Annotated in this window: 47 protein-coding genes, 1 tRNA gene and 2 pseudogenes (1 of these 50 cut by a window edge); 21 read left to right on the top strand and 29 right to left on the bottom strand. The window is 72.6% G+C overall.

Going from position 1 to position 57,100, the window contains the following annotated elements; genetic code table 11:
* Window positions 1-96 precede the first annotated feature (96 nt).
* Window positions 97-170: transfer RNA gene (locus ACSLIC_RS04855), tRNA-Leu, on the bottom strand.
* 116 nt (window positions 171-286) lie between these two features.
* Here ACSLIC_RS04855 and ACSLIC_RS04850 point away from each other — a divergent pair.
* Window positions 287-940 (top strand): ANTAR domain-containing response regulator, encoded by a 654-nt coding sequence (locus ACSLIC_RS04850; protein WP_436736430.1) that lies wholly within the window; start codon window positions 287-289, stop codon window positions 938-940.
* A 74-nt stretch (window positions 941-1,014) separates the two neighbouring features.
* Here the strand turns inward: ACSLIC_RS04850 and ACSLIC_RS04845 are convergent, their stop codons facing one another.
* The 7 genes from ACSLIC_RS04845 to ACSLIC_RS04815 form a co-directional block, all read right to left on the bottom strand.
* Complete coding sequence (locus ACSLIC_RS04845) at window positions 1,015-1,731, bottom strand: ABC transporter ATP-binding protein (RefSeq protein ID WP_436736429.1); 717 nt, start codon at window positions 1,729-1,731, stop codon at window positions 1,015-1,017.
* Window positions 1,728-2,651: an ABC transporter ATP-binding protein gene (locus ACSLIC_RS04840; RefSeq protein ID WP_436736428.1), complete on the bottom strand. Its 924-nt coding sequence runs from the start codon at window positions 2,649-2,651 to the stop codon at window positions 1,728-1,730. The genes ACSLIC_RS04845 and ACSLIC_RS04840 overlap by 4 nt, the downstream gene beginning before the upstream one ends.
* Window positions 2,652-2,656: 5 nt before the next feature.
* Entirely contained in the window at window positions 2,657-4,423 is a 1,767-nt protein-coding gene (locus ACSLIC_RS04835) for a branched-chain amino acid ABC transporter permease (protein ID WP_436736427.1), read from the bottom strand.
* Between the two features lie 5 nt (window positions 4,424-4,428).
* Window positions 4,429-5,361: a branched-chain amino acid ABC transporter permease gene (locus ACSLIC_RS04830; protein WP_436736426.1), complete on the bottom strand. Its 933-nt coding sequence runs from the start codon at window positions 5,359-5,361 to the stop codon at window positions 4,429-4,431.
* 102 nt (window positions 5,362-5,463) lie between these two features.
* Window positions 5,464-6,708, bottom strand: coding sequence for a branched-chain amino acid ABC transporter substrate-binding protein (locus ACSLIC_RS04825; protein ID WP_436736425.1), 1,245 nt, complete (start codon window positions 6,706-6,708; stop codon window positions 5,464-5,466).
* 853 nt (window positions 6,709-7,561) lie between these two features.
* Complete coding sequence (locus ACSLIC_RS04820; RefSeq protein WP_436736424.1) at window positions 7,562-8,035, bottom strand: PaaI family thioesterase; 474 nt, start codon at window positions 8,033-8,035, stop codon at window positions 7,562-7,564.
* Between the two features lie 94 nt (window positions 8,036-8,129).
* A complete protein-coding gene (locus tag ACSLIC_RS04815; RefSeq protein ID WP_436736423.1) occupies window positions 8,130-10,406 on the bottom strand; it encodes an FdhF/YdeP family oxidoreductase in 2,277 nt (758 codons plus the stop codon).
* Window positions 10,407-10,594: 188 nt separating this feature from the next.
* On the opposite strand from ACSLIC_RS04815, the gene polA reads away from it, so the two are divergent.
* Complete coding sequence (gene polA / locus ACSLIC_RS04810) at window positions 10,595-13,321, top strand: DNA polymerase I (RefSeq protein ID WP_436736422.1); 2,727 nt, start codon at window positions 10,595-10,597, stop codon at window positions 13,319-13,321.
* 377 nt (window positions 13,322-13,698) lie between these two features.
* Window positions 13,699-15,411 (top strand): lytic transglycosylase domain-containing protein, encoded by a 1,713-nt coding sequence (locus ACSLIC_RS04805; protein ID WP_436736421.1) that lies wholly within the window; start codon window positions 13,699-13,701, stop codon window positions 15,409-15,411.
* Window positions 15,412-15,947: 536 nt separating this feature from the next.
* Here ACSLIC_RS04805 and hrpB read toward each other — a convergent pair.
* Window positions 15,948-18,461, bottom strand: a pseudogene (gene hrpB / locus ACSLIC_RS04800) (ATP-dependent helicase HrpB); the annotation flags it as partial.
* A gap of 44 nt (window positions 18,462-18,505) precedes the next feature.
* Window positions 18,506-19,342: a class I SAM-dependent methyltransferase gene (locus tag ACSLIC_RS04795; RefSeq protein WP_436740271.1), complete on the bottom strand. Its 837-nt coding sequence runs from the start codon at window positions 19,340-19,342 to the stop codon at window positions 18,506-18,508.
* A 374-nt stretch (window positions 19,343-19,716) separates the two neighbouring features.
* Here ACSLIC_RS04795 and rpsA point away from each other — a divergent pair, with 374 nt between their 5' ends.
* Window positions 19,717-21,228, top strand: a complete 1,512-nt coding sequence (gene rpsA, locus ACSLIC_RS04790; protein WP_416124479.1) for a 30S ribosomal protein S1 — start codon at window positions 19,717-19,719, stop codon at window positions 21,226-21,228.
* Between the two features lie 95 nt (window positions 21,229-21,323).
* Here rpsA and ACSLIC_RS04785 read toward each other — a convergent pair.
* Window positions 21,324-21,454 (bottom strand): annotated as a pseudogene (locus ACSLIC_RS04785) (right-handed parallel beta-helix repeat-containing protein); the annotation flags it as partial.
* 194 nt (window positions 21,455-21,648) lie between these two features.
* On the opposite strand from ACSLIC_RS04785, the gene ACSLIC_RS04780 reads away from it, so the two are divergent.
* The 5 genes from ACSLIC_RS04780 (at window position 21,649) to ACSLIC_RS04760 (ending at window position 25,329) form a co-directional block, all read left to right on the top strand.
* Window positions 21,649-22,590 (top strand): PAC2 family protein, encoded by a 942-nt coding sequence (locus ACSLIC_RS04780; protein WP_436736420.1) that lies wholly within the window; start codon window positions 21,649-21,651, stop codon window positions 22,588-22,590.
* Window positions 22,591-22,673: 83 nt separating this feature from the next.
* Window positions 22,674-23,279, top strand: a complete 606-nt coding sequence (gene coaE / locus ACSLIC_RS04775; protein ID WP_436736419.1) for a dephospho-CoA kinase — start codon at window positions 22,674-22,676, stop codon at window positions 23,277-23,279.
* A gap of 87 nt (window positions 23,280-23,366) precedes the next feature.
* Window positions 23,367-23,729, top strand: coding sequence for a tetratricopeptide repeat protein (locus tag ACSLIC_RS04770; RefSeq protein WP_436736418.1), 363 nt, complete (start codon window positions 23,367-23,369; stop codon window positions 23,727-23,729).
* Window positions 23,730-24,033: 304 nt separating this feature from the next.
* On the top strand, window positions 24,034-24,591 hold the full coding sequence (locus tag ACSLIC_RS04765; protein ID WP_436736417.1) for a GNAT family N-acetyltransferase: 558 nt from the start codon (window positions 24,034-24,036) through the stop codon (window positions 24,589-24,591).
* 111 nt (window positions 24,592-24,702) lie between these two features.
* Window positions 24,703-25,329, top strand: a complete 627-nt coding sequence (locus ACSLIC_RS04760) for a class I SAM-dependent methyltransferase (RefSeq protein WP_436736416.1) — start codon at window positions 24,703-24,705, stop codon at window positions 25,327-25,329.
* 170 nt (window positions 25,330-25,499) lie between these two features.
* Here the strand turns inward: ACSLIC_RS04760 and ACSLIC_RS04755 are convergent, their stop codons facing one another.
* From ACSLIC_RS04755 to ACSLIC_RS04715, 9 genes are all read right to left on the bottom strand, one after another.
* Window positions 25,500-27,407 (bottom strand): carbamoyltransferase family protein, encoded by a 1,908-nt coding sequence (locus ACSLIC_RS04755; RefSeq protein ID WP_436736415.1) that lies wholly within the window; start codon window positions 27,405-27,407, stop codon window positions 25,500-25,502.
* 246 nt (window positions 27,408-27,653) lie between these two features.
* Complete coding sequence (locus ACSLIC_RS04750) at window positions 27,654-28,571, bottom strand: Inducer of phenazine A (RefSeq protein WP_436736414.1); 918 nt, start codon at window positions 28,569-28,571, stop codon at window positions 27,654-27,656.
* Between the two features lie 59 nt (window positions 28,572-28,630).
* Window positions 28,631-29,560 (bottom strand): NAD(P)/FAD-dependent oxidoreductase, encoded by a 930-nt coding sequence (locus ACSLIC_RS04745; protein ID WP_436736413.1) that lies wholly within the window; start codon window positions 29,558-29,560, stop codon window positions 28,631-28,633.
* Window positions 29,561-29,563: 3 nt separating this feature from the next.
* Entirely contained in the window at window positions 29,564-30,952 is a 1,389-nt protein-coding gene (locus ACSLIC_RS04740; RefSeq protein WP_436736412.1) for an MFS transporter, read from the bottom strand.
* Window positions 30,945-31,850: a phytanoyl-CoA dioxygenase family protein gene (locus tag ACSLIC_RS04735; RefSeq protein ID WP_436736411.1), complete on the bottom strand. Its 906-nt coding sequence runs from the start codon at window positions 31,848-31,850 to the stop codon at window positions 30,945-30,947. Before ACSLIC_RS04735 ends, ACSLIC_RS04740 begins: the two co-directional genes overlap by 8 nt.
* 121 nt (window positions 31,851-31,971) lie before the next feature.
* Window positions 31,972-33,825, bottom strand: coding sequence for a carbamoyltransferase C-terminal domain-containing protein (locus ACSLIC_RS04730; RefSeq protein ID WP_436736410.1), 1,854 nt, complete (start codon window positions 33,823-33,825; stop codon window positions 31,972-31,974).
* Between the two features lie 84 nt (window positions 33,826-33,909).
* Complete coding sequence (locus tag ACSLIC_RS04725; RefSeq protein ID WP_436736409.1) at window positions 33,910-35,496, bottom strand: radical SAM protein; 1,587 nt, start codon at window positions 35,494-35,496, stop codon at window positions 33,910-33,912.
* Between the two features lie 186 nt (window positions 35,497-35,682).
* Window positions 35,683-35,850, bottom strand: a complete 168-nt coding sequence (locus ACSLIC_RS04720) for a hypothetical protein (RefSeq protein WP_436736408.1) — start codon at window positions 35,848-35,850, stop codon at window positions 35,683-35,685.
* Between the two features lie 477 nt (window positions 35,851-36,327).
* Complete coding sequence (locus tag ACSLIC_RS04715) at window positions 36,328-36,720, bottom strand: RNA-binding S4 domain-containing protein (protein WP_436736407.1); 393 nt, start codon at window positions 36,718-36,720, stop codon at window positions 36,328-36,330.
* Between the two features lie 349 nt (window positions 36,721-37,069).
* Between ACSLIC_RS04715 and ACSLIC_RS04710 the strand changes: the two genes are divergently transcribed.
* Window positions 37,070-37,198 carry a hypothetical protein gene (locus ACSLIC_RS04710; RefSeq protein WP_436736406.1) on the top strand — a complete coding sequence of 43 codons (129 nt, stop codon included), beginning with the start codon at window positions 37,070-37,072 and terminating at the stop codon, window positions 37,196-37,198.
* On the opposite strand, the gene ACSLIC_RS04705 is transcribed toward ACSLIC_RS04710, so the two are convergent.
* The 3 genes from ACSLIC_RS04705 to ACSLIC_RS04695 are packed head-to-tail and all read right to left on the bottom strand — an operon-like array spanning window position 37,191 to window position 38,764.
* On the bottom strand, window positions 37,191-37,778 hold the full coding sequence (locus tag ACSLIC_RS04705) for a 2'-5' RNA ligase family protein (protein ID WP_436736405.1): 588 nt from the start codon (window positions 37,776-37,778) through the stop codon (window positions 37,191-37,193). The two genes, ACSLIC_RS04710 and ACSLIC_RS04705, sit on opposite strands and share 8 nt — an antisense overlap.
* 36 nt (window positions 37,779-37,814) lie before the next feature.
* Window positions 37,815-38,252, bottom strand: coding sequence for a hypothetical protein (locus ACSLIC_RS04700; protein WP_436736404.1), 438 nt, complete (start codon window positions 38,250-38,252; stop codon window positions 37,815-37,817).
* Window positions 38,253-38,284: 32 nt separating this feature from the next.
* Complete coding sequence (locus tag ACSLIC_RS04695; protein WP_436736403.1) at window positions 38,285-38,764, bottom strand: ATP-binding protein; 480 nt, start codon at window positions 38,762-38,764, stop codon at window positions 38,285-38,287.
* 125 nt (window positions 38,765-38,889) lie between these two features.
* Between ACSLIC_RS04695 and ACSLIC_RS04690 the strand changes: the two genes are divergently transcribed.
* The 3 genes from ACSLIC_RS04690 to ACSLIC_RS04680 all read left to right on the top strand — a co-directional run bounded on the left by ACSLIC_RS04690 (window position 38,890) and on the right by ACSLIC_RS04680 (window position 40,978).
* Window positions 38,890-39,750, top strand: a complete 861-nt coding sequence (locus ACSLIC_RS04690) for a helix-turn-helix domain-containing protein (protein ID WP_436736402.1) — start codon at window positions 38,890-38,892, stop codon at window positions 39,748-39,750.
* Window positions 39,750-39,992: a DUF397 domain-containing protein gene (locus ACSLIC_RS04685; RefSeq protein ID WP_436736401.1), complete on the top strand. Its 243-nt coding sequence runs from the start codon at window positions 39,750-39,752 to the stop codon at window positions 39,990-39,992. The genes ACSLIC_RS04690 and ACSLIC_RS04685 overlap by 1 nt, the downstream gene beginning before the upstream one ends.
* A 173-nt stretch (window positions 39,993-40,165) precedes the next feature.
* Window positions 40,166-40,978: an SAM-dependent methyltransferase gene (locus tag ACSLIC_RS04680; RefSeq protein ID WP_436736400.1), complete on the top strand. Its 813-nt coding sequence runs from the start codon at window positions 40,166-40,168 to the stop codon at window positions 40,976-40,978.
* Between the two features lie 40 nt (window positions 40,979-41,018).
* On the opposite strand, the gene ACSLIC_RS04675 is transcribed toward ACSLIC_RS04680, so the two are convergent.
* Window positions 41,019-41,501: a DUF1772 domain-containing protein gene (locus ACSLIC_RS04675; RefSeq protein ID WP_436736399.1), complete on the bottom strand. Its 483-nt coding sequence runs from the start codon at window positions 41,499-41,501 to the stop codon at window positions 41,019-41,021.
* Window positions 41,502-41,622: 121 nt separating this feature from the next.
* Between ACSLIC_RS04675 and ACSLIC_RS04670 the strand changes: the two genes are divergently transcribed.
* Window positions 41,623-42,255 (top strand): uridine kinase, encoded by a 633-nt coding sequence (locus tag ACSLIC_RS04670; protein ID WP_436736398.1) that lies wholly within the window; start codon window positions 41,623-41,625, stop codon window positions 42,253-42,255.
* A gap of 94 nt (window positions 42,256-42,349) precedes the next feature.
* Window positions 42,350-42,847: a VOC family protein gene (locus ACSLIC_RS04665; protein WP_436736397.1), complete on the top strand. Its 498-nt coding sequence runs from the start codon at window positions 42,350-42,352 to the stop codon at window positions 42,845-42,847.
* Here the strand turns inward: ACSLIC_RS04665 and ACSLIC_RS04660 are convergent.
* The 3 genes from ACSLIC_RS04660 to ACSLIC_RS04650 are packed head-to-tail and all read right to left on the bottom strand — an operon-like array spanning window position 42,793 to window position 45,760.
* Window positions 42,793-44,184: an MFS transporter gene (locus ACSLIC_RS04660; protein WP_436736396.1), complete on the bottom strand. Its 1,392-nt coding sequence runs from the start codon at window positions 44,182-44,184 to the stop codon at window positions 42,793-42,795. The genes ACSLIC_RS04665 and ACSLIC_RS04660 overlap by 55 nt on opposite strands.
* 51 nt (window positions 44,185-44,235) lie before the next feature.
* Window positions 44,236-44,796 carry a methylated-DNA--[protein]-cysteine S-methyltransferase gene (locus ACSLIC_RS04655; protein WP_436736395.1) on the bottom strand — a complete coding sequence of 187 codons (561 nt, stop codon included), beginning with the start codon at window positions 44,794-44,796 and terminating at the stop codon, window positions 44,236-44,238.
* Window positions 44,797-44,830: 34 nt separating this feature from the next.
* The gene (locus tag ACSLIC_RS04650; protein ID WP_436736394.1) at window positions 44,831-45,760 is read right to left on the bottom strand and encodes a glycerophosphodiester phosphodiesterase; all 930 of its coding nucleotides are present in this window, start codon (window positions 45,758-45,760) and stop codon (window positions 44,831-44,833) included.
* A gap of 371 nt (window positions 45,761-46,131) precedes the next feature.
* Here ACSLIC_RS04650 and ACSLIC_RS04645 point away from each other — a divergent pair, with 371 nt between their 5' ends.
* The 5 genes from ACSLIC_RS04645 to aroQ all read left to right on the top strand — a co-directional run bounded on the left by ACSLIC_RS04645 (window position 46,132) and on the right by aroQ (window position 52,303).
* Window positions 46,132-47,067, top strand: coding sequence for an MHYT domain-containing protein (locus tag ACSLIC_RS04645; RefSeq protein WP_436736393.1), 936 nt, complete (start codon window positions 46,132-46,134; stop codon window positions 47,065-47,067).
* A gap of 39 nt (window positions 47,068-47,106) precedes the next feature.
* Window positions 47,107-49,254, top strand: coding sequence for an excinuclease ABC subunit UvrB (gene uvrB, locus ACSLIC_RS04640; protein ID WP_436736392.1), 2,148 nt, complete (start codon window positions 47,107-47,109; stop codon window positions 49,252-49,254).
* A 137-nt stretch (window positions 49,255-49,391) separates the two neighbouring features.
* On the top strand, window positions 49,392-49,970 hold the full coding sequence (locus ACSLIC_RS04635; RefSeq protein WP_436736391.1) for a TerD family protein: 579 nt from the start codon (window positions 49,392-49,394) through the stop codon (window positions 49,968-49,970).
* Window positions 49,971-50,707: 737 nt separating this feature from the next.
* Window positions 50,708-51,721 (top strand): TerC/Alx family metal homeostasis membrane protein, encoded by a 1,014-nt coding sequence (locus ACSLIC_RS04630; protein ID WP_436736390.1) that lies wholly within the window; start codon window positions 50,708-50,710, stop codon window positions 51,719-51,721.
* A 108-nt stretch (window positions 51,722-51,829) separates the two neighbouring features.
* Window positions 51,830-52,303 (top strand): type II 3-dehydroquinate dehydratase, encoded by a 474-nt coding sequence (gene aroQ, locus ACSLIC_RS04625; protein ID WP_436736389.1) that lies wholly within the window; start codon window positions 51,830-51,832, stop codon window positions 52,301-52,303.
* Window positions 52,304-52,459: 156 nt separating this feature from the next.
* On the opposite strand, the gene ACSLIC_RS04620 is transcribed toward aroQ, so the two are convergent.
* Complete coding sequence (locus tag ACSLIC_RS04620; protein ID WP_436736388.1) at window positions 52,460-53,116, bottom strand: MBL fold metallo-hydrolase; 657 nt, start codon at window positions 53,114-53,116, stop codon at window positions 52,460-52,462.
* A gap of 49 nt (window positions 53,117-53,165) precedes the next feature.
* A complete protein-coding gene (locus tag ACSLIC_RS04615; RefSeq protein WP_436736387.1) occupies window positions 53,166-53,861 on the bottom strand; it encodes a maleylpyruvate isomerase family mycothiol-dependent enzyme in 696 nt (231 codons plus the stop codon).
* 275 nt (window positions 53,862-54,136) lie between these two features.
* On the opposite strand from ACSLIC_RS04615, the gene uvrA reads away from it, so the two are divergent.
* A protein-coding gene (gene uvrA, locus ACSLIC_RS04610; protein WP_436736386.1) for an excinuclease ABC subunit UvrA crosses the window boundary here: on the top strand, window positions 54,137-57,100 show its 5' portion. The gene runs 57 nt beyond the window's last position; only the first 2,964 of its 3,021 coding nucleotides appear in the window; the start codon lies at window positions 54,137-54,139; the stop codon falls past the right edge of the window.

The raw sequence follows: 57,100 nt of genomic DNA, 5'->3' as shown, positions 1-57,100 counted from the left end.
GCGCAATGCCGCTCGAAAGCATTCGGATATGCGAAAAGGTAACCCTTTCGAGTGAAAGGGTTACCTTTATGGTGTGACCTTTAAAAGTGAGGTGAGTGCCCCGGGTCGGACTCGAACCGACACCGAATGGAGTTTGAGGCCATCGTCTCTGCCAATTGGACTACCGGGGCCTACGAATCGAAGGTTCCCCTCGACCCGCTCGAGTCGAGCTTACCGTAGCTAGGTAGGCTCTCCATAGTAGGACCAGCAGAACTGCGCGCCCCGCCCTGAGCCAAGGAGCACCCCCGTGAGCGTCCCCGAGCCCGAGTCCCAGCCCGTCTCAGACGGTGACGTGTCGCACGTCCCTCCGCTGACGACCCGCGTGGTGATCGCCGAGGACGAGGCGCTGATCCGGCTGGACCTCAAGGAGATGCTGGAGGAGGAGGGGTACTCCGTCGTCGGTGAGGCCGGTGACGGTGCCAAGGCGGTCGAGCTGGCCCGCGAGCACCGCCCCGACCTGGTCATCCTCGATGTGAAGATGCCGGTGCTGGACGGCATCTCGGCGGCCGAGAAGATCGCCGAGGAGTCCATCGCCCCGGTGCTGATGCTCACCGCCTTCTCCCAGCGCGACCTGGTCGAGCGGGCCCGGGACGCCGGAGCCATGGCGTACCTGGTGAAGCCGTTCAGCAAGAGCGACGTGGTGCCGGCGATCGAGATGGCCGTCTCGCGCTTCACCGAGCTGCGGACGCTGGAGAAGGAGGTCGCCGACCTCTCCCAGCGCCTGGAGACGCGCAAGCTGGTCGACCGGGCCAAGTCCATCCTCCAGACCCAGTACGGGCTGACCGAGCCGGCCGCCTTCCGGTGGGTCCAGAAGACCTCGATGGACCGCCGCATGTCGATGCGGCAGGTCGCCGAGGCGGTCATCGAGGACGACGAGGAGAAGCGCGCCGCCAAGGGCTGAGCCCGGCGCCGTACGCGGACGAGCGGGCCCGCACCCCCCGAGGGTGCGGGCCCGCTCGCGTACGGCCGTGGGGGTCAGTCCTCGCCGAGGTACGCCTTGCGGACGGACTCGTCGTGGAGGAGGTCGGCGCCCGTCCCGGAGAGGACGATCTTGCCGATCTCCATGACGTGGCCCTGGTCCGCCAGCGAGAGCGCCGCCTGGGCGTTCTGCTCGACCAGCAGGATGGTGGTTCCCTGGGCCTTCAGCTCCGCGATGGTCTCCATGATCTTCTGCATCATGATCGGGGAGAGGCCCATCGAGGGTTCGTCCAGCATCAGCAGCTTGGGCTGCGACATCAGGGCGCGGCCCATGGCGAGCATCTGCTGCTCACCGCCGGAGAGGGTGCCTGCGGCCTGCCTGCGGCGCTCGCCGAGGATGGGGAAGCGCTCGTAGGAGCTCTCGATGTCGCGCTCGATGCCGTCGGCGTCCTTGCGGAGGAAGGCGCCGAGCTTGAGGTTCTCCTCGATGGTGAGGTTCGGGAAGATCCTGCGGCCCTCGGGGGAGTGGGCGAGGCCCTTGGCGACCACCTTGTGGGCGCCGACTCCGGTGATCTCCTCGCCGTCGAAGACGACGGAGCCGGAGACCGGCCTGAGGAGCCCGGAGAGGGTGCGCAGGGTGGTGGTCTTGCCGGCGCCGTTGGTGCCGATCAGGGTGACGATCTCGCCGGCGCGGACGGAGAAGGAGATGCCCTTGACGGCCTCGATCTTGCCGTAGGCGACCTTGAGGTCCTTGACCTCCAGCAGGGCGGTCATTCGGTGTCCCCTTCTTCTTCCGTGCGGGGCTTGCTGGTGGTGCTGGTGGCCTCGTCGGCCGGGGCGGTGTCGGCTGCCTTGGCCTCGGCCGCGCGGACCTCGGCCACCTCCTCGTCGCCGGGGGCGCCCTCGAAGGGGGTGCCGAGGTAGGCGGCGACGACGCGTTCGTCGGCCTGGACGACGTCGGGGGTGCCCTCGACGAGCTTCTCGCCGCGGACGAGGACGGCGACGCGGTCGCAGAGGTTGAAGATGAACCGCATGTCGTGCTCGATGACGAGGACGGCGATGCCCTGGTCGCGGATGGCGAAGACCAGTTCCTGGGCGGCCTGGGTCTCCTGGGGGTTCATGCCCGCGGTGGGCTCGTCCAGCAGGAGCAGGCCCGGCTTGCTGGCCAGGGCGCGGGCGATCTCCAGCTTGCGCTGCTCGCCGTAGGGGAGGTTGCGGGCGAGGTGGTCGCGCTTGTGGGCGAGGCCGGTGAACTCCAGGAGTTCCATCGCCGCTTCGTGGGACTCGCGTTCGGCCTTCTTGAAGCCGGGGCCGCGCAGGAGGGCCGACCAGAGGCCCTCCTTGGTGCGGGTGTGGCGGCCGACGAGGACGTTCTCCAGGACGGTCATGTTGGCGAAGAGCCGGATGTTCTGGAAGGTCCGCGCGATGCCGGCCTGGGTGACCAGGTGGGAGCGGGGCGGGAGGACCTTCTCCTTGTAGGAGACGGTGCCCTCGGTGGGGACGTAGAGCCCGGTGAGGCAGTTGAAGAAGGTGGTCTTGCCGGCGCCGTTGGGGCCGATGAGGCCGACGATCTCGCCCGCGTTGACCTGGAGGGAGACGTTGTTGACGGCGGTGAGGCCGCCGAACCGCATGATGACGCCGCTGGCGTCGAGGACCGGGGTGGTGGCCGGTGCCGGGTTGGTACTGGTGGTCATGATGGTTACACCCCCGCCTTGCTGAGGCCGATATCGCCCTTGGGTGTGTCCAGTTGGCCGCTCTCCTTGAACTCCAGCTGCTTGCGCCGGTCGGCGACGAGGCCCTCGGGGCGGAAGCGCATGAGGAGCACGAGCGCGATGCCGAACAGGAGCAGCTGGTAGTCGGCCATGAACTGGAGCTTCGCCGGGATGAGGTAGAGCAGGGCGGCGCCGATGAGGGGGCCGCTGACCGTTCCCATGCCGCCGAGGATGACGGCGGCGAGGAGGAAGGCGGAGTTGGGCGGCATGGACTCGACGAACTTGTACTGGGCGGGGGTCACGGTGTAGGTGACGTGCGCCTGGACGGTGCCGGCGAGGCCGGCCAGGGTGGCGCCGAGGGCGAAGGCGAGGAGCTTGAGCCGGAAGGCGTTGATGCCCATGGCGCGGGCGGCGGTCTCGTCCTCGCGGATGGCGACCCAGGCGCGGCCGATGCGGGACTGGTCGCTGCGGCGGAAGACGAGGACGACGACGATGGTGACGAGCAGCATCAGCAGGTAGTAGTTGGAGAACCTGCCGAGTTCCACGCCGAGGACGGTGTGGCTCTCGCCGAAGTTGAAGCCGAACATCTCCAGGTCGGGGATGTTGGGGATGCCGTTGGGCCCGTTGGTGATGTCGGGTCCGCTGGTGCCGTCGAGGTTCTGCATGCCGATGCGGAAGATCTCGCCGAAGCCGAGGGTGACGATGGCGAGGTAGTCGCCGTGCAGCCGCAGGGTCGGGGCGCCGATGACGACGCCGAAGATCAGGGAGGCGAGGCCGCCGAGGAGGACGGCCGCCCAGAACGGCACGTGGATGTCGAAGGGGGAGTTGGGGGAGCCGGAGACCAGGGCCGCGGTGTAGGCGCCGACGCCGAGGAAGGCGACGTAGCCGAGGTCGAGGAGGCCGGCGAGGCCGACGACGATGTTGAGGCCGAGGGCGACGGTGGCGAAGATGAGGATGTTGGTGCCGACGCTGGTGTAGGCGTCGCTGGTCTGGGTGAACGGGAAGGCGAAGGCCGACACGAAGGCGGCGGTGACCGTCACGTTCTTGTGCTTGACGGTGAGGCCGGTGAGGCGGCGGCTGAGGCCGGACTTGCCGAGGGCGGCGACGCCGAAGCCGATGAGGAGGAGGAAGCCGAGGAAGTCCTCGGCGCCTTCGGTGCCGATGCCGTAGGTGAAAGCCAGCAGGCCGATGCCGAAGGCGAGGGCGATGAGGAGGATCTCGGCCCAGCCGGGGAGTTCCTTGGCGGGGCCGGGGGCCGGGGCCTTGAAGAGGGCGGCGAACTTCGCCCAGCCGCCGGCTCCGGTGGGCTCGGCCTCGCGGGGGAGGGTGAAGGCGCAGGCCACGGTGAGGGCGGTGGCGACGACGGCGAGCCAGGCGCCGGGTTCGAGGTTGACCAGGCCGCCGAGTGCGACGGCGATGGCGATGGCGGTGAACCAGGTGGTGGCGAAGGTGCCGAGCGCCATGAGGCGGACGGAGGCGTACTTGCCGCCGGGGGTGGCCCAGCGCAGGCCGGGGGTGCCGAGTCCGCCGAGGACGAGAACGGCGGTGAGCAGGGCTCCGGTGAGGGTGAGGAGCTGGAGGCCGCCGGGGTAGCCGTCGACGGTGAGGTTGCCGGGGAACTCGGCGGTCCAGGTCCAGGCCAGGAAGGTGCTGGCGAAGGAGAGGGCGGCGCCGCCGAGGGTGGCGTAGCCCAGGGCCCTTCGGGCCTTGGGGGTGGCGGGTGCCTGGGTTTCGGTGGTGGTGTGGGTGGTCATCTCTATCACGCCCGATCCGCGCCGCGGCTGCCGAGGATGCCCTGGGGCCTCAGGAGGAGGACCAGGATCAGCAGGACGAAGGCCCAGACGTCCTTCCAGGCTCCGCCGCCGAACATGCTCATGCCGGGCACGTTCTCCATGTAGGCGGTGGCGAGGGTTTCGGTGACGCCGAGGACGAGGCCGCCGATCATGGCGCCGTAGATGTTGCCGATGCCGCCGAGGACCGCGGCGGTGAACGCCTTGAGGCCGGCGATGAAGCCCATGCGGAACTGGACTTCGCCGTACTTGAGGCCGTGCGCGACCGCGGCGATGGCGGCGAAGGCGGCGCCGATGCCGAACGCGGTGACGATGATGCGGTCGGTGTTGATGCCCATGAGCTTGGCGGTGTCGGGGTCCTGCGAGGTGGCCTGCATGGCGCGGCCGGTGCGGGTCTTGGAGACGAAGATCCCGAGGGCGATCATGCAGACCGGTGCGGCGATGAGGATGAAGAGGTCGCCGCGGCTGATGGAGAAGGCTCCGAGGTCGATGCGTCCGCCCTCGAAGTGGGGGAAGCTGAGGGCGCCGTCCCTGGCCTTGGGGTAGAAGGACCAGACGAGTTGCTGGAGGACGAGCGAGAGGCCGATCGCGGTGATGAGCGGGGCGAGGCGGGGGCCGCCGCGCAGGGGCCGGTAGGCGAACCGTTCGGCGCCGACGGCGACGGTGACGGAGAAGACCATGCCGAGCAGGATCATGACGGGGAGGGCGACGAGGACGCCGGTGCCGTCGGGGAGCCAGAGCCAGGCGGTGAGGGCTCCGAAGCCTCCGATCATGAATATCTCGCCGTGGGCGAAGTTGATGAGCTGAACGATGCCATAGACCATCGTGTAACCGATTGCGATGAGTCCGTACAGCGCGCCGAGTAGCAGGCCGTTGGCAAGTTGCTGCGGCAGATCGTGCACCGCGGGGCCTCCGAGTGAGTGTGGTCAGATACGGCCGCGCGGGGGCGCTGGTGGCGCCCCCGCGCGGTCAGGGATGTTCGTTCCGGGGCGGTGTGAGGCGGGTCAGCCCTCGTACTCGCCGCTCTGGACCGGCTTGTGGGCCCCGTCGGTCACCTGGTAGAGCGAAAGCTGCCTGTTGGTGGTGTCGCCGTACTCGTCGAAGCCGACCTCGCCGGTGACGCCGCTGAACTTGACGGACTGCATGGCTTCGGTGACCTGCTTGCGGGCGTCCTTGGCGTCGGCGGGGAGCTTGCCGTCGTTCTTCTCGGCGACGGCCTTGACGGCCTGGATGATGGCCCAGGCGGAGTCGTAGGCGTACCCGCCGTATGCCTCCCAGGTGTTCTCGTACCCCTCGGCCTTGTAGTTCTTCATGAACTCCTTGGCGGTGTCGAGGGTGTCGAGGGGGGCGCCGACGGAGCTGGCGAAGTCGCCCTCGGCGTTCTTCTTGGCGAGCTTGATGTACTCGCCGCTGAAGAGCGCGTCACCGCCGACGGTGGGGATCTTGGCGCCGGCGTTCTTGATCTGGCTGGCCAGGGGGGCGCCGGCGGGGTACTCGCCGCCGTAGTAGACGAAGTCGGCCTTGGACTTGGCGACCTTGCTGGCGACGGAGGAGAAGTCGCGGTCCTCGGGGTTGATGTGGTCGGAGCCGACCACCTTGCCGCCGAGTTCCTTGAACTCCGCGGCGAAGGTGCCGGCGAGGCCCGCGCCGTAGGTCTTCTTGTCGTCGATGACGAAGACCCGCTTGAGCCCTTCCTCCTCGTACATGTACTTGGCCGCGTACGGGCCCTGGATGGCGTCGGTGGTGGAGGTGCGGAAGTACGTGTCGTACAGCCGGGCCTTCTTGCCGTCCTGCCAGTCCTTGCCCTGGGTGAGCTCGGGGTTGGTGTTGGCCGGGGAGACCTGCACCATGCCGGCGTCGGCGAAGACCTTCTGCATGGACTGGCCGACGTCGGAGTTGAGGGGGCCGACGGCGCCGAGGACCTTGTCGTCGGCGATGAACTTGGTGGCGTTCTGCTGGCCGGTGGCGGCCTGGGCGGCGTCGTCGAGGGCCTGGAGCTTGAAGGTGACGCCGTCGACTTCGTTGTTCTTGTTGGCCGTCTTGACGGCGAGCTCGGCGGAGTTCTTGATGCCCTGGCCGAGCGCGGACAGGTCGCCGGTCAGCGGAGCGTCGAGGCCGATGACGACGGTCTGCTTGCCACCTCCACCGCCTCCTCCTCCGGCGCTGTCGTCGCGGGACCCGCAGGCGGACAGGGTCAGAGCCCCGGCGGTGACGGCGGTGGTGATGACGAGCAAGGAACGGTGGCGCACGATCAGTCCTCTCCCCTAACACGGCGTTTCCGTCGTGGAACGCCGGTCCTGCGCAGACCGAAGTGAATGGAAATCCGGTGGCGCGGTGACTGGCCGTGACTCTAAGCGTGCAGGTGGGCGTGGTGGAGAGGTCAGGCCAATGATGTGACTCTCTTGTTATGACGGGGGCGTAATACGGACAGGTCCGGGGAGGGCGTTAAAGGGAGGAATCCCCCGTTCTGAATGTCCGGATGGTGAGAACGGGCTGAGTGTGCGGGGTGACGCCCTTGCGGGCGTGGGGAGTTGGGGTGCGTGGCCCGGGGGTGGTCCATGAATGGGGTGTTTTCGGTCCCGTCGGGGAGGGGGGATTCCGGGGGGCTGGATTACCTCAATGTTACCTAGTGTTACACCGAGGAAATGGATGCCTGCATTCCGGGCCGCTGTGCCGTAATTGCTCTCATGCGCACCTATGGGGAGTGCGCGGGGCATATCCACTGCCGGAGAAAAGGGGCAGGGGGGATGGAGGGGGGGCGTACGGGGTTTGCAGGGCGGGCGTCCGATATGCGGATGGCTGTATTCGGATATCGGATCTCCGGCCGGAGGGCGGCCGGTCCGGGGCCTCGCCCGGTCGGGAGGCGCGCGGGGGTGGAGGGCGGCGCGGCGGGGCCGCCCGGGAAGGGACGGCCGCGCCGTCCGGAGCGCCGAGGGTCGCGGGAGCGTTGCTCAGGCTCGACCGCGTGGGGGGAAGGAGGGTGCGGGCATGGCGCGTGCGGGTGTCGCCGGGGACGGCGAGGGGGACGGGCGACGCGGCTGCCGGGTCGCGTCCGGGGCGGCGGCGCCCCGTGGCCGGGGTCCGCCGCCGTCCGAGGGCGGGTCAGCGCTGCGGCGCCGCCCCGCCCGCGTCGCGGAGCATGCAGGTCAGGCGGGCGGAGCAGAGGCGCTTGTCCTGGTCGTCGGTGATGACGATCTCGTAGGTGGCGGAGGAGCGGCCGCGGTGTACGGGGGTGGCGACGCCGGTGACCAGTCCGGAGCGGGCGCCGCGGTGGTGGGTGCAGTTCAGGTCGACGCCGACGGCGAGCTTGTGCGGGCCGCCGTGGAGCATGGCGCCGACGGAGCCGAGGGTCTCCGCGAGGACGGCGGAGGCTCCACCGTGCAGCAGGCCGTAGGGCTGGGTGTTGCCCTCGACGGGCATGGTGCCGACGACGCGGTCGGCGGACGCCTCCCGGATCTGGACGCCCATGCGGGTGCCGAGGTGCCCGGCGGAGAAGAGGGCTGCGAGGTCGACGCCGAGCGAGGCGTACTCGTCGAGAACCTCCTGCGGGAACTCGACGGTCTGCTGTTCACCCATGGTCCGACTCCGTTCGTCAAAGCTCTGAGCAAGCGCTCGTTCACGGCTACCGTAACCGGCGGCGGGCCGACGCGGCAGGGGTCCCGCCGGGCGGTCAGCTTCCGGACGGCTCCAGGCGGACCACCACCGACTTGCTGGCCGGGGTGTTCGAGGTGTCGGCGGTGGAGTCGAGGGGCACCAGGACGTTGGTCTCCGGGTAGTAGGCGGCGGCGCAGCCGCGCGCCGTCGGGTAGTGCACGACGCGGAAGCCGGGCGCGCGCCGCTCCACACCGTCCTTCCACTCGCCGACCAGATCGGCGTACGCGCCGTCGGCGAAGCCCAGTTCGCGGGCGTCGTCGGGGTTGACTAGGACGACGCGGCGGCCGCCCCGGATGCCTCGGTAGCGGTCGTCGAGGCCGTAGACCGTGGTGTTGTACTGGTCGTGCGAGCGCAGGGTCTGGAGCAGCAGGCGGCCCTCGGGGACGCGCGGGTACTCGACGGGGGCCGCAGTGAAGTGCGCCTTGCCGCTGGGGGTGGGGAAGCGCCGCTCGTCGCGCGGGGCGTGCGGCAGGGTGAAGCCGGCCGGGTCGGCGACCTTGGCGTTGAACTCCTCGAAGCCGGGGACGACGCGGGCGATCCGGTCGCGGATCAGGGCGTAGTCCCCCTCGAACTCCTCCCACGGGGTGGCCGACCGCGCGCCGAGGGTGGCGCGGGCCAGGCGGCAGACGATGGCGGTCTCCGAGAGCAGGGCGGGCCCGGCCGGCTCCAGGCGGCCGCGGGAGGCGTGGACCATGCCCATCGAGTCCTCGACGGTGACGAACTGCTCGCCGCCCGCCTGGACGTCCCGCTCGGTGCGGCCGAGCGTCGGCAGGATCAGGGCGTGGGCGCCGGTGACCGCGTGCGACCTGTTCAGCTTGGTGGAGACGTGGACGGTCAGGCGCGCCTTGCGCATCGCCGCCTCGGTGACCTCCGTGTCGGGCGAGGCGGCGACGAAGTTGCCGCCCATGGCGAGGAAGACCTTGGCCTCGCCGTCGCGCAGCGCGCGGATGGCGCGGACCACGTCGAGGCCGTGGTGGCGGGGCGGGGCGAAGCCGAACTCGCGCTCCAGCGCGTCCAGGAAGGCCGGGGCGGGGCGCTCGAAGATGCCCATGGTGCGGTCGCCCTGGACGTTGGAGTGGCCGCGCACGGGGCACACCCCGGCGCCCGGGCGTCCGATGTTGCCCCGCAGCAGGAGGAAGTTGACCACTTCGCGGATGGTGGGCACGGAGTGCTTGTGCTGAGTGAGGCCCATCGCCCAGCAGACGACGGTGCGCTCGGAGGCCAGCACCATCCGCAGCGCCGCCTCGACCTCGGTGCGCTCCAGCCCGGTCGCGGTCAGCGCCTCATCCCAGTCGGCCTGCGCGGCGGTGGCGGCGAACTCCTCGTACCCCCGGGTGTGAGCGGCGACGAACTCCTCGTCGACGGCGCCCGGCGTCTTCAGGACGAGGGAGTTGAGGAGGCGGAACAGGGCCTGGTCGCCGCCGAGGCGGATCTGGAGGAAGAGGTCGGTCAGCGCGGTGCCGCGGGCCATGCCCTTGACGGTCTGCGGGTTCTTGAACCGCTCCAGGCCGGCCTCGGGCAGCGGATTGACCGTGATGATCTTCGCGCCGCCCTGCTTCGCCTTCTCCAGCGCCGAGAGCATCCGGGGGTGGTTGGTGCCCGGGTTCTGCCCGGCGACGATGATCAGGTCGGCCTGGTACAGGTCCTCCAGGAGCACGCTGCCCTTGCCGACGCCGATGGTCTCGGTCAGGGCGGAGCCGGACGACTCGTGGCACATGTTCGAGCAGTCGGGGAGGTTGTTGGTGCCGAACTCGCGGGCGAAGAGCTGGTAGAGGAAGGCGGCTTCGTTGCTGGTGCGGCCCGAGGTGTAGAAGACGGCCTCGTCGGGGGAGGAGAGGGCGCTCAGTTCGCCGGCGATCAGCTCGAAGGCCCGCTCCCAGCTGACCGGCGTGTAGTGGTCGGCGCCCTCGGCCAGGTGCATCGGCTCGGTGAGGCGGCCCTGCTGGCCCAGCCAGTAGCCGCTGCGCCCGGCGAGGTCGGCGACGGAGTGCTCGGCGAAGAAGGCGGGGGTGACCCGGCGCAGTGTGGCCTCCTCCGCGACGGCCTTCGCGCCGTTCTCGCAGAACTCCGCCGCGTGCCGCTTCTCCGGCTCGGGCCAGGCGCAGCCCGGGCAGTCGAAGCCGTCCTTCTGGTTGACCCGGAGCAGGGTCAGGGCGGTGCGGCGCACGCCCATCTGCCGGGCGGACATTCGCAGGGAACGGGCGACCGCGGGCAGGCCGGCCGCGGCGTGCTGGGCCGCCCCGACCTCGGGGGCGTCCTGTACGGGGTCACCGGTGGGCGGCTTGGCTGCCATGCTGCGCTCCCCTTCGAGCCGGGTGCCGGGCCGGCGCGGGCCGGGCCGGACGCCTTACTGTCTGGACCGCCTTCGATCCTGTCATGCCGGGCCGGCAGCCGTCAGTGACCTGCGGCGAGCTTCCGGTGAGGACGCCGGGCGCGACGGCGCGGAGCCGACTGTCGCAGCGGCGTGGCAGGATCAAAGGCGTGGCAGAGACAGCATCGAAGAAGAAGTCCGCGGCGGTCGGCGATCCGGCAGCCGACCGCCCCCGCCTCATGCTCATGGACGGGCACTCCCTGGCGTACCGGGCGTTCTTCGCGCTGCCGGCGGAGAACTTCACGACCGTGACCGGCCAGCCGACCAACGCGATCTACGGCTTCGCGTCCATGCTGGCGAACACCCTGCGTGACGAGCGGCCCACGCATTTCGCCGTCGCCTTCGACGTCTCCCGCAAGACGTGGCGGTCCGAGGAGTTCACGGAGTACAAGGCGAACCGCTCCAAGACCCCCGACGAGTTCAAGGGCCAGGTCGAGCTGATCGGCGAGCTGCTCGACGCGATGCGCGCCCCGCGTTTCGCGGTCGACGGCTTCGAGGCCGACGACGTCATCGCCACGCTGGCCACGCAGGCGCAGGCGGCGGGCTTCGAGGTCCTGATCGTCACCGGCGACCGCGACTCCTTCCAGCTGATCAGTGACCACACCACGGTGCTGTACCCGACCAAGGGCGTCTCCGAGCTGACCCGCTTCACCCCCGAGAAGGTCCAGGAGAAGTACGGGCTGACCCCCGCCCAGTACCCGGACTTCGCCGCCCTGCGCGGCGACCCCTCGGACAACCTCCCGGGCATCCCCGGCGTCGGCGAGAAGACCGCCGCGAAGTGGATCAACCAGTTCGGTTCCTTCGCCGAGCTGGTGGAGCGCGCCGACGAGGTCAAGGGCAAGGCCGGGCAGAACTTCCGCGACCACCTGGAGGCGGTGAAGCTCAACCGCCGCCTCACCGAGATGATCCGCGACGTCGAGCTGGACCGCACCGTCACCGACCTGGAGCGCGTCCCCTACGACCGCAAGGCCCTCACCCTGCTCCTGGACACCCTGGAGATCCGCAACCCGTCGCTGCGTGAGCGGCTGCTCGCGGTCGACCCGGGAGCGGCCGAGGAGGAGCCCGCCACCGAGCCCGCCGTCGAGATCGACGGTACGGTCCTCGGCGCGGGCGAGCTGGAGCCCTGGCTCGCCGAGCACGGCGCGGCGCTGCTCGGCATGGCCACCGTCGACACCTGGAAGCTCGGCGAGGGCTCGGTCACCGAGGTCGCGCTGGCCGCGCCCGGCGGGGCCGCCGCCTGGTTCGACCCGGCGCGGCTGGACGAGGCCGACGAGAAGGCGTTCGCGCAGTGGCTGGCCGCCGCCGACCGCCCGAAGATCCTGCACAACGCCAAGGGCGTCATGCGGGTCTTCGCCGAGCACGGCTGGCGCGTCGAGGGCGTCACGATGGACACCGCCCTCGCCGCCTACCTGGTCAAGCCCGGCCGCCGCTCCTTCGCGCTGGACACCCTCTCCCTGGAGTACCTGGGCCGCGAGCTGGCCCCGGCCGCCGCGGACGGGCAGCTCACCCTCGGCGCCGACGACGAGGCGGAGGCGCACGACCTGATGGTGCAGGCCCGCACCGTCCTCGACCTCGGCGCCGCCTTCGGCGAGCGGCTGGAGCAGGTCGGCGCGACGGGGCTGCTGGCCGACGTCGAGCTGCCCACCTCGATCCTGCTGGCCTCGCTGGAGCGCTCCGGCATCGCCGCCGACCGCGCCCATCTGGAGGCGATGGAGCGGCAGTTCGCCGCCGCCGTCCAGCAGGCGGTGAAGGAGGCGCACGACGCGGTCGGCCGGGAGTTCAACCTCGGCTCGCCCAAGCAGCTCCAGGAAGTCCTCTTCGGCGAGCTGAACCTCCCGAAGACCAAGAAGACCAAGACCGGGTACACCACCGACGCCGACGCCCTCGCCTGGCTCGCCGCGAAGACCGACCACGAGCTGCCGGTGATCATGCTGCGCCACCGCGAGCAGGCCAAGCTCCGCGTCACCGTCGAGGGCCTGATCAAGTCGATCGCCGCCGACGGCCGTATCCACACCACGTTCAACCAGACCGTCGCGGCCACCGGCCGGCTCTCCTCCACCGACCCGAACCTCCAGAACATCCCCGTCCGCACCGACGAGGGCCGCGCGATCCGCCGCGGCTTCGTGGTCGGCGAGGGGTACGAGTCGCTGATGACGGCCGACTACAGCCAGATCGAGCTGCGCGTCATGGCCCACCTCTCCCAGGACGAGGGCCTCATCGAGGCGTTCACCTCCGGCGAGGACCTGCACACCACGGTCGCCTCCCAGGTCTTCGGTGTCGAGCGGGACGCCGTCGACGCCGAGATGCGCCGCAAGATCAAGGCCATGTCGTACGGCCTGGCGTACGGGCTCTCCGCCTTCGGCCTCTCCCAGCAGCTGAACATCGACGCGGGCGAGGCGCGCGCGCTGATGGACACCTACTTCGAGCGGTTCGGCGGCGTCCGCGACTACCTGCGGCACGTCGTGGACGAGGCCCGCGCCACCGGGTACACGGAGACGATGCTCGGCCGCCGCCGCTACCTCCCGGACCTCAACAGCGACAACCGCCAGCGCCGTGAGACCGCCGAGCGGATGGCGCTCAACGCCCCCATCCAGGGCACCGCCGCCGACATCGTCAAGATCGCCATGCTGCGGGTCCACCGCGCCCTCGCCGAAGCCGGGCTCAGCAGCCGGATGCTCCTCCAGGTGCACGACGAAATCGTCCTGGAGATCGCCCCCGGCGAACGCGAGCGCGTCGAGGAGCTCGTCCGCCGCGAGATGGCGGATGCGGTGCGGCTCCGCGCGCCGCTGGACGTCTCGGTCGGCGTCGGCCAGAACTGGGAGGCCGCCGCGCACTGACGCCGACGCGTCGTACGGGAGCGGCCGGCGGGCCGCCCGGACGGGAGGGGCCCCGGGCGGGCGGCCCGTGGGTCGTCCCCGGGCGGGCCGCCCGGACGCCGAGCGGGGCGCAGCCGGAGCCGGTGGGAGTTCGCCCCGCCCGCGTGGAGGAAACGCGCCGGTCCGCCGGCCACGTACAACCCTCCGGTGTGCTGCCGTGTCGAAAGGGTCGGCCGGTGCGTAGCTGACGTGCCGACCGCGCGCATGTGGCCAAGTGGTGAATACCGGTCAGCGACGGGTGCCCGTGCGCGGCAAGGTCCCGTAGGGTCGCCTGAGCCGTCCGAGTGGGCGCAGGCGCCTCGGGGGACGGCTCGTCGACGCGGGAGGGGTTCCACACAATGGCGGCACTGTTCGGACGGCGGATGCGGCGGGGAGCAGCCAGTACGGCCGTCGCGGCGGCGGCGATGGCGGCACTCTCCGCCTCCGGAGCCCCCACGGTGGTGAGCGGGCAGCCGGCGGCCGCAGCCGCCGACCGGCCCTCGGCGAGCGCGCCCGACCAGGAGGCCCCGTCGGTCACCGGCGACTCCCCCTACCACACCGAGCTGCCGCCGCTGAAGGGCCCGGGGCGGAACGATCCGCCGGACGAGACCCCGACCACCGGTTCCGCCGAGTCCGGGATACCCGCGACCGTCCTCGACGCCTACCGCAAGGCCGAGGCGTCCCTCGCCGCCAGCAACCCCCGCTGCCGCGTGCCCTGGGAACTCCTCGCCGCCATCGGCAAGGTGGAGTCCGGCCACGCCCGTGGCGGCCGCCTCGACGGCAACGGCACCACGCCGTCCCCGATCCTCGGCCCCGTCCTCAACGGAGTCGGCTTCGCCGACATCTCCGACACCGACGGCGGCGCCTACGACGGCGACACGCTCCACGACCGCGCCGTCGGCCCCATGCAGTTCATCCCGCAGACCTGGGAGAGCTGGGGCCGCGACGGCGACGGCGACGGCAGGCGCGACCCCAACAACATCTACGACGCCGCCCTCGCCGCCGGCAGCTACCTCTGCGCCCACGACCGCGACCTGAGCGTCGAGGGCGACCTGCACCAGGCGATCCTCGGCTACAACCGCTCGCAGGAGTACCTGCGGACCGTCCTGCACTGGTACGACTACTACCGCAAGGGCGCCGTCCAGATCCCCGACGGCAGCCTGCCCGCCCCGTCCGCCCCGACCGGCAACGGCACCACCACCCCGCCGCCCGGCTCCGTCCGCCCCGGCACGCCGAGCCCGTCGCCCGGCAAGCCCGGCAAGCCGGCCGAGCCCGGCGACGGCGGCTCGCCCAAGCCGACTCCGCCGCCCACCACTCCGCCGACGACCCCGCCCCCGGCCACGCCGCCGCCCACGAAGCCCGCGCCCGCCACCCGCCTGGCCGACCTCGGCGAGGGCACGCTCAGCGCCCCCGCCGGCGAGCGGTTCGCCGACCGCCTGGCCGTGCGGGCCGAACGCGCCGACAAGAAGCCCGCCGCCGAGGCCAAGGTCCGCTTCACCGTGGCCGGGGAGACCGGCACCGCCTTCGAGGACGGCACGACCACCGCCACCGTCACCACGGGGGCCGACGGCGTCGCGAAGGCGCCCGCCCTGCTCGCCGGCGGCAAGCCGGGGGCCCTCACCGTCAAGGCCACCCTCCTGGGCACCACCGAGCCCGTCTCCCTCGGACTGCGCGGCGAGGTCACCGCGCCCCGCGCCGACAAGCTGGTCCGCACCGACGAGGCGGAACTGACCTGCGAGGCGGGCGTCACCTTCGAGGGCCGCGTCGCCCTGGCCGCCACCCGTGAGGGCAGGGCGGCCCCGGGCGTCGCCGCCACCGCCACCGTCCTCGCCGGCGCCGACGGCGCCGACGGTGACAAGGCCGCCGACAAGGGCCCGTACTTCCTGACCCCCGGCGACGAGCCCGCCGAGGAACGCCGCACCCGCGAACTCCCCCTCACCACCGACGCGAAGGGCCGCCTCGTCCTGCCCGAACTCCACGCCGACGACACCACCGGCACCTTCCGTCTGCGCGTGGAGACGACGGGCGGGGCGGTCGTGGTCCTGGAACTGAAGGTGACGGAGGCGGCCTGACGGCCACGGCCGCCCCGAGGTACGGGCGGCCGGCCCCGGGGACACGTCGTTCGTCCGCAGCCCGTGGCGGCCGAGCCACGGGCTGCGCCCCTGCCCCGCTCGCCACACGTGCGATGGGCGGACCGCTGGAATCCCGCGACGCGCGAGTGCCGGCGAGCCGTCGGCTGTCCGCACCGGCCGCCATCGCCTCGGGGCCGGGACCGCCGACGCGCCCGCCGACCGGGCCAAGCGGCTGCCCCCGGTCCGGGCCCGGTGCAGCTGCACGGGTCCCCGGAGGCGGGCACGACGGATACGCCTGGGTGTCGAGGACCCGCGCCCGGCGTCGCCGCCCGGTCGGCGGGCGAGGAGGCCGAGGCGCAGTGCCCGGAGGGTGCACTCGGCCTTCGGGCCGTCGCGGGCGGGCTGAGGGCGCCGCCTTTCGTGCTGCCACCGCCAGGCACGTACCGCAGGCGGTGGCAGGGAACGTTCAACCCGGCCAGAGGAGCATCCCCGTCCTCCGAGAGGTCGTTCAGCGGCCGGGGCGCGGTCGCCCGCCCCTCCCGCTCCGTCCGCGCCTTCGTGTGCCGGGTGGCCCGGGCCGTCGCCGGGTCCTCCGGCCAGGGGTGCTTCGGGTAGCGGCCGCGGAGTTCGGCGCGGACCGCGCGGTAGCCGTCCGCCCAGAAGGAGGCCAGGTCGGCGGTGACCGCCGCCGGGCGGCCCGCCGGGGAGAGGAGGTGGACGAGGACGGGGACGCCCGCGACCTGCGGAGTACCGGTGAGGCCGAACAGTTCCTGGAGCTTGACGGCGAGCACCGGCCGTTGCGGGTCGGCGTAGTCGAGCCGGACACGGGAGCCGCTCGGGACCTCCAGGCGCTCCGGGGCCAGTTCGTCCAGCCGCGCCGCCTCACCGCCCGCCCACGGCAGCAGCCGCCGCAGGCAGCTGCCCGCGTCGATCCGGGCCAGGTCGGCGCGGCGCCGGGCCCGCCCCAGCTCCGGCTCCAGCCACTCCTCGGCGCGGGCCAGCAGCGCGGCGTCCGAGACGTCCGGCCAGGCGCCGCCCACCGCCCGGTGCAGGAAGGCGAGGCGCCGGCGCAGCTCGGCGGCCTCCCGCGTCCAGCGCAGCAGGCCCAGGCCCTCCCGCTCCAGGCCCGAGAGCAGCGCCGCCCGGACCTGCTCGGCGCCGCTCGCGCCGGACAGCGGGCGTACCGCCAGTTCGACCGCGCCCAGCCGCTCCACCCGGCGGGCCACCACGTCACCGCCGCTCCAGCCGATCTCCTCGCCCTCCCGGTGCAGCGGCGCCGCCGCCCGCCGGGCCGTCGCCTCGTCCACCGGCGCCGCCAGCCGCACCCGGGCCCGCGGCCGGTCCACCGGCCGGTCCGCGACCGCCACCGCCAGCCAGCGGCTCTCCCGCAGCGCCGAACCGGGGCCCAGCTCGGCGCCGGTGCCGGAGACCATCAGGTAGCCCTCGCCGCCCCGGGCCCGTGCCAGCCGCTCGGGGAAGGCCAGCGCCGCGACCAGCCCGGCCGCCGCGTCGTCGCCGGCCGCGCCGTCGCCCCCGCCCGGCGCAGTGCCGCGTACCGCCGGCGCCAGCCGCTTCGCCTCCCGCCGCCAGCGGGCCGCGTACGCGTCCTGGCCCCGGCGCGCGGTGCGCCAGGCGGCGGCCAGGTCGTCGCCGTAGCCGCGCGGCGGCTCCTCGCTCAACAGGGCGACCAGCTCCGCCGCCCGGGCTCCGCCGATCTCGGGCGCCCCGTCGAGCAGTGCCCGCGCCAGGCGGGGGTGGACCCCGACGCCGGAGAACCGCTCGCCCCGCGCCGTGACGGAGCCCCGCCCGGTCAGCGCGCCGAGCGCGGTCAGCACCTCACGGGCGGCGGCCATCGCCCCGGCGGGCGGCGGGTCGAGCAGCGCGAGACCGGAGGCGTCCGGGTCGCCCCAGCAAGCGGCCTGGAGGGCGAAGGCGGTGAGGTCGGCGACCTTGATCTCCGGCGGCGGGAAACGCGGCAGCCGGGCGTCCTCCGCCTCGGCCCAGCACCGGTACACCCACCCCGGCGCTTCCCGGCCCGCCCGCCCCGCGCGCTGGCGCCCCGACGCCTGCGAGGCCCGCACCGTGGTGAGCGCGCTGAGGCCGCGCGCGTGGTCGGTACGCGGCTCGCGGGCCAGCCCCGAGTCCACCACCACCCGCACCCCGGGCACCGTCAGGCTCGACTCGGCGACCGAGGTGGCCAGCACCACCCGGCGCCCCGCTGACCCGGCGAGCACCGCGTCCTGCACGGCGGTCGGCGCCCGCCCGTGCACCTGGAGCACCTCCACCCCCGCCGGCGCCCCCAGCTCCCCGGCCACCCGCCCGATCTCCCCGACCCCGGGCAGGAAGCACAGCACGTCCCCGTCGCACTCGGCCAGCGCCCGCCGCACGGTCGCCGCGACATGGGCCAGCAGCGCCGGATCGACCCGCATCCCGTGGGGCGGACGGACCGGCGCCGGCGGCGGCGCCCACACCGTCTCCACCGGGTGGCTCACCCCCTCGGCGGTCACCACCGGCGCCCCGCCCAGCAGCCGCGCCCACCCCTGCGCGTCGGTGGTGGCCGACGCCGCCACCAGCCGCAGCTCCGGCCGCAGCGCCGCGCGTACGTCCAGGAGGAAGGCGGCGGCGGTGTCCGCGTCGAGGTGCCGCTCGTGGCACTCGTCGATGACGACGACGTCGACGCCCGGCAGCTCCTGGTCCCGCTGGAGGCGGCGGACCAGCACGCCGGTGGTGACCACCTCGACCCGGGTGTCCGGGGAGACCACCCGCTCGCCGCGCACCGTGTGCCCGACGCTGCGCCCCGGCTCCTCGCCGAGCAGCCACGCCATCCGCCGGGCGGCGGCCCGCGCGGCGATCCGGCGGGGCTCGGCGACCAGCACCCGGCGCGGCGGCCCGTCCCCGAGCAGCCCGGCGAGGGCGAGGGGGACCAGCGTCGTCTTGCCGGTTCCGGGCGGCGCGCACAGCACCGCCGTACCCGGCCCGTCCAGCGCCTCGCGAAGCGCGGGCAGCACGGAGCGGACGGGCAGCTGGGCCAGGGCGGCGGTACGGATCATGCCCCCCAGTCTCGTACGCCCGCCCCGGCCGCCGGGCGCCCCGGTCAGTCGCGGGCGCAGACGAAGATCGCGGTGCCCGGGATCAGGTTGCCGCGCAGCGGGGACCAGCCGCCCCACTCCTGGGTGTTCCAGGCCGGCCACTCCGGCTCGACCAGGTCCACCAGGCGCAGCCCGGCGCCGACCACGTCGCGCACCCGGTCGCCGAGGGTGCGGTGGTGCTCGACGTAGACGGCGCGGCCCTGCTCGTCCTGCTCGACGTAGGGGGTGCGGTCGAAGTAGGAGGCGGCGACGGACAGCCCCTCGGGCCCCGGCTCGTCGGGGAAGGCCCAGCGGACCGGGTGGCTCACCGAGAAGACGAACCGGCCGCCGGGCCGCAGCACCCGGCGCACCTCGCGCAGCACTTGGACGGGCTCGGCGACGAAGGGGAGCGCGCCGTAGGCGGAGCAGGCCAGGTCGAAGGAGGCGTCGGCGAAGGGCAGCGCCCCCGCGTCGGCCTCCACCAGCGGCACCCCGCCGCCGATCCGCAGGGCGTGCTGGAGCTGGCGGTGGGAGAGGTCCAGGGCGACGGGGCGGGCACCCTCGGCGGCCAGCCAGCGGGAGCACTGGGCGGCGCCGGCGCCGATCTCCAGCACGTCCCGTCCCTCCAGGCTCCCCTCGGGGCCCAGCAGCCGGGCGTCGGCCTCGTCGAGCCCCTCGGGCCCCCAGACGAAGCGGTCGTCGCCGAGGAAGGCGCCGTGCTCGCGCTGGTACTCGTCGGCGTTGCCGTCCCACCAGCCGCGGCTGGCGCGGCTGCTCTCTGCGGGGGAGGCGGTGCGGCGGGTCGCTTCCGGCTCCGGGGCCTCGTCGGCGGCGGAACGGGGCGGTACGGGCTCTTGGATGATCGGCTCCCTCGTCGTACTCTCCGTACTTCCGCCGGAGCGGCGCCCCGGCGGGACAGCCGGGACGGGGACGCGTCGCGTGGCCTCGGGCGACGGGAATGGTGCCGGGTTCGCGGCTTGCGCCCCGGGTGTGCGCCTTCGCGCATTGACCCTGTCCGGCTGCCCCCGTATGCTACAAGTTGCGCTGCGAGCCTGCGCTCCTCAGACCTAGCAGGATGTGCTCGCTTCTGTTGTGTGTCCCCTCGGTTGTACGAGGCGAGGGCCCCCGGTTTCCGGAGGTCGTGCCTCTGAAGGCTGTCCGACTTGCTGCAGAGTGAAAACGGCTCCGTGCGCGGCAGTACCTACGACTTCATGTCCGTACCGGAGCCCTTTCCCACATGACGAGCAGCACCGAGACCACCGCCACCACCCCGCAGGTTGCGGTCAACGACATCGGTAACGAGGAAGCCTTCCTCGCCGCGATCGACGAGACGATCAAGTACTTCAACGACGGCGACATCGTCGACGGCGTCATCGTGAAGGTCGACCGGGACGAGGTCCTGCTCGACATTGGTTACAAGACCGAAGGCGTGATCCCGAGCCGCGAGCTCTCGATCAAGCACGACGTCGACCCCAACGAGGTCGTCGCCGTCGGCGACGAGATCGAGGCCCTGGTCCTCCAGAAGGAGGACAAGGAAGGCCGCCTGATCCTGTCCAAGAAGCGCGCTCAGTACGAGCGTGCCTGGGGCACGATCGAGAAGATCAAGGAAGAGGACGGGATCGTCACCGGTACCGTCATCGAGGTCGTCAAGGGTGGTCTCATCCTCGACATCGGCCTCCGTGGCTTCCTGCCGGCCTCCCTCGTCGAGATGCGCCGCGTCCGCGACCTCCAGCCCTACGTGGGCAAGGAGCTCGAGGCCAAGATCATCGAGCTGGACAAGAACCGCAACAACGTGGTCCTGTCCCGCCGTGCCTGGCTGGAGCAGACCCAGTCCGAGGTCCGCCAGACCTTCCTCACGACCCTCCAGAAGGGTCAGGTCCGTTCCGGCGTCGTCTCCTCGATCGTCAACTTCGGTGCCTTCGTGGACCTGGGTGGCGTCGACGGTCTGGTTCACGTCTCCGAGCTGTCCTGGAAGCACATCGACCACCCGTCCGAGGTTGTCGAGGTCGGCCAGGAAGTCACCGTCGAGGTCCTCGACGTCGACATGGACCGCGAGCGCGTCTCCCTGTCGCTGAAGGCGACCCAGGAAGACCCGTGGCAGCAGTTCGCCCGGACGCACCAGATCGGCCAGGTCGTTCCCGGCAAGGTCACCAAGCTCGTTCCCTTCGGCGCGTTCGTCCGTGTCGACGAGGGCATCGAGGGTCTGGTCCACATCTCCGAGCTGGCCGAGCGCCACGTGGAGATCCCGGAGCAGGTCGTCCAGGTCAACGACGAGATCTTCGTCAAGGTCATCGACATCGACCTTGAGCGCCGTCGCATCAGCCTCTCGCTGAAGCAGGCCAACGAGGCGTTCGGCGCCGACCCGTCGGTCGTCGAGTTCGACCCGACCCTGTACGGCATGGCCGCGTCCTACGACGACCAGGGCAACTACATCTACCCCGAGGGCTTCGACCCCGAGACCAACGACTGGCTCGAGGGCTACGAGACCCAGCGCGAGGCGTGGGAGACCCAGTACGCCGAGGCGCAGCAGCGCTTCGAGCAGCACCAGGCCCAGGTCATCAAGTCCCGCGAGGCCGACGCCCAGGCGGCGGCCGAGGGCACCGACACCGCTGGTGCGGCCCCGGCCGCTTCCGGTGGCACCGGTGGCGGCGGCTCGTACTCCTCGGAGTCCGCGGACAACTCCGGCGCCCTGGCGTCGGACGAGGCCCTGGCCGCCCTGCGCGAGAAGCTGGCCGGCGGCCAGAGCTGAAGCACCACGCTCTGACCGGCTGACAAGCCCGCACGGAAGGCCCGCTCCCCTCGGGGGGCGGGCCTTCCGCCATGTCCGGGCGCGGGGGGCGGGTGTTACGGCGTGACGGGGATGGCGGTGAGCCCCTTGCCGCCCGTCACCGTGTTGGAGGCGGGCACGGTCGTGGGGCATGCCGCGGAGCGGTGGTGACGTCGATGGCGAGCTGGTGCGGGCCGGTGGCGCCGGTCGGGCCCCGCCCGTCGAGGTGTCGCCCGGGGCGCGGGTGCCGGTGGCGCTGGGGACGGGACGCGACCCCGTCGAGCTCCGGACCGACATCCCGGGCGGGCACGGCGCCTTCACCGGCGGAAAGGCGTCCGCGGCCGGGAATGCCCGTGCCTCGTGGGGCGTTCTGCACTACGGACACGAGGAGGAACGGTCACAGTGCAGGATCGAGACCCGCAGGATCTGTACGCATGGGAGCCGAGGGGCCTCGCCGCGGTGGACACCGCGCTGGCCCAGGAGTCGGCCGGGCTCGTCATGCTCTACCACTTCGAGGGATACATCGACGCCGGGCAGACCGGGGAGCAGATCGTCGACGAGCTGCTGGACAACCTTCCGCACCAGCCCGTCGCCCGCTTCGACCACGACCGGCTCATCGACTACCGGGCCCGCCGCCCGCTGCTCACCTTCAAGCGCGACCGCTACACCGACTACGAGGTCCCCGCACTCGAACTCCACCTGGTGCAGGACGCCACCGGTGCCCCCTTCCTGCTGCTCTCCGGGCCCGAACCGGACGTGGAGTGGGAGCGGTTCGCCGCCGCCGTCCAGCAGGTGGTCGAGCGGCTCGGGGTGCGGCTGACCGTCAGCGTCCACGGCATCCCGATGGGCGTCCCGCACACCCGCCCCGTCGGCCTCACCCCGCACGGCAACCGCACCGACCTGGTCCCCGGCCACCCGACGCCGTTCGACCAGGCGCAGGTGCCCGGCAGCGTCGAGGCGCTCATCGAGTACCGCCTCATCCAGACCGGCCACGACGTCCTCGGGGTCGGCGCCCACGTCCCGCACTACGTCGCCCGGTCCGCCTACCCGGACGCCGCGTTGACCGCGCTGGAGGCGATCACCGCCGCCACCGGCCTGGTACTGCCCACCGTCGCGCACACCCTGCGCACCGAGGCGCAGCGCACCCAGACCGAGATCGAGCGGCAGGTCGGCGAGGGCGACGAGGAACTCGTCGCGCTGGTACGGGGGTTGGAACACCAGTACGACGCGGTGGCCGGCGCCGGGTCGCGGGGCAACATGCTGGCCGAGCCCGCCGACCTGCCCTCCGCCGACGAGATCGGCCGCGAGTTCGAGAAGTTCCTCGCGGAGCGCGAGGGGGAGTAGCCCGTCGGGGCGGGGGCGGCCGGAGTTAGGCTGCCCCCGCCCCGCCGTCGGTGCGGGGCCGTGTGAGCGTGAGGAGGCGCGGCGTGCTGATCGTGGGGCTGACGGGCGGGATCGGGGCCGGCAAGAGCGAGGTGTCCCGGCTGCTGGTGGAGCACGGGGCGCACCTGGTCGACGCGGACCGGATCGCCCGCGAGGTGGTGGAGCCCGGCACGCCCGGTCTCGCCGCCGTGGTCGAGGCGTTCGGGGAGTCGGTGCTCGCGGCCGACGGCTCGTTGGACCGTCCCAAGCTGGGCGAGATCGTCTTCGCCGACCCCGAGCGGCGGGCCGTGCTGAACGGGATCGTCCACCCTCTGGTGGGGGCCCGGTCGGCCGAACTCCAGCGCCAGGCCCCCGAGGACGGCGTGGTCGTGCACGACGTGCCACTGCTCGCGGAGAACGGGCTGGCCGCACTCTACGACCTGGTGATCGTCGTGGACGTGGAGCCGGAGACGCAGATCGCGCGGCTGGTGCGGTCGCGGGGGATGAGCGAGGAGGAGGCCCGGTCGCGGATGGCCGCGCAGGCCGGGCGCGGGGAGCGGCTGGCCGTCGCCGACATCGTCATCGACAACGAGGTGTCGCTCGACGCGCTGCGGGAGCGGGTGGCCGAGGTGTGGGCCGGGCTGGACGCGCGGGCCAAGGCCGACCGCTGACCCCGCGTCCCGGCGGCGGAACATTCCACCGCGGGGGCGTGTTCGTGCGTAGGTGGTCCGTGCAAGGACGAGGAAAGGGGAACTGTGGTGGCCGAGGGTGGTCCGGAGACGGATGTCATCGATTACCGGGCGGCCGAGCAGCTGCTCGCCGCCCGGGACCCCCGGGGCGCCGTCAAGCTGTTGGATTCGGTGATCGCCCGGCATCCCGAGCACACCGCGTCCCGGCTGCTGCGGGCCCGGGCGTTCTTCCTCTCGGCGCAGCTGCGCGCGGCCGAGCTGGAGTTCACCGTGGTGCTGGAGCGGGAGCCGGACAACGCCTTCGCCCACTTCGCCCTCGCCCGGACCTACGAGCGCGCCAACCGGCCTGACCAGGCGCGGCGCCACTTCCGGCTCGCGGCCGCCCTGGACCCCAAGCCCGCATACCTGGCGGCGGCCCGCTTCGACGACTGAGCGGTGGCCGGGGAACACGGTGGCGGGCCCGACGCGGTTGCCGACCCGCTCCGGCAGCCACGCGGCATGCCGTACCCCGGCCCCGTCCGGATTTCCGCGCAGTTTGACGTCGACCGGCACCTGCGCATGCGGCTGGTCACCCGCGGCCACGAGCTGACGCGCCCCCCTCGCAGGGCACGTGCCGGGCGGGCGAGGGGACTGGGCATGGAGGCGCCCTGTCACCACCGGGGCGGTCCGCGCCCGGGCGGGGACCTGCGGAAATGCCGTGGTGCCCCCCAAGCCCCCTCCCGTAGGGTGCGGCGGCATGAACCAGGTCACGCGCGCCACCGTCCGTCCCGTACGCGCCGAGGAATGGCGGGAGGCCAGAGAGTTGCGGCTGACGGCCCTGCGAGACCCGGCGGCTCCGATCGCCTTCCTGGAGACGTACGAGCGGGCAGTCGCTGAACCGGACTCCTTCTGGCAGGGGCGGACCGAGGCGGCGGCCGCCGGGACGCGGGTGCGCCAGTTCGTCGCCGAGGGCCCCGACGGGACGTGGAGCGGCACGGTGGCGGTGCTGGTCGAGGAGGCGGGCGAGGACGCGTTCGGCGGGACGGTTCAGCGGCGCCAGGCCCACCTCGTCGGTGTCTTCGTCCGCCCCGAGCACCGCGGAAGCGGTGTGATCGACGCGCTCTTCGAGGCGGCCGTGGCGTGGGCGTGGTCCGACGCGGACGTGGCGCGGGTACGGCTGTACGTCCACGAGGACAACACGCGGGCCGAGAGCGTCTACCGGCGGTGCGGGTTCCGGCGCTCCGGGCAGACCGTCCCGGCGCGGGGCACTGCCGCCAAGGCGGAGCGCGAGATGGTCCTCGACCGGGCCCACTGATCCTTCGCCGGTCCGGCGGGTGCGGCGAATGCCGTACACCGGCTCGCCGTCCGGGCCACCGGACTCGGCCGGGCCGCGGTGTGCGTCTCCCGCCCGGCCTAGGATGACCCGGTGACACAGACCGCCTCCCTCGCCGGGCTCTTCGACGAGCTGGCCGGCAGCTACGACCACGCTCATCACGAGGAGATGGCGGGCGCGCTGCTCGCCCTGGCCGGGCCGGGTGCCCGCGATGCCGTGGCGGACGTCGCCTGCGGAGCGGGAGCCGTCGCCCTGCAGCTCGCCCGCAGCCGGCCGGCCGATGCGCCCCCCGTCCTGGCGGTGGACGTGTCGTCCCGCATGATCGAGGCGGGCCGCGCCCGGGCCGCCGCCCTGTCCGCGGCCGGGGCCGTCGACTGGCGGGTGGGGGACGCCGTGCCGCTGCCGGTCCCCGACGGCTCGCTGGACGCGGTGCTCTGCGCCTCCTCGCTGCACTTCCTCGGCGGCAGGGCCCCGGCCGACTGGTGCCGCGCCCTGCGCCCTGGCGGCCACGTCGGATTCTCGCTTCCCCTGGCCACCCACTTCCGCCCCTCCGGCCGCTTCGCCGCGCTGCTCGCCAGGGACGTCCCACTCCCGGAAAGCGCGAGGGACGCGGCGTCCTACGCCACCGCCTGCGGCTTCCACGACGTGACGAGCCGCGTCCACGTCGCGGGCGACCGCAGGGTGGTGCTCATCTCGGCCCGCGCTCCGGCGCGGCGCTGAACCGCGTGCCGGCCCGAGGCGGCTTTCACCTGTGCCGCGGGCGTTCCAGATAACTCAGGCGGCTGACGTCCCAGCGCCGCCGCAAAGGGTCCCGCATCGCGCGTACGCCCCACCCCACCGGGGTCACCACACCGAAGTACAGCGCCGCCAGACCCAGCAGCGCCGCCCGGTCAGTCCATCGGGATCGCCGCACGCCAGTCACCTTCCTCCCGCCACGTCGGCTGATTCCGCTTCTCCAGCAGGAAGTCGCCCAGCACCAGCAGGTCGATACGGGTGCGCATGAAGCAGGCGTACGCCTCCGCCGGGTCGCACACGATCGGTTCGCCGCGCACGTTGAAGGACGTGTTCACCAGCACGGGACACCCCGTACGCTCTCGGAAAGCCGTGAGCAGCGCATGGAAACGCGGGTTCCGCTCCGACGTGACCGTCTGCACCCGCGCCGACCCGTCCACGTGTGTCACCGCCGGGATCGTCGAGCGTGGCACGCGCAGCAGTTCCAGGCCCGTCACTCCCTCCGCCTCCGGCCCGACGGCCTGGCGCCGGGCCGCCGCGACCTGCGCCGTCAGAAGCATGTACGGGCTCTCCTGGCCCAGATCGAACCAGTCCTTCGCCTCCTCCGCGAGGACCGCCGGTGCGAACGGGCGGAACGACTCCCGGAACTTCGTCTTGAGGTTCAGCGTGGTCTGCGTCCCGGGATCACGCGGATCGGCCAGGATCGACCGGTTGCCCAGCGCGCGCGGCCCGAACTCCATCCGGCCCTGGAACCAGCCGACCACCTTCCCCGCCGCCAGCTCGTCGGCCGTCCGGTCGGTCAACTCCCGCTCGGACAGGCGGACCGCCGGGTAGCCGCCCCGCTCCAGGAACTCCCTGATCTCCCGCTCCGAGAAGGCGGGCCCGAGAAGAGACCCCGCCATGGCGTCCGTACCGTGCCGCACATGCGCGCGCGGTGCGCCCCTGCCGTGCGACTCGGCCAGCGCCGCCCCGAGCGCACCGCCCGCGTCCCCGGCGGCCGGCTGCACCCACACCTCGTCACACACCGTCTCGGCCCGCAGCCGCCCGTTGGCCACGCAGTTGAGCGCGACCCCGCCCGCCAGGCACAGCCGCCGTTCACCGGTCCGCCGCAGCACGGTGCGCGCCAGCCGCCGGACGACCTCTTCCGTCACCTGCTGCACCGAGGCGGCGAGATCGAATTCCCGCTCCGTCAAGGGCCCTTCCGGTACGCGGCGTGGTCCGCCGAACAGTTCCTCGAAGGACCGGCCGGTCATCGTCAGCCCGTACTGGAACGTGAAGTGCCGCAGATCCAGACGGAACGAGCCGTCCGCCCGCAGGTCGATCAGGCGCTCCCGGATCAGGCGGGCGTAGCGCGGCCTGCCGTACGGGGCGAGCCCCATCAGCTTGTACTCGCCGGAGTCGACCTTGAAGCCGCAGAAGTACGTGAACGCCGAGTACAGCATGCCCAGCGAGTGCGGGAAACGCAGCTCCGCCAGCGGGACCAGCTCAGTGCCCCGGCCGTGCCACAGTGTCGTCGTGGCCCACTCCCCGACGCCGTCCACGCACAGCACGGCCGCGGACGGGAACGGGCTCGGGAAGAACGCCGATGCCGCGTGCGAGGCGTGATGCCGGTGCGCGACCACGGGCGGCAGCGGCCCGCCGTTCGACAGCGCACCGAGCTGCGCCCGTACGTCGTCCAGCGCACGCCGCTTTCGGCGCACCCATGGCCCGAAAGCCCGGCGGAACACCGGGAAGCCGTGCGGGGCCGTCGCCAGCCAGGTCGCCAGCACCCGGCGGAATTTCAGTGCCGGGTCCTCGTAGAAGGCGACGGCAGCCAGCTCGTCCGGGTGCAGACCGCACTCGCGCAGGCAGTACGCGACGGCCCGCGCGGGAAAGCCCGGATCGTGGCGCCGCCTGCTGAACCGCTCCTCCTGAGCGGCGGCCAGCGGCGTACCGTCGGCCACCAGGGCCGCGGCGCTGTCGTGGTAGTAGGCGGAGATCCCCAGCACCGGCCCGTTCTTCGGGGTGCCGTCGGCGGAGGGGGTCGTTTCCGCGTCGCGGGGCCGCCCCCGGTTCGCCGCCGCCATGTCAGAACAGTGGGTAGACGGACGCGTCGTCCTCCGGCTGCGGCCGCGGCCGCAGCGGTGACGGCGAGGCCGGAGGGGGCGGCGGTGCGGGGGAGGGCTGCGGCGACGGGGCGGGGGCGGAGTTCCCGGGTGGTGCGGTGCGGCCGGCCTGCCGTGCGCGGCGCCGGCGCAGCAGCGAGCCGAACCGCCGGACCGCGGGTACCGCGGTGGTGCGCCGTTCGTCGCCCTCGCCGGGCTGTCGCCCGTTCACGTCAGCTCCAGGTGTTCCGTGAGTCGCCGGGCCGCGAGGTCGTAGCCGAGGTCCGTGCAGTGCACCCGGTCGATGAACAGCCAGTCCTCGGGTCCGGCCGCCTCACCGAGCGCCACGTTCATGTCCACGAACGGCACCCCCAGCTCCCCGCATCCGGTGGCCAGCCGCTCCGCGTAGGCGCGGCCCACCTCCATGGCGGAGATGTCGTGGTGGAACCGGCGGAAGTTGGACACCTCGTCCAGTTCGTCGAAGAGGGCCTGCTCCCGGGGGAGCGGTTGCTCGCGCACCCACGGGGCCAGCGGCTGGAGCGCGAAGGTGAGCTGGGCCCCGAGCCCGTCCGCGAGCCGCTTCCAGCCGCCCAGGTGGCGCAGGGTCAGGTCTGTCGCGTGCTCCACGCGACGCGCGGTCGACGGGATGCCGTCCGGGGCGGGTCCGCAGTCGAAGAAGGCGCCGTGCCGCCCCTGCTTCTCCTCGGGCAGCCTGCTGAGCACCAGATTGTTCACCCCCGAGAGCAGCACGATCTCCTCCACCGCGGCAAGCTCGTGCTGGAAGAGGGTGAACAGCAACAACTCCTGCACCGAGTTGTGGGACTGCCCGGCGAAGTTGAGCCAGGGCCGCCGGGGCGCGTAGGCGTTCCAGAGCCGGGCGCTGATCGTGGCGGCGTCACTGGTGGCGCCCACCCCGAAGACGGCGGAGCTGCCCGCCAGCACCCGCACGGGGCCCGCCGGCCGGTCGTCGCCGACCGTGGCGCGCTGCCCGCCCGGACCGGGCGTGGCCCGGAAACCGTGCCGGTCGGTGGTGTACACGGGCGTCTTCTCACCGCCGTACTGGAAGTACCCGAGGTAGGGCTGGTCCTCCAGGACGAACGTGTAGTGCTCCATGTGGGGGGTGAACTCGGCTCGGGGCGACGTCATCGTGAAAGGGCTCCCGTCTCTGTGCGGTGCGTGGCCGGCTGCCTGCGGAACGGTGCCGGTCAGGGTGCCGGGGGCGGCGGTGCGGGCAGGGAGCCGGGACGGTCCTCCCGGATCAGGTCGGCGTTGACGGCCATGCCCGCCAGCCCGCCGCTGGCGGCGGCCATCGCCGCCTGGTGCATGTTCCGCCCGAGGTCCCCGGCGACATACAGCCGGGGGACACGGGTACGGCCCCGGTCGTCGCTCTGAACCGACTCCAGGTCGGGGGCGTCCACCCACGGGCGCAGCGGAGCGATCCGGGGCTCCGTGTCGAGGTGCAGGAACAGCGCGTCGTAGGACGCGGTCCGACCGCTTTCGAACACGACCCGGACCTTCTCCCGGTCGTCATCCAGCCGGGTCACCTCATCCGTCACGACCGGTACGCCGGCGGCTGACAGCCTGCCCCGCTCGTCCTCGGGCAGCTCCCGTCCGCCGCTGAGGTACGTCAGCTCGTCCGACCACGCCGTCAGGGTGGAGGCCAGGCACTCGCTGGGCACCGACCCGCCGTAGACGGCGATGGCGCGCTCCCGGAGCTCCCACGCGTGACAGTAGGGGCACTCGAACACCTTCCTGCCCCACAGCTCCGCGACCCCAGGCAGCGGCGGCAGGAGGGACCGCACGCCCGCCGCGTACAGCAGGGTCCGGGCGGCGAAGGTTCCCGACTCCTTCGTGGAGACCACCACACGGTCCCCGGCCAGGCTGGCGGAGATCACCTCGTCCTCGCGGAACGACACGTCATAGGCGGCCAGTTCGGCCCGGGAGCGGGCGCGGAAGTCGGAGATGGCCGCCCCGTCGTTGGTGAGGACGTTGTGCATCACCCCGGCGGCCATGTTGCGCGCGTCGCCGGAGTCGATCAGCAGGACCCGGCGGCGAGAACGGCCCAGGTACAGCGCCCCGTTGAGGCCGGCCGGGCCACCCCCGACGATCACCGTGTCGTAGAGCTGCGTGTCCAATGGTCACTCCTTGTCGGGAAGGTCGGTCCGTGGATGGGGGCGCGGCTGTTCGGTGTCTGGCGCGGTGTGCGGGAGTGCCGGGCCGCCGGCGTCCCGCAGCGGTGCGAGCAGGAGGACGGCCCCCAGCGCGAGGGCGGCGCCGCACACCGCGAACACGGCCGGGACGCCGAGGACTTCGGCGAGCGAGCCGCCGAGCAGCGCGCCGACCGGCATCGTGCCCCAGGCGCAGAGCCTGGACACGCTCATCACCCGGCCCAGCAGGTCCGCCGGGGTCAGCCGCTGGCGCAACGAGAGGACGGGGATGTTCCAGCCCATCGTGAACACGCCGTTGGCGGCGAGCACCAGCGCCGCGAGCGCCGGGTGCCGCGCCAGCCCCAGCCCCGCGTACGCGGCCCCCGAGGCCACCAGCGACCAGCGGGCCAGCCGTACGGCGGGCAGCCGGTCGGCGGCCCGTGGCGCCAGCCAGCTCCCGGCGACCGCCCCCAGCGAGCCGGCCGCCAGCAGCAGCCCGTACCCGGTGCCGCTCAGCCCCAGGGTGCGGTGGCTGAGCAGGACCAGCATCGAGAACGTCGCCGAGAACACCAGGCCGTACAGGGCGCTCGCGGCCAGCGTCAGCCGCAGCGTGCGGTGGCGCAGGACGAAGCCGAGGCCCTCCCGGATGTCGTGCAGGACTCCGGAGCGCGCCCCGGAGGGCCGCCCGTCGCCCGCGCCGTCCACCGGCGGGCCCCCGCTCCGTTCGGCGCCGTCCGGGCCGGGACCCGGTTTCCGGGCCGGACGGAGCGGCGCGAGCCCGAGCAGAAGCAGCGCGGCCAGCGCGTACAGCGCCCCGCCCGCGGCCAGCGCGGCGGTGGCGGCAAGCCCTGCCAGCAGTCCGGCCAGCGGTGGCCCCGCCGTGTCGTTGAGCACGATCTGGGCCGCCGACAGCCGCCCGTTGGCGCGTTCCAGGTGCCGCTCGTCGACCAGGCGGGGCAGCATCGCGGGGGCCGCCGTGTCGGCGAGGGTCTCCGCGACACCCAGGACGAACGCCAGCGCGTACAGCAGCCCCAGCGGGTGGTCGCCGGCCAGTACGGCGGTCGCTCCCAGCAGCGCCACCGCGCGGACCGCGTTGGCGCCCAGCACGATCCCGCGCCGGTCCACGCGGTCCACCAGGACTCCCGCCGGGAGGGCGAACAGCAGCCAGGGCAGCATGTTGACCGCGGTCAGGCCCGCGACCGCCGCCGGGTCGGGGTGGTGCACGACCACCAGCAGCGGCAACAGGGTCCGGATGATGCCGTCGCCCGCGTTGGAGGCCGCCGCCGAGGCGTACAGCCACCGGGAGGGCCGGCCCGGCTTCACCCGTTCCGTCGGTACGGCATCCGGCGGAGCGGCTTCGGAGAGGTGGTCGCTAGTCACCGACGACGCTCTCCCCGTGCCAGGCGCGCATCCCCAGCAGGCGTTCGCCCAGTCCGGTCAGGCGCGCCGGGCCGTACAGCTCCGCCTCTTCCTTGCGGACCCCGCCCTCCGGCGGATGCGGCGGCACCCGGTCCCGCCAGAACCGCACCCGGGTCTCGCGCAGCTCCGTGTGCTCCTCCAGGGCCGGGGCCATCGTCAGGTACTGCGCCATGCGCACGCGGTCCTCGGACACGTTCGGGTGGACGCCGTGCGGGAGCAGGCTGTTGAAGATGATCAGGTCACCGGGCGCCACCTCGGGGGTGGTGATCGGGTAGCCGGTGATGTCCGGGGTGAACGGGTCGCGCCCCTCGGGCTGCCGGGCGACCCACTTCTCCCACTCGGCGAAGATCTCCGGCACGCACTGGAATCCGCCGATCTCCTCGTCGCCGTGGGTCAGTGACAGCACCGCCTGGCAGCTGACCGGCAGCGGACCGGTGGAGGTGTCCACGTCCCAGTGCACGAACCCGTCGAAGGCCCGGGCGCCCCGGTTGGGCGGATTGACGTTGGCGAAGTCGATGGTCACCCACAGCTCGTCCTGGTCCCAGATGTCGGCGAACGCCTCGTGCACGCGGGGGGTCTGCCGCGCGTCCCACTGGGCCTGGTGGTTGTACATCTCCACCAGCCCGCTGTGGCCGGGCAGCCTTGCGTTGCCGGTGTGCGGGGAGGCCCACGTCGCGGGGTCGCCGGGCCGCATGTCCAGGAACGCGTACAGCCCCTCGGCGAGCGCTGTGACGGTCTGCGGTGCGACCGCCTGACGGATGATCACGAACCCCCGGTTCGTCCAGTGCTCCCAGTCCGCGGAGGACAGGACGCGCAGGGGCCGGGTCTTGCGGATGTCTCGCAGTTGAGTGGCGGACACGTGCACTCTCCAGGGGGACGACGCCTGTACAGGATCGGATGGGAAGGGCCGGGCCGGGCCCGGCATCGCCGTTCCGGCCGGTCCTCGGCCGGAGCGCGCCGGGGCGGCGGTCGGGCGCCCTCTAGCGCACGACGAGGTGGTGTTCGGGCAGCGCCACCGCGTCCAGTGCGGTCCCGGTGAGGAGCTCGACCGCCGTGTCGATGTGGTTGAGGATGGGCCTGCCCCCTCCGTTGGCACTGGTGTTGACGAGGACGGGCAGGCCGGTGCGCTCGCCGACCGCGTGGCACAGCCGGTGCAGCAGCGGATGCGTGTCCGGCCGTACCGTCTGCAGCCGGGCGGTGCCGTCGATGTGCCGCACCTCCGCGAGCCGCTCCGCCTCCCCGTCGCGCACCCGCACCGCGAACAGCATGCTCTCCGCGTGGTCCAGCGGCCCGGTGAACCAGCGGTCCGCCTCCTCCTCCGGGCAGAGGGGCGCGACCGGCCGGAACCACTCGCGCTGCTTGATCGTCTGCGACACGTGGCGGCGGGCACCGCTCCAGTGCGCCGACACCAGCAACGAGCGGTGGCCGAGGGCCCTCGGCCCCGTCTCCAGCCCGCCCTCCAGCCAGGCCACACAGCCCTCCCCGGCCAGCAGGTCCGCGACCGCCTCGACGAACTCATCGGCATCGTCGTGACGCCCGATGGACAGCCCGAGACCCGCCAGGCGCGCCGCGAGGCCGGGGCCTGCGCCCTCCAGGGGCGGCCCCGCGTAGGCGAGCTCCGCCCAACCGGGCCGTCCGGCCGGCCCGGGCCGGTCCGCCGGATCTGCCACGGCCAGCGCGGCGCCCAGCGCGATCCCCGAGTCGTCGCAGCAGGTCGGCACGTACACCCGTGTGAACTGCCCCGACTCCGCCAGGCAGCTGTTGGCCGTGATGTTCAGCGCGCAGCCGCCCGCGTAGCAGAGCGTGGAGTAGCTGGGGAAGCGTCGGCTGATCCCGGCCGCCAGCCCGGTCAGGTCGCGTTCCACGCCGGTCTGGAGCGTCGCGGCCAGATCGCGGCAGACCCGGTCCTCGGGGGACCTCCCCACCACGGTGACGCGGCCGTCCGCGGTGCGGATCCCGTCGGGGAAGACCGAACCGAAGGAGTGCACCACGTCGTCGTCGGACGAGTCCGCGAGCCCCGCGTCCAGGTAGCCGCCGGTGGCCGGGTCGTACTCCCACCACGAGTCGGCGTAGCGCAGCGCCGACCCGGCCAGCTCCTCCTCGGGCAGCGTCTCGTAGAGGTCCGGGGACGCCCGCCGGGTCGCCTGCGGGATCAGCATCGCCCGTACCACCGGCAGCAGGGCCGCGTCGCACTGCCCGGTCGCCGTCAGCCCCAGCAGCTTGCCCGTGTCGAACTGGCTGCCGTGCACCCGCCGCGCCATGGCCTCGTACACCAGCCCGAACCGCGGGCCGGTGCGGTTGGTGAACGACATCACCGGCGTGAGGTGGTCGCCGTCGCCGAGGCAGACCATGCCGCACTCCGCGTAGTTCCCGGTTCCGTCCAGGGCCAGCACCAGGGCTTTGCGGGCGCCGGAGGTGTAGTACGCCAGCGCCGCGTGCGCGTAGTGATGACGCACCGCCGTCAGCGTGATGTCGCCGAGGCCGTCGGCGAGCGGCCAGTCCACCGGCTTGATCCTCCGGGTCACCGCGTCGGCCGGCCCCGACCCGCCGGGGGTGCTCCAGCGCGCGTCCTCGTTGACCAGCTCGACCAGCGCGGGCGGCAGGACCTGGCACACCGGCGTGTACCAGTCGGCCACCGCCACCTGAGTCACCGGACTCGCCGCCCGCTGCCGCAGCTCCGCCAGCCAGTCGGCCGCGGCCCGCGGGAAGCCGCCGTTGCCGCCGCACACGTGCCGCAGCCCCAGTCGGCGTTCGGCCTCGATGATCCGGTAACCGCCCGCGTCGGTGAGGGCCGCGCCCGCGTCGTGGCCGAAGTGCATACCGATCGTTGCCATGTCACCCTTTCTCAGCCCGCAGCGGGCATCCCTGGACCGGACGCCCGCCGCAGGCGGGCCCCGGGACGAACGACGGGGAGACGGTCACGCGGGGGCGGCGAGGCTGCGCGCGTGGTGCCGCTCCAGGAGCCCCTGCACCACCTCTCGCATGTAGGCGCAGTAGCCGGGCGACATCAGCTGGATCGACCCGTTCTCCTCCTCCAGCGCGCCCGCCGAACCGCCCGAGCAGGTGCCCTGGAGCTCACAGCCCTGACAGCCGGGGCCGTTGGTGTAGGCGCGCATGCCGTAGTCCTGGTACGCGGGCGAGGCGAAGATGCCGCGCCAGTCGTCGATGGTGCCGAGCATCCGGGCGGTCGCCTTGCACGCGAACACACTGCCGTTCGGCTCGATCGAGAGCTGCCGGCCGACCGCCGGGCAGGTCTTGTAGTCGGCCTGTTCGGCCCACTTGGCCTCATCGATGATCATCTGGAAGGTCTGGTACCAGTAGCCGCTGAGCTGTACGCCCCGCTCCCGCCCGTAGTCCACGGCGTCCAGCAGCCGCCGTGCCACCTCGTGCGGGCTGTGCCGCTCGAAGAACTCCCTCGCCTGGAACGACACGATCACGTCGAGGCTGTCCAGTCCGGCCTCGGCGACGAAGTCGATCAGAGGAGTGCCCCACTTCTCCCAGGTGTACTGCGAGAGCACCGTGGTGATGCTGACCGGGACCCCGGCGGCTCTCATGTCCAGGATCGCCTTACGGACCACCGACCAGGGCGTGCGCTGCTGCTGCCCCCCGCGGAACTCGCCGGTCTCCGGGACGAGGTAGTCGATGGACACCGTGGTGTCGACCTGGTGCTCGGCGAGCGCCCTCAGCAGTTCGTCGTCGACCCGGGAGCCGTTGCTCGTCAGGTCGTAGGACAGGCTGACCCCGTCATGGGAGTCCCCGAAGGTCCGCAGTACGTGCAGGATGGTGCCGCGCGCCAGCGTGGGCTCACCGCCGAAGAACGACACGGTGAGATGACCACCGCCGTTGGCCTTCCGCAGTGCGATGGCCTCCCGGATGGTCTTCTCGGCCACTTCGCGCGACATGTGCATCGACGGGTTGCGGCCCGTGTCCGAGCCGTGGTTCCAGTCGCCCCGGGCGAGCGTCGGGCCCGAGTCCTGCCGCGCCGGCGCGGGCCCCTCGTCCCGCGAGCGCCGCAGCTCCACCAGGACCGGCCCCGGCTTCACCGACTCCCCGGAGGTGTTCCGCTCCTCCACGCCGCCGTCGAAGTTGTACGCGAAGCACCCCTGGCAGGAGAAGTTGCACGCGTTGGTCAGCACGAGCTGGATCGAGGAGTGGAACACACCGGTGTCCAGCACGCTCTGCCGGCTCGCCAGCAGGGCGTCGATCTCGTGCGCCTCGTCGTACCCCGCTTCGACCAGGAACCGCGCCTCCACCAGATCCCGCAGCGAGTCCTCGTCCACCCGCTCCCGCAGCCGGTCCGCGCTCATTCCCCCGGAGGCATCCTTGAGAAGTTCCACGATGTCCTTGTCGATGAGCCGCGCATTGCCGTAAAGAGAATGGAAGGCCATGGTTTGCTCGTCGTCCCCGTAGGAATCGAGGCGGCCTCCGAACGAGGTGAAATTCCGGTCGCCCGCCGCGCGCAGGGTGCGGACGTAACGTGAGGACTGGTACGTCGAATTCTGCATGCTGAAGTCTTCTCCCTGCGTCTCACGGATTTCGGCACGGTGTGCGGTACGCGGTTTCGCGTTCGCTCCGGCGGCGTGGAATCCGGCGCCAAGGCTGTCGGACGCGGACCGACCCGGCCAGGGGGCGGTCCGCGCGACCGCCCGCGGGCCCGGCTGTCGACCGGGACCCCCGACCAGTCTCAACGCCTAGGCAGAGGTCGGCTCCTTGGGCTGTTCGACGGGGGCGGCGTCGGCCTCCGCCTGCTGACGGGCGGGCGTGATCGTCGGCGCGTTGCCCTTGTCGGGAGAGACGAATGCGCACGGCCTCGACGACGCGGTGACCGCCGGTCGGGCGACCTTCTTCACTTCGGCCATGTGGCCTCCTCGATAGGTGCGGGACACAACGCACGCCATTCAAGCAAAGGCGGGCAGGGCCGGAAAGGCTTCATCAGGACACGTCGGAAACAGGGGATTCCCGAACGAATTATCGAGTGGAATTAATCTTCGGCGCAATAAGGAAAGCGGGCCGATCTGCTGTTTTCTCCGAAGGGGATCTTGAGAAAAAGAGGGGCGGCCGGCGGGGAGGAGCCGGGCCAGGCGCAGCCGGACATGGCGTGTCTTGAAGGGGCGCACGGGGCGCGGGAGGGGCTCAGGGCGCGAGCCGTACGGCGGGTGGGGGTGGTGAAGCGCGGTGGAGGAGTCGGCGTGCCGAGGTGTGGGCCGGCGGGCGCGCCTCTCGTGCCGCCCGCCGGGGCAGGCCCTGGCCGCGCTGCTTCTGTGGTGGCCGGGGCGAGCGGCCGGGCGGGGCGGGCTGGGGTGGCCGGGTGCGGTGGCGGATGCGGCGGGAGCGGCTCAGTCGGCCAGGCCGCGCAGCCGCTCCATCTCGCGCCGGTCCCGCTTGGTCGGACGGCCGGTGCCCCGGTCGCGGACGCCGGCGGGGGCGACCGCCTCGCGCGGCGGCGGGGGCGGGCTGTTGTCGACGTAGGCGGTGGCCGCGACCGGGGCGCCGACCCGCTTGCGCAGGACGGCGCTCACCTTCACCAGGCGGTCCCGGCCGCCGTGCCGCAGCGCGACCTCGTCGCCGACGCGGACCGGCTGGGCGGGCTTGGCGCGCTCGCCGTTGACCCGGACGTGTCCGGCGCGGCACGCGGCCGCCCCCGCCGACCGGGTCTTGACCAGCCGTACCGCCCAGATCCACGCGTCCACGCGTACCGAACCGCCGCCCTGCGAAGCCTCCGTAGCCATGGGTCGAGCATAGGGCGGCGGACCGGAGCGTCGTCGCGCCGTCGTCCCGAAGCCCTGCGGATGATGCGGGCCGTTCCGGGCGAAGCGGGCGATACCTTCGCGGGTGGCGACCGAGGGGGCGATGCGGACCCCCGGAGCAGGGCCGACGTGCTGATGGGCCGGGGACGGGCCGACCCGGCGTGACCGGCCGCCAGCGACGCGCCCGCCCGAGGTCCTGGGGCGGCGCGCCCGCGTCGCCGTACTGCTCCGGCCGGCACCGGGCCCCGCGCGCCGGACCGCACGGCCCCCCCCCGATGCCGTGCCCGTCGCCCGTGGGGAGACCCGGCGGCCTTCCCCGGGTGCCCCCGCCGTGCTGCGCTTCGGCGCTCAGGGCTCCCGCCGCAACTCGCACGTCCCCGACGGGCGCGTCCTCGCCGTCCTCGCCGTCCTCGCCGTGCTGATCTGCGGGTTCCTGGCGCTGGGAGCCGCGCTCACCTGAGCTGGGGCGGCGCCCCGAGCGGGTAGGTGAGCCGGTCCCGCCAGTCGTGCCCGTCGTGGACGATCAGGCGGACGCCGGTGACGCGGCAGGTGACCGGCAGTGCCGGGGCCAGCCGCTCCCGGACCGCGCCGAACTCCTCGCCGTGGGCCACCGTGATGTGCGGCTCCAGCCCCTCGGGCCCGAAGATCCCCCGGTACGGCACGGCCTCGGGCCACCGGGCCCGTACGGCACCGGTGAGGGCTGCCAGTGGTCCGGGCGGCTCGGGGGCGAGGAACAGCACCCCCGGTTCCTCGTGGAAAGTGGCGAAGCGGAGCGTGAAAGGGGCGTGCGCGGCGAACAGGGAGCGCAGGGCCGCGTCCGTGCCGTCAGGGTCCGCCGAGCCGGGGCGGACGCGGGCGACGGGGAGGAAGGGGTAGAGGACCGTGGCGTGGGCGCGGATGCCGGTGGTCACCAGCGGGTCCAGCGCCGGGAGCGCGATGGTGAGCGCGGTGTCCCCGGCGCGGTCGCCCCAGCCGTCCTCCTCGGCGGAGTCGTCCTGGCGGGCGGAGAGCTGCTCGGTCACGAAGAGCCATGCTCGCATCCGTACCGCCGCACGCGGGGCGCGGGTCCCGTCGGGTCAGTCCTCGCCGCGCCGGGGCTGCGGGAGGTGGCCGGCGCCGACCGTCCGCGACCAGGCGGGGGTGGTGCCGGTGAGGCGGCAGAGGGCGAGGTAGAGCGGGATGGGCGGGGTGTACGGCGCGTCGCCGTCGGGGCAGTGCAGCAGGGTCGGCGCGGCGTCCGTCTCGGGGAGCAGCGCGCCCGGCGAGTAGTACGAGGGCATCGGCCACTCCAGCGCGACGTCCGAGCCGGCCGGGACCACCCACCACCACAGGCCCTGGTCGGCGTAGACGCAGCCGACCCGGGGGAGGCGGGTCATGATCCGGTGCGAGAAGTCCTCCGGTATGCCGACCGCGTCACAGCCCAGCTGGGTGCGCATGCCCGGCGGCAGCTCCAGGCGACGGGGCGGCGCAGGGACGCTCTGCCGGGTCCGGGAGAGCCGTGTCAGCGTGTCCATGCTCAGCCGCCGCGATGTGAGTGTCCGCAAGTTCAGGCCCCGCTTCCCAGGTCGTGCGACGGTCGCGCCGGTAGTTCCGCCCAGACGGTGAGCCCCGTGCCGGTCTCCGCCTCCAGGGTTCCCCACGCGGTGGAGAGGGCGGCGACGAGCAGCAGTCCCCGGCCGTGCTCCTCGGCGGGCCGGCCCTCGGCGGGGCGTGGCCCGGGGCCGGCGTGCCCCTCGTCGCGCACGGCTATCCGCAGGCACTCCCCCTCGCGCAGGCTGCGCAGCTCGCAGGTGATGCGGCGGCTCGTGGTGTGCACGATCGCGTTGGTCACCAGCTCGGAGACGACCAGGTCGGCCGTCTCGCGGGTGTCCCGGCACACCGCCCAGCCCGCCAGTCGCTCGCGGGTCAGCCGGCGGGCCTCGGACGCCGAGCGTGGATGGGCGGACACGTCGAAGCTGCAACAGCGTTCGGTGGCGGCGCCGTACGGGGGGAGGACGGCGGGAGCTAAGGGGGCGGGCGGAGTCACGACAGCCACTATCGTCGCGCCGTGGACACTTGGCAAGGGTCACTCTGGAAAGTTCACAGTGCAGTGTCCTGGGCGCGGTGCGCATGGCACACTGCTCGCTAACAGCTCGTCAGTAGGAGGTCGACGTGAGCGAACCGCGGTCCGCACCGACCGTCGGCCAGGTCGTGCTGGGCAGACGCCTGCAGGACCTGCGCGAGGGCGCGGGACTGAAGAGGGAGGAGGCGGCGCGCGTACTGCGGGTCGCCCCCGCCACCGTACGCCGGATGGAGACCGCCGAGGTCGCTCTCAAGATCCCCTACCTGCACCTCCTGCTGAAGGCGTACGGCGTCGGCGACGAGGAGGCGGAAGCCTTCATCGCCCTCGCCGAGGAGTCCAACCGCCCCGGCTGGTGGCAGCGGTACCACGACATCCTGCCCGGCTGGTTCAGCATGTACGTGAGCCTGGAGGGCGCCGCGACCCTCCTGCGCAGCTACGAACCGCACTTCGTCCCCGGGCTCCTGCAGACCGAGGAGTACGCCCGCGCCGTCCTGGTCTCGGGGGCGGTCGGGCAGACCAGCCCGGACGACATCGAACGCCACGTCGCCCTGCGGATGCGGCGGCAGGAACTGCTGGAGCGCGAGAACGCGCCCCGGCTCTGGGTGGTGATGGACGAGACGGCGCTGCGCAGGCCCGTCGCCGAACCAGCCGTGATGCGGGCCCAGATCGACCGACTGCTGGACGTGGCCGAACGGCCGCACATCACCCTGCAGATCAGCGAGTTCGCGTCCGGGCCCCATCCGGGCACGTACGGGCCCTTCGTCCTCTTCCGCTTCGGCGAGCCCGAACTCCCGGACATGGTCTACAGCGAGTACCTGACCGGCGCCGTCTATCTCGACGCCCGCGCCGAGGTGGTCACCTACCTGGAGGTCATGGACCGCATGGCGGCGCATGCCGCGACAGCACATCGCACCAAGGAAATCCTCAAGGATCTCCGCAAGGAGTACTAATGGACCGGTCCCCGATATACAGCGGCATGCCCGCCCGCGAACTCGGCACCTCCGGCTGGCGCAAGCCCTGGAGCGGCGGCAACGGCGGCAACTGCGTGGAGGCCATGCGGCTGGACGACGGGCGCGTCGCGGTGCGCCAGTCCGCCGACCCGGACGGGCCCGCGCTCATCTACACCCGCGGCGAGATCAGCGCCTTCATCCAGGGCGCCAAGACCGGCAAGGCCGACTTCCTCATCTCCTGACCCGGTTCCCCCGCCCCCACGGGCCCTCGCGCGCCACCCACCGTCACGAACCGGCCAGGCGCCCGAGGGCCCTTGCCGTCCCCCGGGCCGATCACGTGTACTCGGATCCTGCGTACCGGCCCCCCGCCACCGGTACGCCCCCGACCTCCGATCCTCGTCCTCAGGGAGCGTGCATGACCGGGCAGGAACAGAACTCCGTGTACATCGACACCACGAAGCCCCACCCGGCCCGCATGTACGACTGGTTCCTGGGCGGCAAGGACAACTACCCGGTCGACGAGGAGATGGCCCGCCAACTCCTCGCCCTCGACGCCCGCGGCCGCGACATGGCCAGAACCAACCGGGCCTTCATGCACCGCTCCACACGGTGGCTGGCAGGCCCCGGCGGCATCCGCCAGTACCTCGACATCGGCACCGGCATCCCCACCGAGCCCAACCTCCACCAGCTCGCCCAGCAGACCGCCCCCGACTCGCGGGTCGTCTACACCGACAACGACCCGATCGTCCTGCGCCACGCGGAGGCCCTGCTGCGCTCCACGCCCGAGGGCGCCACCGAGTACCTCCAGGCCGACGCCAGGGAGCCCCGCTCCATCGTCGAACAGGCCGCCACGGTCCTCGACTTCACCCAGCCGGTCGCCCTCTCCCTCAACGCCCTCCTCCACTTCGTCTCCGACGAGGACGGTGCCTACGAGCTGGTCCGCGACCTGGTGGCACCGCTCGCCCCCGGCAGCCACCTCGTCGTCTCGCACGTCGCCGCCGACTTCGACCCCGAGGGCGCCGAGAAGGCCCGCCGGCTCTACGCCGGGCGCGGCCTCACCCTGGCACCGCGCACCCGCGAGCAGTTCAGCCGCTTCTTCGACGGTCTGGAACTGGTCGAGCCCGGCATCTCGCTCGCCGCCGAATGGCGCCCCGAGCTGGGCGAGCGGGTGCGGGTGACCGGGGACGACCCGATCCCCGGCTGGGCCGCGGTGGCCCGCAAGCCCTGACCGCCCGCGTACCGCCCGCTGTGCCGCGAGGACGGGGGGCTCAGCCCAGCGGGACCGCCGTGAAGCAGGCGCAGGCGGCCGCGCAGGCGGCGCCCCGGACGTGGTTCCACACCGTCCACTCCCGGAGGAACTCCCGCCACGGCGTCTCGCTGCCCGGGTCGTCGGGGTCCAGGGCGGCGAGCCGGTCGTTGCGCGGGACGTTGGCCGCGACCGTCACCCCGAAGCCGCCGGCCAGGTACAGGACCGCGCCGAGGAGCGTCACCACCAGGCCGCTCCCCGGAGGCGACACCACCGCCAGCACGGCCAGAACCGCCGAGAGCGCCGCCATGCCGAGGAACAGCGCCAGGAACCAGCCCTTGACGATCACCACGTTGATCCGCTGCATCGCCGAGATGCCCTGCGGGGCGGGCAGCGCGCCCAGCGCCCGCATCACCGAGGTCGAGAAGGCGAAGAAGACCCCCGCCACCACGCCGCTGCCCACCGCCGCGACCACGGTCAGCACGGTGAAGGTTCCCTCGGACATGGCGGCTCCTCGGCGAGTCGGCCCCTGAGGGCCCCGGTCGACGGCTCAGCATCCTCGCCCCCCGGCCGCTCACCGGCAAGGGCCCGGCGGGCCCGGCCGGGCGGCGGGGCAGGATGGGACGGTGCGCTTCGAACCGATCAGCCGGGACCGCCTCGCCGGCCTCCTCGCCGCCCGCGTGGACGGCCTGCCCTCCGCCGAGGGCGCCACCCGCACACGGGTCGGCGTGGACGGCGCCGACGCCGCCGGCCCCGGGCGGCTCGCCGCCGAACTCGCCGAGCAACTGCGTGCCCGCGGCCGTCCCGTCCTCACCGTCCCCACCCGCGGTTTCCTGCGGCCCGCCTCCCTGCGCTACGAGTACGGCCACCGCGACCCGGACAGCTACCGCGACAGCTGGTTCGACGAGGGCGCCCTGTGGCGCGAGGTGTTCGACCCGCTGGACGCCGGCGGCAGCGGCACGGTCCTGCCCGACCTCTGGGACCCCGCCACCGACCGGGCCACCCGCAGCGCCCGTCGAGCCCTGCCCCCTGGCGGCGTCCTGCTGCTGCACGGGCCGATGCTCCTGGGCCGCTGGTTCCCCTTCGACCTCACCGTCCACCTGCACCTGACGCCAGCCGCCCTGCGCCGCCGCACCCCCGCCGGGGAGCAGTGGACCCTGCCCGCCCTCGCGCGCTACGCCGAGGAGGCGGAGCCCGTGGCCGCCGCCGACGTGGTGGTCCGCCTGGACGATCCCGAGCGCCCGGCCTGGTCGGGCTGATCCACCGTCAGGACGCGTGCCCGTACCGCCCGATCCGCGAGCCTCACGGTGAACCGCCTTGTCGCGCGGCCCCCGGTGTCCCAGACTGGGCGCCATGCCCCCGACCACCGAACCGTCCACCACCGGGCCGCGCCCCCGCCTCGACCACCTGGTGCTGTGGGTGGCCGACCCGGCCGCCTCGGCCGTCTTCTACGAGGAGGCGCTCGCCGCCCGGCCCGTGCGCCTCGCCGAGTTCACCGCGGGCGAGGTCCCCTTCCCCTCGGTACGGCTCAACGACGAGACCATCCTCGACCTGATGCCCCGCACCATGGTCGCGCGCACCGAGGTCTTCCCGGGCGCTCACAGCGGCTCCGGCCACCCCCTGAACCACTTCTGCGTCGCCCTCACCGGCCCGGAGTTCGACGCCCTGGCGACCCGCCTGGAGCGCCTGGGCGCACCGGTCTCCCGGATGGGCCGCGGCTCCTTCGGCGCCCGGGGCGAGGCGACCCGCAGCTTCTACTTCGGCGACCCGGACGGGAACGTGATCGAGGCCCGCCACTACGACGAGGAGCCGGGCGCCGCCGACTCCTCCGGCGAGGCCGCCGGGGCCTGAGCCCGCCCGGGGAGGCCGCCGGCCGCACCGGTGGCGCGGGACCGGGGCAGTGCCGTCATCACCGTGAGCGCCGTCAGCGGCAGCAGCAGGGCTGCCGCCAGCAGGTTGAGCACGCCGTACCCGGCCTGCGCCATGACCAGCCCGGCGGCGGCTCCGCCGACCCCGGCCGAGGCGTTCATGACCAGGTCCGAGAGGCCCTGCGCCGCCGGGCGGGCCGCCTGCGGCACGGCGTCCGTGAGCAGCGCCGACCCCGCGACCAGTCCGGCCGACCAGCCGAGCCCCAGGACGAACAGCCCGGCCGCCGTCCGCCCGTGGCTTGCGCCCGCCGTCCCGGAGAGCAGGGCCGCGCAGCCCAGCAGGGCCACGCAGAGCCCGATCACCGGCAGCCGGCCCCGGTCCGCGAGCCGGCCCATCAGCGGGGAGAACGCGTACATGCCCGCGATGTGCCCGCTGATCACCAGGCCGATCAGTTCGATCCCGGCACCGTGGTGGCCGAGCGCCACCGGGGTCATCGACATCACCGAGACCATCACGGTGTGGCTGACCGCGATGACGGCCAGCGCCAGCCGTGCCCGCGGCGAGGCCCGCACGGCGGCCCGCGCCGCCCGGAACGACCGGCCCTTCGGTGCCCGCTCGGCCCCCGGCTCCAGCGCCCGCGCCGTCAGCAGCGGATCGGGCCGCAACACCACGGCGACCAGCAGGGCGGCGGCCAGGAAGACGACTCCCGCCCACAGGAACGGGCCCGCCGCCTCCGGCATCCCCAGCCCCGCGACGCTGCGTCCCGCCGGGGCGGCCAGGTTGGGGCCGAGTACCGCGCCGATCGTGGTCGCCCAGACGACCAGCGAGATGGCCCTGGCCCGCCGGCCGGGCTCGGCGAGGTCGGCGGCGGCGAACCGGGACTGGAGATTGGCGCAGGACGAGGCGCCGAACGCGGCCATGCCCGCCAGCAGCAGGACGAAGTGGTCCAGCATCGCGCCCGCCACGACCGCCCCGGCCCCGGCCGCGCCGATCAGATAGCCGAGGACCAGGCCCGGCCGGCGGCCGCGCGCCGTCATCAGCGCGGCCAGCGGGACCGAGAACAGAGCCGTGCCCGCCACGGTGGCGGTCGGCGCGAGACCGGCCACCGCCTCCGTACCGCCGACCTGCCGGGCCAGCAGCGGGGAGAGCGCCACCCCCACGGCGACCCCGAGGCCGCCGAGGATCTGCCCGGCCACCAGCACCCGGGTCACCCGGCGCCGTAGGGCTGCCAGCTCCTCGGGCCCGACCGGGAACGGGTGGGCTGGGCGGGTGGTGGCGGGGTGGTGCGAGGCGGGGGCGGGGCCGTCGGGTATGTCCACCGCAGCAGTGTGGCAGCGCTTTCGGCGGACGGGAACAAGGTGGCGCGCGGCTCAGAACAGCGGGGCCGGCAACACCCCTTCCAGGGCGAGCAGGTGGCGCTTGGTCTCCAGGCCGCCGCTGAAGCCGCCGAGCCCGCCATCGCTCTCCACCACCCGGTGGCAGGGCACCACCACCGGCAGCGGATTGGCGCCCATCGCCAGGCCCACCGCCTGGGCCCCGCCCGGGCGGCCGCAGCGCCGGGCCAACTCGCCGTAGCCGGTGACGCTGCCGTACGGCACCGAGGCGGCGAGCTGTCGCAGGGCCTCCCGGGTGAAGCCCTCGGCCAGCGACCAGTCGAGGTCGAGGCGGAAGTCGCGGGTCCGCCCGGCGAAGTACCCGGCCAACTGCTCGCGCGGGGCCGCAAGCGAGGGCGCCCGGGGCGTCTCGACCGGAGCGGTGCCCAGGTGGTCGGCCAGACGGGCGAGGGCGCGCCGCAGCGCCGCCCCCCGGGCGTGGAAGGCCACGAGGAGCAGGCCGCGGTCGGTCGCGGCGAGCAGGAGCGGGCCGACCGGGGTGTCGAGCACCGTCCAGTCGGCCCGCCGTGCGGGAAGGTCCCGGGAGTCGTCTCTCACGCGCCCACCGTACGGGCGCCCACCGACAGCCGGGTCAGCCGACCGCGTCCTTCACGATGTCCGGGAAGTTGGTGATGATGCCGTCGACCCCGGCGTCGTTCACCCGGCGGGCCGTGGCGGCGTCGTTGACGGTCCAGGTGTAGACCTCCAGCGGCTTGCCGTGCGGTCCCTTGAGCGCCTGGACCGCGTCCACGTAGGAGTCGGTGGCGGCCGAGTGGGTGGGGTTGATCTGGTCGGCGAAGGCGGCGTACGAGGGCAGCTCGGCCGCGGTGGGGGTGCCGAGGAAGCCCGTCTTCACGTCGGGCCGCAGCTGGTGGACGCGGCGGACCGCGTCGGCGCCGAAGCTCTGCACGACCAGCCGGTCCCGCACGTGGCCCCGGTTCAGCCAGCCCGCACGCCGCAGGGCGTTCAGCGTCTCCCGCTCGATGCCCGGGTACAGCTCGGGCGACTTCAGCTCCAGCAGGAGGTTCAGGCGGTGGCGGCTCATCCGCTTGAGGAACTGGTCGAGGGTGGGGATCTTGGCGCCCTCGAACTGGGGACCGAACCAGCTGCCCGCGTCCAGCCGGGCGATCTCCCGGGCGGTGAAGTCCCTGACGTTCCACGGCGCGCGGCCGGGGAAGACCTCCTCGACGTCCGTGGTGCGGGCGAGCGTGGTGTCGTGCAGCACCACCAGGACCCCGTCCTTGGTGCGCTGCACGTCGTTCTCGACCCAGCGCGCCCCCAGCTCGCGCGCCTTGTCGACGCCCGCGAGGGTGTTCTCGGGGGCGTAGCCGGAGGCGCCGCGGTGCGCCACCAGCACGGGGCTGCCGCCGTCCGGGGCGGCGGCGAGGGAGCGGGGGTCCGCCGAGGTCCCGGGGGACGCCTGTGCGGCGGGGGCGGCGGCCGACGCGGCGTGGGCCGGGACGACGAGCGCGGTGCCTGCCAGCAGCAGAGCGGCCGTGAGGGAGAGGGGGCGAGCGAACACGGAAGGTCTCCTCACTCAAAGTGATCGTTGACCGATCGAGAGTGACAGCTGGGGGCCAATTGTGGACAGGTGCGGGATGGCCACACGTTGAACAAAGTCGTGCTTCTCGGTGCGGTGAGGAGATGAAGGTGTGTCGGAGCTGCGATTCTTTGCCGCAAAATCGGTCGTACGTTCGCTGTGCGTCATACTCTCTGCCGCACATGGGGCACGGCCGCCACCTGGGACCACGTGGGGCCGCACGTACGGCCGGGTGCGCTGCCGAACCGTCGGGACCAGGGCGCATGATGGCGCGAACGCTTCGCCGCGCAGCCGTAGCGCGCAGTGGACAAGAACCGGAAGGATCTCCACGGGGGAGGAAAGGGCAGACCGGTATGGAGGGGACGGTCGACGGATTCGGCTACGGCCTGGTGACGCCCGTGGCGGCATACCTCATGGCCTGCCTGGGCGGGGCGCTCGGGCTGCGCTGCACCACCAGATCGCTCCTGGTGACCCGGACCTGGCGGCCGGGCTGGCTCGCGCTGGGTACCGGCGCGATCGGTTCCGGTATATGGACCATGCACTTCATCGCCATGATGGGCTTCTCCGTCACCGGGACCCCGGTCCGCTACGACGTACCGACGACCTTCGCCAGTCTCGGCGTCGCCATCGTCATGGTCGGCATCGGGATCTTCGTCGTGGGCTGTCGAGGTGCCACCGGCTCCGCCCTGTTCACGGGCGGCACCATCACCGGTCTGGGCATTGCCTCCATGCACTATCTGGGGATGGCCGGAATGCGTCTCAACGGTAGCTTGGAGTACTCCATTCCGCTCGTGACGGCCTCCGTCCTCATCGCCGTCGCCGCCGCCACGGCCTCCCTCTGGGCGGCCGTCCAGGTCCGCGGAATCCGCTGGAGCGTGGGCGCCTCCCTGCTGATGGGGGTCGGCGTGAGCGGCATGCACTATGTCGGGATGGCCGCCGCCACCGTGCATCTTCACCCGGTCGCCGACGCCACGGGTGACCCACCCGGACGGCTGATCGCCCCGCTCATGATCGGCCCGCTGCTCTTCCTGCTCCTGGCCGGCGTCGTGGTGGTGCGGGACCCGCGCATGGTCAGCGGCGCGGTCGCGCCCGGCCCCCCACCGCGGCCCGGCTACCGCGTCCCGGTCCGCGACAGCTACCGCCTGCCGCCCGCGGAGGACCTCCGCGCCACGCCGTGCGCCCGCCCCGAGCACCTTGCCCACGCCTCCCGCGGCCACCACCCGGCCCGGCCCCAGGGCCGCCCCGGGGTCCGGCGCGGGACGGGTCCGCACGCCGGGCAGCGGCGCTGACGCCGACGGTTGTCGGTAGGGGGTCGTACGGTGGATCGCATGCGGCCTGTATCGAAGATCGAACGCACGGTGGCGCCCTTCGAGGTCGTCAGCCCCTACCAGCCCAGCGGCGACCAGCCCGCAGCCATCGCCGACCTGGAGCGCCGGGTCCGCGCCGGCGAGCGGGACGTCGTCCTGCTCGGCGCCACCGGTACCGGCAAGTCCGCCACCACGGCCTGGATGATCGAGAAGCTCCAGCGTCCCACCCTGGTGATGGCCCCCAACAAGACGCTCGCCGCCCAGCTCGCCAACGAGTTCCGCGAACTCCTCCCGAACAACGCGGTCGAGTACTTCGTCTCGTACTACGACTACTACCAACCCGAGGCGTACGTCCCGCAGTCGGACACCTACATCGAGAAGGACTCCTCGATCAACGAGGAGGTCGAGCGGCTGCGCCACTCCGCGACCAACTCCCTGCTCACCCGCCGCGACGTCGTCGTGGTCGCCTCGGTCTCCTGCATCTACGGCCTCGGCACCCCGCAGGAGTACGTGGACCGGATGGTCCCCCTCAAGGTCGGCGAGGAGATCGACCGCGACGCCCTGCTGCGCCGCTTCGTCGAGATCCAGTACACCCGCAACGACCTCGCCTTCACGCGGGGCACCTTCCGCGTCCGCGGCGACACCATCGAGATCTTCCCGGTCTACGAGGAACTGGCCGTCCGCATCGAGATGTTCGGCGACGAGATCGAGGCGCTCACCACCCTCCACCCGCTCACCGGCGAGATCATCAGCGACGAGCAGCAGCTCTACGTCTTCCCCGCCTCGCACTACGTCGCCGGCCCCGAGCGCATGGAGCGCGCGGTCAACGACATCGAGAAGGAGCTCGGCGAGCGGCTCGCCGTCCTGGAGAAGCAGGGCAAGCTGCTGGAGGCCCAGCGGCTGCGGATGCGCACCACCTACGACATCGAGATGCTGCGCCAGATCGGCTCCTGCTCCGGCGTGGAGAACTACTCGATGCACTTCGACGGCCGCGAGCCCGGCACCCCGCCGCACACCCTCCTCGACTACTTCCCCGAGGACTTCCTGCTGGTCATCGACGAGTCGCACGTCACCGTCCCGCAGATCGGCGCGATGCACGAGGGGGACGCCTCCCGCAAGCGGACCCTCGTCGACCACGGCTTCCGGCTCCCCTCCGCCCTGGACAACCGCCCCCTGAAGTGGGAGGAGTTCCAGGAGCGGGTCGGCCAGACGGTCTACCTCTCGGCGACCCCGGGGAACTACGAACTGTCCCGCTCCGACGGCTTCGTCGAGCAGATCATCCGCCCCACCGGCCTGGTCGACCCCGAGGTGGTCGTCAAGCCCACCGAGGGCCAGATCGACGACCTGGTGCACGAGATCCGCACCCGCACCGAGAAGGACGAGCGGGTCCTCGTCACCACCCTCACCAAGAAGATGGCCGAGGACCTCACCGACTACTTCCTCGAACTCGGCATCCAGGTCCGCTACCTCCACAGCGACGTCGACACGCTGCGCCGCGTCGAGCTGCTGCGCGAGCTGCGCGCCGGCGAGTACGACGTCCTGGTCGGCATCAACCTCCTCCGAGAGGGCCTCGACCTGCCGGAGGTCTCCCTGGTCGCCATCCTCGACGCCGACAAGGAAGGTTTCCTGCGCTCGGGAACCTCCCTGATCCAGACCATCGGCCGCGCCGCGCGCAACGTCTCGGGCCAGGTCCACATGTACGCGGACCGGATCACCCCGGCGATGGAGAAGGCCATCGACGAGACCAACCGGCGGCGCGAGAAGCAGATCGCCTACAACACCGAGAGGGGCATCGACCCGCAGCCGCTCCGCAAGAAGATCAACGACATCGTCGCCACCATCGCCCGTGAGGACGTCGACACCGAGGCGCTGCTCGGCACCGGCTACCGCCAGTCCAAGGACGGCAAGGCCAAGGCCCCCGTCCCGGACCTCGGCGGGGGTTACGAGGCCCCGAAGACGGCCAAGGGCGGCAAGAAGGGGGCCAGGAAGGCCGCCACCACGCCCACCGACCGCCCGGCGGCCGAGCTGGCCGGGCAGATCGAGGAGATGACCGACCGGATGCGGGCTGCCGCCGCCGACCTCCAGTTCGAGGTCGCCGCCCGGCTGCGCGACGAAGTGGGCGAGATGAAGAAGGAACTGCGGCAGATGAAGGAGGCCGGCCTCGCCTGAGGCGGGCCCGGGGAGTGTCGCAAGACCGACACAATGCGTGGCCGGGTGGTGCGGGGGCCGGTCGGCCGGTGCGTAGGGTGCGGCGAGGAGGCCGCACGGACCAGCGGCCGTGGGGATTGCGTATGAAGGGGACACGCGTGACGGTCAACCTGAACAAGGGCCAGGGCATCAGCCTGGAGAAGAAGGACGGGGGAGTCCTCTCGGCGGTACGCATGGGGCTCGGCTGGCAGGCGGCTCCCCGGCGCGGACTCTTCGGCAGCCGCACCCGTGAGATCGACCTCGACGCCTCGGCGGTGCTCTTCGCGGACAAGAAGCCGGTCGACGTGGTGTTCTTCCGCCACCTCGTCAGCGACGACGGCTCGGTGCGCCACACCGGTGACAACCTCGTCGGTGGCGCGGGCCAGGGTGGCGACGACGAGTCGGTCCTCGTCGACCTCCAGCGGGTCCCGGGCCGCATCGACCAGATCGTCTTCACGGTGAACTCCTTCACCGGGCAGACCTTCCAGGAGGTGCAGAACGCCTTCTGCCGCCTGGTGGACGAGACCAACGGCCAGGAGCTGGCCCGCTACACCCTCGACGGCGGCGGCCAGTACACCGCCCAGATCATGGCCAAGGTCCACCGCGCCGACGGCGGCTGGCGGATGACGGCCCTCGGCTCCCCGGCCAACGGCCGGACCTTCCAGGACCTGATGCCGTCGATCCTCCCGCACCTCTGACCCACCCGGCCTACGAGGGCGGGGCCGGGGCCCGGCGCGGACCCCGCCTCCGCCCTCCCCCGTGCCCCGGCGGACACCACACATCGAACGGCCAGGATGGGCGGTGCGTCCGGGCCCAGTGCGGGGACGATGACGGCAGGGCCTGGCCCAAGGACGGAACCAGGCCCTGCCGCGGACCCGGGGGTGATCGGAGCGGAGTCCCCCGGGCGCTGGCGCCTCGGTGCGGTGCGGGTCGGCGAGGAGGATGCACCCTCGGCGGCGCGGAGAGGACCGCCCTGGCCGGCGCCCCGCCGCTGCCCGGCCTCACGGCACCGGGGCGCGCCGCTCCCAGACGCTTCTGGCCGAACTCTGGGTCAGGCACGTCTGGACATGGGTGCCGCCGTGTGCCTCGTGGGTAGCGGGGTGGGGGGAGGCGGTGGCCGCCGCCACGGCGCGGGCACGGCGCGGAGAGCCGCTGGCACGGCCGGGACCCGTTGGGGCCGATGCGGCTCTGAGCTGTGCGGTTGATGATCGTTTAGGTGCGTCTTTACCAACCGTTGGCAATTCGCGTACGCTTCCCGGTGCGGAGGGGAGTACTCCTGGCACGGCGAGCCCGTCAATACGGATCGGTACGGATTTTCCGGCCCGATCCCGGGCCGTCGATCCGATGACCGCGCGCTCCGCGCGGTTCCTCGGGTGGAAGAGACCTCCGGCAGCGATGACGCTGAGAGATGCCGTTACGTACTGCCGGAGGCGCAGTGGAAGTTTCCGTGACCCTATGGGTTCTCACCATCGTCGGCCTGATCGTGCTGATCGGGGCCGACTTCTTCGTCGGGCGCAAGCCTCATGACGTGTCCATCAAGGAAGCCGGGATCTGGACGGTCGTCTGGATCATCCTCGCCGCGCTGTTCGGCCTGGGCCTGCTCCTTCTCGGAGGCGGTCAGCAAGCCGGTGAGTTCTTCGCCGGTTACATCACCGAGAAGTCGCTGAGCGTCGACAACCTCTTCGTCTTCGTGCTGATCATGGCGAAGTTCTCGGTCCCCTCGCAGTACCAGCAGCGCGTGCTGCTCGTCGGCGTGCTGATCGCCCTGGTGCTGCGCGCGATCTTCATCGCGGCGGGCGCGGCGATCATCGCCAACTTCTCGTGGGTCTTCTACATCTTCGGCGCGTTCCTGATCTACACCGCCTGGAAGCTCATCCAGGAGGCCAGGGCGGACGACGATGAGGAGGACTGGGAGGAGAACCGCATGCTCAAGGCGGCCGAGCGGCGCTTCGGCGTGGCCGACCGCTACCACGGCACCAAGCTGTTCATCGAGAAGAACGGCAAGAAGATCATGACGCCGATGCTGGTCGTCATGCTGGCGATCGGCACCACCGATCTCCTCTTCGCCCTCGACTCGATCCCGGCGATCTTCGGCCTGACCCAGGACCCGTACATCGTCTTCACCGCCAACGCCTTCGCGCTGATGGGTCTGCGGCAGCTGTACTTCCTCCTCGGGGGACTGCTCCGCAAGCTGGTCCACCTCAGCTACGGACTGTCGGTGATCCTCGGCTTCATCGGCGTCAAGCTCGTGCTGCACGCGCTGCACGAGTCGGGCGTCAACGTCCCGGAGATCTCCATCCCGGTCTCACTGGGCGTGATCTGCGCGGTCCTGGTGGTCACCACGATCACCAGCCTCTACGCCTCGCGGAAGCAGGCGGAGGCCGCCAAGGCCGGTGCCGTCACCGGCTCCGGCGGCGAGGACGGCGGCCGGGAGGACACCGAGAGCTGACGGGTGCGGCGGGCCGGACCGGCCCGCCGTGATAGATGTCGGCCCCAGGCCGAAGGAGCCCGCGTCCCTTCCGGGGGGCGCGGGCGCACCCGTTTTTGGAGGACCGCGATGACCCGCCCCGCCCACACCCTCGCCACCGCCCCGATCATGATCATCAACGGCCCGAACCTGAACCTGCTGGGGCAGCGGCAGCCGGAGATCTACGGGGCAGGGACGCTCGCCGACGTCGAGCGGCTCTGCGCCGAGGAGGCGGCGGCGCTCGGCGGCACCGTAGACCTGCGCCAGTCCAACCGCGAGGGTGTCCTGATCGACTGGGTCCACGAGGCCCGCACGGGCGCGGCCGGCCTCGTCATCAACCCCGCCGCCTACTCGCACACCTCCGTCGCCCTGCTCGACGCCCTCAACACCTGCGACGGGCTGCCCGTCATCGAGGTGCACATCTCCAACATCCACCGCCGCGAGCAGTTCCGGCACCACAGCTACGTCTCACTCCGCGCGGACGGCGTCATCGCCGGCTGCGGCGTACAGGGGTACGCCTTCGCGGTACGCCGCATCGCGTCCCTGCTGACCGACGCGGCCTGAGCCCGGCCGAAGTCAGCCCGGCCGGCGCTCGGGGCCACCCGAACCGCCCGGGCGGAAGGCTCGCCGGCCCACGGCCCACCGGCCGCAGCCGCCGCCCGGGCCGAAAGACGGCCGAGCCGGATCAACCCGGCCCGAATCCCGCGGCCGAAAGGCCGCTCACCAGCCCCGCTCGCGCCAAGCGGGCAACTGCGGCCGCTCCGCCCCCAGCGTGGTGTCGTGCCCGTGCCCCGGATAGACCCAGGTCTCGTCCGGCAGCGCGGCGAAGATCTTGGTCTCCACGTCGGACAGCAGCCGGGCGAAGGCGTCCGGGTCCTGACGGGTGTTACCCACCCCGCCGGGGAAGAGGCAGTCCCCGGTGAAGACGTGCGGGTGGCCGTGCGGGTCGTCGTAGACCAGGGCGATCGAGCCCGGGGTGTGGCCGACCAGATGGCGCACGGTCAGCTCGACCCGGCCGACCCGCACCGTGTCCCCGTCGTCGAGCAGCACGTCGGTGGGGACCGGAATGCCCTCCGCGTCGTACCGCCCCGCCTGGGTCCGTGCGCCGGTGGCGGCCACCACCTCGGCCAGCGCCTGCCAGTGGTCGCCGTGGCGGTGGGTGGTGACGACGGAGGCGACGGAGTCCCGGCCGATCAGCCCCAGCAGGGTCTCGGGCTCGGCGGCCGCGTCGATCAGGAGCTGCTCGCCGGTGGCCCGGCAGCGCAGCAGGTAGGCATTGTTGTCCATGGCGCCGACAGCGACCTTGGAGATCATCAGGTCGGTCAGTTCGTGTACGTCGGCGGGTCCGCCGACCTTCACCGCTCCGCTGTACGTCATGGCCGTCACCCTACCGACGCGGGCTCCGCGGGCCGGGGCGCCGCCGGGCTCACAGCGGCGGCAGGGCGGGCAGCGGGCCGCCGTCGGTCCGCAGGCCGTCCGGGGCGCGCCGTCCGGCGAGCCAGCCGAGCAGGTCGGCCGGGGTGCCGGTGACGGACAGCGGCTCCTCGCCCGGGGCGGCGGCGCGGCCGCTGGTGAGGGCGGGGGAGCCCGCCGGGCGCAGCAGCAGCGGCGGCACGTCCGGGTGGCCGGTGAAGCGTTCGGCGAGGAAGGCGTTCTCGGCGTCGGTGAACTCCGCCGGGAGGTCCTCCAGCTCGCGCCCCGTACCCAGGTCGACCTGGTGCAGCTCCACCTCGACCAGCCGCCGGAAGGGGACGCGGGCGAGCCGGTCGGTGACGCCGTTGCGCAGCAGGACCACGCGCTCCCAGTCCCCGGCCCCGGCCAGGGCGGCGGCGAGCCGGGCGGCGCTCAGCCGCACCTCCTCGGCGAGGGTCTCGGCGGGCAGGGTCGCGCCCGCCTCGATGTCGGCGTCGCGGGCCCCGGCACTGGCGTACATGGGGCGGCCCCCCACCACGTTGAGCAGGGCGTCGGCGTTGCGGGCGAGATGGCTGAGGACGTGGCCGCGGGTCCAGCCCGGCAGCCGCGACGGCTCGGCCAGCGCCGCGTCGTCCAGCGTGCCCGCGACGGTGAGCAGCCGGGCGGTGGCCTCGTCCAGCCTGGTGAGATCGCGCACAGGATCAGTCATGGGACGACCCTAGCGGCAGCGGGTCGGTCCACTCGTTCGGGTGAAGAGGGCGCCATTCTCCCGGGAATCGAATGTACGTGCTATACGCTCGGTTCTCGGAAGAGGCATCCTGGATGTAGCCGGGATGTGATCCCCCGAGTGCGGCCCGGCGCCGCCCTCGGTCCGAAGTCCCCCGCCCCCGATCGCTCATCCCCTCCACCGCTGCCGCGGCACTCCCGTACGTTGTCTTCCCGGGGGTTCCGCTCCCGCTTCACTCCAGAAAGGTGCGGACCGGCGTGGCCGACCGTCTCATCGTCCGTGGTGCCCGCGAGCACAATCTGAGGAATGTCTCGCTCGACCTTCCGCGCGACTCCCTCATCGTCTTCACCGGGCTGTCCGGGTCGGGCAAGTCCTCGCTCGCGTTCGACACGATCTTCGCCGAGGGCCAGCGGCGGTACGTCGAGTCCCTCTCCTCGTACGCCCGGCAGTTCCTCGGCCAGATGGACAAGCCCGACGTCGACTTCATCGAGGGCCTCTCGCCCGCGGTCTCCATCGACCAGAAGTCCACCTCGCGCAACCCGCGCTCCACGGTCGGCACCATCACCGAGGTCTACGACTACCTCCGCCTGCTCTTCGCCCGGATCGGCAAGCCGCACTGCCCGGTCTGCTCCCGCCCGATCTCCCGCCAGTCGCCGCAGGCCATCGTGGACAAGGTGCTGGGTCTGCCCGAGGGCAGCCGTTTCCAGGTGCTGTCGCCGCTGGTCCGCGAGCGCAAGGGCGAGTTCGTCGACCTCTTCGCCGACCTCCAGACCAAGGGGTACAGCCGCGCCCGGGTCGACGGCGCCACGATCCAGCTCGCCGACCCGCCGAAGCTGAAGAAGCAGGAGAAGCACACCATCGAGGTGGTCGTCGACCGCCTCACGGTCAAGGAGAGCGCCAAGCGCCGCCTCACCGACTCCGTCGAGACCGCCCTCGGCCTCTCCGGCGGCATGGTCGTGCTCGACTTCGTCGACCTCCCCGAGGACGACCCCGAGCGCGAGCGGATGTACTCCGAGCACCTCTACTGCCCGTACGACGACCTCTCCTTCGAGGAACTGGAGCCCCGCTCCTTCTCCTTCAACTCGCCTTTCGGCGCCTGCCCCGACTGCACCGGCATCGGCACCCGTATGGAGGTCGACCCGGAACTGATCGTCCCGGACGAGGACAAGTCCCTGGACGAGGGCGCCCTCCACCCCTGGTCGCACGGGCACACCAAGGAGTACTTCGGCCGGCTGGTCGGTGCTCTCGCCGACGCGCTGAACTTCCGCACCGACGTGCCCTTCGCCGCTCTCCCGCAGCGCGCGAAGAAGGCCCTGCTCCAGGGCCACAAGACGCAGATCGAGGTCCGCTACCGCAACCGCTACGGCCGCGAGCGGGTCTACACCACCGCCTTCGAGGGCGCCGTGCCCTACGTCAAGCGGCGCCACTCCGAGGCGGAGAGCGACTCCAGCCGGGAGCGCTTCGAGGGGTACATGCGCGAGGTCCCCTGCCCGACCTGCGAGGGCACCCGGCTCAAGCCGATCGTGCTGGCGGTCACGGTGATGGGCAAGTCCATCGCCGAGGTCTCCGCCATGTCGATCACCGACTGCGCCGAATTCCTGGAGCAGCTCACCCTCTCCGGCCGCGACCGCAAGATCGCCGAGCGCGTCCTCAAGGAGGTCAACGAACGCCTCCGCTTCCTGGTCGACGTCGGACTCGACTACCTCTCCCTCAACCGCCCGGCGGGCTCCCTCTCCGGCGGCGAGGCCCAGCGCATCCGGCTGGCCACCCAGATCGGCTCCGGCCTGGTCGGCGTGCTCTACGTCCTGGACGAGCCCTCCATCGGCCTCCACCAGCGCGACAACCACCGCCTGATCGAGACCCTGGTCCGCCTGCGCGACATGGGCAACACGCTGATCGTGGTGGAGCACGACGAGGACACCATCAAGGTCGCCGACTGGATCGTGGACATCGGCCCGGGCGCCGGCGAGCACGGCGGCAAGGTCGTCCACTCCGGCTCGCTGGACGGGCTCCTCGCCAACAAGGAGTCGATCACCGGCCAGTACCTCGCCGGCAAGCGCTCCATCCCGGTGCCGGAGATCCGCCGTCCCATCGACCCCGAACGCAAGCTGACGGTGGTCGGCGCCAAGGAGAACAACCTCCGCGACATCGACGTCTCCTTCCCGCTCGGCGTCCTCACCGCCGTCACCGGAGTCTCCGGCTCCGGCAAGTCGACGCTGGTCAACGACATTCTCTACACCCACCTGGCACGCGAGCTGAACGGCGCCAAGAGCGTCCCCGGCCGGCACACCCGGGTCGAGGGCGACGACCTGGTCGACAAGGTCGTGCACGTCGACCAGTCACCGATCGGCCGCACCCCCCGCTCCAACCCGGCCACCTACACCGGTGTCTTCGACAACGTCCGCAAGCTCTTCGCCGAGACGATGGAGGCCAAGGTCCGCGGGTACCTCCCCGGCCGCTTCTCCTTCAACGTCAAGGGCGGACGCTGCGAGAACTGCCACGGCGACGGCACCATCAAGATCGAGATGAACTTCCTGCCCGACGTGTACGTCCCCTGCGAGGTCTGCCACGGGGCGCGCTACAACCGGGAGACCCTGGAGGTCCACTACAAGGGCAAGTCCATCGCCGAGGTGCTGGACATGCCCATCGACGAGGCCCTCGGCTTCTTCGAGGCCGTCCCCACCATCGCCCGCCACCTGCGCACGCTCAACGAGGTCGGCCTCGGATACGTCCGGCTCGGACAGCCCGCGCCCACCCTCTCCGGCGGCGAGGCGCAACGCGTCAAGCTCGCCGCCGAGCTCCAGAAGCGCTCCACCGGGCGCACGGTCTACGTCCTGGACGAGCCCACCACCGGCCTGCACTTCGAGGACATCAGCAAGCTGATCACCGTCCTCTCCGGACTGGTCGACAAGGGCAACTCGGTCATCGTCATCGAGCACAACCTCGACGTCATCAAGACCGCCGACTGGGTCGTCGACATGGGTCCCGAGGGCGGCAACGGCGGCGGCATCGTCGTCGCCGAAGGCACCCCCGAGGAAGTGGCGGGCGTCCCGGCCAGCCACACCGGCAAGTTCCTCCAGGACGTCCTCGGTGCCGACCGGGTCAGCAACGCCTCGGCCGCGCCCCGCTCCGGTGGCGCCCGCAGGACGGGGGCCACCCGCAAGGCGGTCACGGCCAAGAAGCCCGCCGCCAAGAAGACGGCGGCCAAGAAGACGGCGGCC

The sequence above is a fragment of the Streptomyces sp. BBFR102 genome, assembly GCF_051397025.1.
In the GTDB taxonomy this organism is placed as follows: Bacteria; Actinomycetota; Actinomycetes; order Streptomycetales; family Streptomycetaceae; genus Streptomyces.
Note: the sequence above shows the minus strand (reverse complement) of the source record. Positions and strands in the feature narration are given on the sequence as shown.

Excerpts from the sequence above, each read along its gene's own strand:
- ACSLIC_RS04835 (WP_436736427.1), bottom strand. The coding sequence starts at position 4,423 with ATGACCACCCACACCACCACCGAAACCCAGGCACCCGCCACCCCCAAG.
- ACSLIC_RS04845 (WP_436736429.1), bottom strand. The coding sequence starts at position 1,731 with ATGACCGCCCTGCTGGAGGTCAAGGACCTCAAGGTCGCCTACGGCAAG.
- ACSLIC_RS04805 (WP_436736421.1), top strand. The coding sequence starts at position 13,699 with ATGGCGGCACTGTTCGGACGGCGGATGCGGCGGGGAGCAGCCAGTACG.
- rpsA (WP_416124479.1), top strand. The coding sequence starts at position 19,717 with ATGACGAGCAGCACCGAGACCACCGCCACCACCCCGCAGGTTGCGGTC.
- ACSLIC_RS04615 (WP_436736387.1), bottom strand. The coding sequence starts at position 53,861 with ATGACTGATCCTGTGCGCGATCTCACCAGGCTGGACGAGGCCACCGCC.
- ACSLIC_RS04820 (WP_436736424.1), bottom strand. The coding sequence starts at position 8,035 with ATGGGTGAACAGCAGACCGTCGAGTTCCCGCAGGAGGTTCTCGACGAG.
- ACSLIC_RS04720 (WP_436736408.1), bottom strand. The coding sequence starts at position 35,850 with ATGGCCGAAGTGAAGAAGGTCGCCCGACCGGCGGTCACCGCGTCGTCG.
- ACSLIC_RS04685 (WP_436736401.1), top strand. The coding sequence starts at position 39,750 with ATGGACCGGTCCCCGATATACAGCGGCATGCCCGCCCGCGAACTCGGC.
- ACSLIC_RS04765 (WP_436736417.1), top strand. The coding sequence starts at position 24,034 with ATGAACCAGGTCACGCGCGCCACCGTCCGTCCCGTACGCGCCGAGGAA.
- ACSLIC_RS04815 (WP_436736423.1), bottom strand. The coding sequence starts at position 10,406 with ATGGCAGCCAAGCCGCCCACCGGTGACCCCGTACAGGACGCCCCCGAG.
- ACSLIC_RS04755 (WP_436736415.1), bottom strand. The coding sequence starts at position 27,407 with ATGGCGGCGGCGAACCGGGGGCGGCCCCGCGACGCGGAAACGACCCCC.
- ACSLIC_RS04680 (WP_436736400.1), top strand. The coding sequence starts at position 40,166 with ATGACCGGGCAGGAACAGAACTCCGTGTACATCGACACCACGAAGCCC.
- ACSLIC_RS04665 (WP_436736397.1), top strand. The coding sequence starts at position 42,350 with ATGCCCCCGACCACCGAACCGTCCACCACCGGGCCGCGCCCCCGCCTC.
- ACSLIC_RS04715 (WP_436736407.1), bottom strand. The coding sequence starts at position 36,720 with ATGGCTACGGAGGCTTCGCAGGGCGGCGGTTCGGTACGCGTGGACGCG.
- ACSLIC_RS04620 (WP_436736388.1), bottom strand. The coding sequence starts at position 53,116 with ATGACGTACAGCGGAGCGGTGAAGGTCGGCGGACCCGCCGACGTACAC.
- ACSLIC_RS04730 (WP_436736410.1), bottom strand. The coding sequence starts at position 33,825 with ATGGCAACGATCGGTATGCACTTCGGCCACGACGCGGGCGCGGCCCTC.
- ACSLIC_RS04645 (WP_436736393.1), top strand. The coding sequence starts at position 46,132 with ATGGAGGGGACGGTCGACGGATTCGGCTACGGCCTGGTGACGCCCGTG.
- ACSLIC_RS04725 (WP_436736409.1), bottom strand. The coding sequence starts at position 35,496 with ATGCAGAATTCGACGTACCAGTCCTCACGTTACGTCCGCACCCTGCGC.
- ACSLIC_RS04700 (WP_436736404.1), bottom strand. The coding sequence starts at position 38,252 with ATGGACACGCTGACACGGCTCTCCCGGACCCGGCAGAGCGTCCCTGCG.
- ACSLIC_RS04840 (WP_436736428.1), bottom strand. The coding sequence starts at position 2,651 with ATGACCACCAGTACCAACCCGGCACCGGCCACCACCCCGGTCCTCGAC.
- ACSLIC_RS04675 (WP_436736399.1), bottom strand. The coding sequence starts at position 41,501 with ATGTCCGAGGGAACCTTCACCGTGCTGACCGTGGTCGCGGCGGTGGGC.
- ACSLIC_RS04750 (WP_436736414.1), bottom strand. The coding sequence starts at position 28,571 with ATGACGTCGCCCCGAGCCGAGTTCACCCCCCACATGGAGCACTACACG.
- ACSLIC_RS04705 (WP_436736405.1), bottom strand. The coding sequence starts at position 37,778 with ATGCGAGCATGGCTCTTCGTGACCGAGCAGCTCTCCGCCCGCCAGGAC.
- aroQ (WP_436736389.1), top strand. The coding sequence starts at position 51,830 with ATGACCCGCCCCGCCCACACCCTCGCCACCGCCCCGATCATGATCATC.
- uvrB (WP_436736392.1), top strand. The coding sequence starts at position 47,107 with ATGCGGCCTGTATCGAAGATCGAACGCACGGTGGCGCCCTTCGAGGTC.